Below are 57364 nucleotides of genomic sequence, written 5' to 3' on the forward strand. Positions count from 1 at the left end.
GTGAAGCCCCCCTCAAGATGAGATATCCCATCCGAAAGGAGTAAACCCCCTTGAAGACGACGAGGTTGATAGGGCAGGGGTGGAAGTACGGTAACGTATAGAGCTGACTGCTACTAATAGGGTGAGGGCTTGACCAACAAACTTGGTTATGATATAATTGCTTAGTCAACATGTATGTGGTTTTGAAGATACGATATATCTTCTAATAATCCTCCTTAGCTCAGTCGGTAGAGCATGCGGCTGTTAACCGCAGTGTCGTTGGTTCGAGTCCAACAGGGGGAGTTAGCTTTTCGGACCTAGAGCCGATAGCAATAGAATTGGCTCCATGGTCAAGCGGTTAAGACACCGCCCTTTCACGGCGGTAACAGGGGTTCAAATCCCCTTGGAGTCACTTTCCTTTAAGGAATAATTAAATATGGTGCCATAGCCAAGTGGTAAGGCAAAGGTCTGCAACACCTCTATCCCCGGTTCAAATCCGGGTGGCACCTCTACTAAAAACCAGAGTTTGATACTCTGGTTTTTTTATGTTGTTCATGTAGTTCAGAGAAAATTTTTTATATGCAAAAACAGTCTGTGAGGATGTGAGCAGATAATTGCATTACTTTTCCATAATATTTGCTGATCAAAAACCAAGTAAAATCAATTATGAAAAGTAATGTAAATTGTAATACAGGTCGAAGTGATTGAGACAAAACTTCCCCGGCAGACAGCAGGATCGCTGCACCGGGGGAAGTTCGTATATTATGAGAGATATAAGGTCAAAGATATAAAATTATCCCTGATATACAATTTTTCCGTTACAGATCGTGTAATGGATTTTTCCATAAAGTTCAACACCTTTAAACGGACTGTTGGATGATTTGGATGCAAAATCAGTGACGGTCCACGTTTCATCAGGATTGAAAATTACAAAATCTGCAGGCGCATGAACCTGAATACTGCCGCCCGGAAGTTTGTAGAGCTTTGCAGGATTGCAGGTCATTTTTTCAAGAAGCTCCATCAATGTGAGATATCCTTCTTTTACCAGAGAAGTAATTCCAAGTCCGAGGGAAGTCTCAAGTCCTGTGATGCCACTGGGTGCCTCTGTGAGAGGTTTGGCTTTTTCTTCAGCACTGTGCGGGGCATGGTCGGTGGCAATCAGATCGATCGTCCCGTCTTTGAGTCCCTGAATAATTTCCTGACGATCTTTTTCTGTACGGAGAGGAGGGTTCATTTTGGCAAGTGTGCCATGCTCAAGGAGCGCCTCCTCAGTCAGTGTAAAGTGATGTGGAGTGGCTTCAGCGTGAATATCAGCACCGAGTTTTCTGGCTGTGCGGACAAGCTCTACCGAGTTTCCGGAGCTGATATGCTGGATAACGACAGCGGCACCACTTCGAAGCGCAAGCATGCAGTCTCGGGCAACCATCACTTCTTCTGCAATTGCAGGAGAACCGGCAACACCAAGCTGTGTTGAGATCTCGCCGGCATTGATCCCGTTATTTGTGATGAATGCCTTATCTTCTTCATGAAGACTGATCGGTATATGAAGTTCAGCTGCTTTTTGCATGGCTTTGTAGCAGAAAGTGGCGTCAAGAAGAGGAATTCCGTCATCGGTAAATCCGCAGGCACCGGCTTTTACAAGGGCATCGAAATCAGTCATTTTTTCACCACTTAAGCCATAGGAGACAGACGCTGTCTGATAAATATGAATATTTTCATTCTGAGCACGCATAAGGATATCCTTGAGTGTATCTACGGAATCAACGGCAGGCTTGGTATTTGCCATGCAGATAACAGAAGTAAAACCTCCCTTTGCTGCAGCGAGAGAACCGGTATGGAGGTCTTCCTTATAAGTAAGACCAGGATCACGGAAATGTATATGTGTGTCAATAAGTCCCGGTGCAACAGTCAGACCGGAAAGATCAAGGATTTCTTCCTCATTTTTGGCTGAAAGATCCTTTCCAAGTTCAACAATCGTTCCGTTTTCAACACGAATGTCCATAAGCTCATTTGTGTTGCTGGCCGGGTCGATAAGATAACCGTTTTTTAGAAGCATAAATTTACCCTCCTGACAGGAATATTATTCAAATTGAACGCACCTGAGATTCAGTGCGTTCAACTGTTAGTAATATATTACCTTTAAAGATCAACACTTTCAATATGCTGTTCTTTGATATTGTGTTTTTTTGCGTATCCGGTAAGAATCAGAGTAAGGGCACCGTCGCCTGTTACATTGCAGGCTGTGCCGAAGCTGTCCTGAAGTGCAAAGATAGTGAGCATAAGAGCAGTTCCAGTTTCATTGAAACCAAGAACACCAGTAATGATACCGAGGGAGGCCATAACAGTACCTCCTGGGACACCAGGAGCTCCAAGTGCAAAGATTCCAAGAAGAAGACAGAACAGAACCATGGTTCCCGGAGTCGGAATGGATCCGTACAGAATCTTGGAAATTGTCATGCAGAAGAAAACTTCTGTCAGAACAGAACCGCAGAGATGGATATTGGCAAAGAGCGGAATTCCAAACTGAACCATATCTTTGCGAAGTGGTTTTGCCTTGTCTGCACTCTGGAGTGCGACGGCAAGAGTGGCAGCGGAGGACATGGTTCCGACTGCGGTAAGATATGCCGGTCCATAGTGCCGTACAACTTCCCACGGATTTTCGTGAGAGTAGGCACCGGCAAGCACATACAATAAGGTCATCCAGATAAAGTGACCGATCAGCACGATCACGATGACTTTGAGGAATACAGGAAGCTGTTTGGTAATGGAACCCTCATATGCCAGCCCACAGAAAGTCAGTCCGATAAAAAATGGAAGAATCGGAATGATGATCTTTGATACGATGGAAAGGACGATCTTCTGAAATTCATCAAGGAGTCCGGTGATTAGTTTTGCTTTGTTCCAGGTAGCTGCAAGACCGATCATAATGGAGAATACAAGTGCACTCATAACGGACATGATTTGCGGAATAGAAAGTTCAAATACGACCTCCGGAAGCTCTTTCAGACCATCTACATCTGTGACAATGGAGAGATGTGGAATAAGCGTATAACCGGCCGCAACAGAAAACAGAGCAGCACCTATGGAAGAGGCATAAGCGATTACCAGAGCAACCCCAAGCATACGGGAAGCACTGTTTCCAAGTTTTGTGATGGAAGGTGCAATAAAACCGATGATGATCAACGGCACGCAGAAGTTGATGAGCTGTCCGAGGACATATTTCAGAGTAACAACGATATTCAGGATTCCCATGGTGACAGAAGAAGAATCTGTAGCATTCAGTATGAGTCCGGCAATAATGCCAAGTATAACGCCTACCAGAAGTTTAAAAGGAAGGCTGGAAAAGAAACTGTTTTTTTTCATTGAATGAATCCCCCTGTAAAGTTATAAATTTCAACAGTCCTGATCGATATTTGCCTGATCGATCATGACATTGAGAATTTCTGTATCAGTGGCACGCATTCCCACGCGGCCGATATATCCCATACTTTTGATGGTCTCTTCGATATCATCCTTGATGATGCCCTCACCCGGCAGAAAACTTTTGTTTTGGATACTGAGCTGGAATGCCATCAGAGCTGCATCGACAGAAGTCGCGATTTTGGCTGCACAGGATGGCTTGGCTCCATCGCAGACGATTCCACCTATATTTCCAAGCGTATTGATGATCGTCAGAGAAACCTGCTGATAGGTACCGCCATACATATAGGTGATTCCTGCACCGGCGCCGCAGGCAGCACTGACTGCACCGCAGTAAGCGGAAAGGCTTCCTATATAATATTTCTGGTGGATGGCGATCAAATTGCTAACAATGAGAGAACGACAAAGCTTTTCGTGGGAAACTTCCCATTCATCTGCAAAAACAATGACAGGAAGGGAAACGGTCATTCCCTGGTTTCCGCTTCCGGAGTTGATCACAACCGGCATGGAGCAGCCGCCCATACGTGCGTCGCTTCCGGCAGCCGCCCGGGCACAGGCTCTCGTGGTAACACTTTTACCCCAGACGTGCATCAGAGTTTTGCCGATCTGTGCACCATAATTGTTGTCAAGTCCTTCCTGTGCGATTGCTGAGTTCAGTTTGATCTGGCGGTCGATCACAGGCTGTATATCCTCCATTCTGACCTGATCTGCAAAATCAAGGATATCTTTTACCGTGAGAAGAGATTTGTCGATGGCAGCAGCCTCGGTGGAACGGTAGGGGTTATCCAGAATTATTTCTCCGTCTTTTGTGATCTTTGTGATGTTTGTGTGCTGATGTTCAATCGTAACAGAAGCGGAGTGTTCGCCGCTGGTAACGATGGCTGTGATAAAAAGATTATCAACATTTTCAACCAGAGAACAGGAACAGATTTTCTGAGAAATGAGTTCACGTGTTCTGGAAATATCCTCGGGAGAGACTTCGCTGAGTACCTCAAGGGCACGGTCAGCATTTCCACCGACAATGCCAAGAACGGCTGCAACATCAATTCCCTTAAGACCTCCGGAGTTGGGAACGGTGACACCCTTGACATTCTTGATGATGTTGCCGCTCAGATGCATTTCAACCTGTTCCGGAAATTCTCCGAGAACCTGTCGGGCCTTCGCCGCTGCATAGGCAATGGCGATTGGTTCTGTACATCCAAGAGCCGGAACCAGTTCATGTTTCAGGATGTTCAGATAGTTTGCATATAATGTAGAGTCCATATTTTTCTCCTTTCCATTAGTTACGCAAATGCGTTTGTGCAGATAGTATAAGCTATTTCGCAAAAAAATACAACAATTCATGCATAATTACAACAATAAGTGACAGCTGCAAATAAATTTATAAAATCAACAAAAAATAAAATTTGTAAAATCGACAAAAAACACTTTACAATAAAAAAAACATATGCTAGAATATTTAGCTGTGTGATATATTTTCATATCCTTGCTCTCTGTAAACAGGCAGAGGGCCTTAAAGACCATAAGGAGGTAAGAAAGCATGAACAAGTACGAATTAGCATTAGTTGTGAGCGCTAAAGTTGAAGACGAAGTTCGCGATGCAGTAGTAGAGAAAGCAAAATCTTATATCGCTCGTTACAACGGAAACGTCACAGAAGTAGAAGAATGGGGTAAGAAGAAATTAGCTTACGAAATTCAGAAAATGCATGAAGGCTTCTACTATTTCATTCAGTTTGAAGCAGACGCACAGTGTCCGGCAGAAGTAGAAAGACATGTACGCATCATGGACAACGTATTAAGATACTTAGTCGTTCGTAAAGACGCATAATCTTTTTACAGATGGATTTTAGAAAGCACCATTAAGAAGCCCGTTCACTCACTAAGAAGAAAGAGGTATTATAATGAACAAAGTAATTTTAATGGGACGCTTAACAAGGGATCCTGAGGTAAGATATTCCGCAGGAGAAAACGCACTGGCAATTGCAAGATACACATTGGCAGTAGACAGAAGATTCCGTCGTGACGGAGAAGCAACCGCTGATTTTATCAGCTGTGTGGTATTCGGACGTGGTGCGGAATTTGCAGAGAAGTACTTCCACCAGGGAATCAGAATCGTAGTAAGCGGTCGTATTCAGACCGGAAGCTACACAAACAGAGAAGGTCAGAAGGTTTACACAACAGAAGTTGTTGTTGAGGAACAGGAATTTGCCGAGAGCAAAGCTTCCAGTGACAGCTATGCTGCATCACATCCACAGCAGAGTGCACCGTCTGCACCATCAATGCCGAATCCAGTTTCAGCATCTGCTGACGGATTTATGAATATCCCTGACGGAATCGACGAAGAACTTCCATTTAACTAGAACTGAAGGAAAATATAAGGAGGAAACCATCATGGCTTACAATAGAGGCGAAAGACCGGACTCTCCTATGAAAAGAAGAGGCGGACGCAGAAGAAAAAAAGTTTGTGTATTCTGCGGTAAAGAAAATAATGAAATCGATTACAAGGATGTAGCAAAACTCAGAAAATACGTTTCTGAGAGAGGTAAAATCCTTCCGAGAAGAATCACAGGAAACTGTGCAAAACATCAGAGAGCTCTGACTGTTGCTGTTAAGAGAGCACGTCATCTTTCCCTGATGCCATACGTTCAGGACTAATTATTAGTTGAACATCAGGCTGTCATGAATCTGTCGGATAAGCATTTGGGTGCGGACCGCGGAGGAATGGCAGCTTTTTTGGCTTTATTAGAAAAGAATATGTTCACCTGATTATTTTCATAAAATATGATTATTGACATTCATATGGTAATATGCCTGAAAATCTGCTATAATAGCAGATAGCATCTTAAACGCAAATTATAAAAGAATGGTAAAGAATGTTATGAGTGGAAAATTAAAATTAAAAGGTCATCTGAAGCATCTTGCCCGTTGGCCGCTGTATTTATCTGTTCTGCTGATAGCATTGAACTTTCTGGTTTATGTGATCAACATAAAAGCCGGAGTGGTCGTCACCATGGGAATTGTTCTGTACCTGGGTACAGCAATTGGCTTGCTTTTTTATCATCGGCCACTGATGTTCAATGATCTTATTGCCTTTGCCAGTCAGTATGAATTTCTGGAAAAAAGGGTTCTGGAGGAGCTTGCTCTTCCATATGCAGTGATGGATATGCAGGGTAGAATGATCTGGTCAAACAAAGTATTTGCAGAGATTACCGGAAGGGATCAGTTTTACCGCAAAAACGTCAGTACGATCTTTCCGGATATTACGGCAGATAAGCTTCCGGTCGGATCCGAAAAGGAAATCACAGAGATCAGTACGCAGTTTGGAGAACGAATCTACCGCGTGTCCATGCAGAAGGTTTTTCTGGGAGAATCGGTTGCACCTTCGAAGCTTCTGATGGAGATATCAGACGACAGCAGCCTGATTGCAATGTATCTTTATGATGAAACGGAACTCAGGAATTACATCCAGGCAAATGAGGATAATAAACTGGTAGTCGCACTGGCGTACCTGGACAACTATGAAGAAGCATTGGAGAGTGTAGAGGATGTACGGCGTTCTCTTCTGATCGCACTGATCGACAGAAAAATCACGAAATATTTTTCCAATTATGACGGATTGGTCCGTAAGCTGGAAAAGGATAAATATTTCCTTATCATGAGACAGAGTTCTCTTGAGGCTCTGAAGGAACAGAAATTTCATATCCTCGAAGAAGTCAAAACCGTAAATATCGGTAATGAGATGAATGTTACTTTAAGTATCGGTGTGGGGCTTAATGCTGCTACCTATCTGCAGGATTATGAATATTCCAGAATCGCGATCGAGATGGCACTTGGACGCGGTGGTGATCAGGTAGTGATCAAGAATGGTGATAATATCACTTATTATGGCGGTAAGGCACAGCAGATGGAGAAGACTACCCGTGTTAAGGCCCGTGTCAAAGCACAGGCACTCAAGGAATTTATGAGTACCAAGGAACGTGTTGTGGTCATGGGACACAAGATTACGGATGTTGATGCACTTGGAGCGGCAATCGGTATTTATCGGGCAGGCAAGACGCTTGGCAAACCGGTTCATATCGTGGTCAATGATCCATCCACGTCTATCCGGCCTTTAATGGCAGGGTATATGAATAATCCGGATTATGAGCCATCTATGTTTATTGACAGAAATCAGGCAATGGATCTTGTGGATGACAACACGGTAGTTGTTGTCGTGGATACAAACAAGCCAAGCTATACAGAGTGCGAGGAGCTTCTGTATATGACAAAGACGATAGTAGTTCTGGATCATCATCGCAGAGGAAACGAAGTGATCCAGAATGCAGTGTTGTCTTATGTAGAACCGTATGCTTCCTCTACATGTGAGATGGTAGCAGAGATCCTTCAGTACTTCTCAGATGATCTGCGGCTCAGAAATATCGAGGCAGACTGTATTTACGCAGGAATCATGATCGATACGAATAACTTTATTACAAGAGCCGGAGTGCGTACCTTTGAAGCAGCTGCATTCCTGAGACGATCAGGGGCAGATATGACCAGAGTACGCAAGATGCTTCGTGATAATATCGATTCTTACAAGGCCAGAGCAGAAGCCGTACGTACAGCTGAAATCTACAGAGGATGTTTTGCAATTGCCAAATGTCCGAGTAAGGGGCTGGAAAGTCCTACAGTTGTCGGAGCACAGGCCGCAAATGAACTTTTGAATATCGCAGGAGTAAAGGCGTCCTTTGTACTGACCACTTATAACAAAGAGGTTTATGTCAGTGCCAGAGCAATCGATGAGGTTAATGTACAGGTCATGATGGAAAAACTTGGCGGAGGCGGTCATATCAACATTGCCGGAGCCCAGGTGAAACGACCGATTGATGAAGTAGAAGATATGTTAAAAGAAATTATTGATGAGTTATATCAGGAAGAAGAGGTTAAGCAATGAAAGTAATTTTATTAGAAGATGTCAAAGCTCTTGGAAAAAAAGGTCAAATCGTAAATGTCAGTGACGGATATGCAAGAAACATGATCATTCCGAAAAAACTTGGTCTGGAAGCAACACCAAAGAATCTGAATGATCTGAAGCTTCAGAAAGCAAACGCTGAAAAGGTCGCACAGGAGAATCTGGAAGCAGCCCAGGCATTTGCCAAGGATCTTGAAACGAAAGAAATTATCCTCACTCTTAAAGTCGGAGAGGGCGGAAGAACCTTTGGTTCCGTATCCACAAAGGAAATTTCCGAGGCTGCCAAGGCACAGCTTGGTCTGGAAATTGATAAGAAAAAGCTTCAGCTTCCAAGCCCGATCAGAAATTTAGGTGTTACACAGGTTCCGGTCAAACTTCATCCAAAGGTAACTGGAAGTCTGAAAGTATGGATCAAAGAGGCTTAAGCACCGGGGGAAATTAAATGGAAGAAGCACTGATAAAGCGTATACTGCCTCATAGCATTGAGGCAGAGCAGTCGGTGATCGGATCCATGCTTCTCGATCGTGATGCGATTCTGATAGCGTCAGAGATTCTTACAAGTGATGATTTTTATCAGAATCAGTATGGAATTATCTTTGATGCGATGGTGGAACTTTGTAATGAAGGGAAACCGGTTGATACGATCACACTCCAGAACCGTCTGAAAGAAAAAGATGTTCCTCCGGATATCAGCAGTATGGAGTATGTCAGGGAACTGCTTGAAGCAGTTCCGACTTCTGCAAATGTTAAATACTATGCTAATATTGTAAGCGATAAAGCACAGCTCCGTAAACTGATCCGGGCGACCGAGGAAGTAGAGAATGCCTGCTACCTTGAAAAGGACAGCACAGAGACGATCATGGAGGAGGCAGAAAAGAAATTATTCAACATTCTGCAGAGGACTGTGGGTGGTGATTATGTTCCGATTCAGCAGGTTGTCCTGAATGCGATCAACAACATTGAGAAAGCCTCCAAGCTTAAGGGAAGTGTTACCGGAATTCCTACAGGTTTTATAGATCTGGATTACAAGACCTCCGGTATGCATCCGTCGGATCTGGTATTGATCGCAGCCCGTCCGTCCATGGGAAAGACGGCGTTTGTATTAAATATTGCACAGTATATGGCTTTTCGCAAAGATGTCACGGTTGCAATATTCAGCCTCGAAATGTCAAAGGAGCAGCTTGTCAATCGTCTTCTCGCGATGGAATCTCATGTGGATTCCCAGAATATGCGTACCGGTAATCTTAAAGACGAGGACTGGACCAAGCTGGTAGAGGGGGCGGATATCATTGGACGTTCCAACCTGATCATTGATGACACACCAGGTATCAGTATTGCGGAGATGCGATCCAAATGCAGGAAATATAAGCTGGAACACAATCTCGGGATTATTATGATCGACTATCTGCAGCTGATGAGCGGAAGCGGTAAGAGTGATTCCAGGCAGCAGGAGATTTCAGATATCTCCCGTTCATTGAAAGCTTTGGCCAGAGAACTGAATGTACCGGTCATTGCACTGTCGCAGCTGAGCCGGGCAGTTGAGCAGCGTCCGGATCACAGGCCGATGCTTTCGGATCTTCGAGAGTCCGGAGCTATTGAACAGGATGCCGATGTGGTAATGTTTTTGTACAGGGATGATTACTATCATAAAGACACAGAAAAGAAAGATATTGCAGAGGTCATTATCGCCAAGCAGAGAAATGGCCCGATTGGAACCATTGAACTGGTATGGCTGCCACGTTATACACAGTTTGTTAATATGAAAAAATAATATCGGTTTATTGCAGATTTGCAGACATTAAGATGAAAATGTTCGATTTTCATTCTGATGTCTGCTTTTTTGCTGTTTCACGATAGATTATGTCAAACTGTTTTCGTTGAATTAAAAGGGAAATACGATTATAATTATAGATAACGAATTTCATAGGAGGTGTGACATGGAGACAAGATATACTGTTCAACAGACAGTAGAGATGACTGGGATAAAGTCATATGTTCTTCGATACTGGGAGGAAGAGCTGGAACTGCAGATCCACAGAAATGAGCTTGGTCATCGTTATTACACCAGATATGATATTCAGCTTTTTATGAATATAAAAGAACTTAAGAAGCGGGGACTAAGACTTCACGCAATTCGTGAACTGATTCCAAAATTGGCGGGAACAGGACAGGAATATACGGAAAGTCGGATAAAGTCCTTGGAAGAAGATAATGTGAACTTTGATATACCATATGAGAGCGATGAGGTCATGATAGAAGATAGTGCTGAAGAAAAGGACAGCACAAATGATGAAAAGATCCTGGAGTTTCAGACAATACTGGAACGGCTGATCACACAGGAGCTTAAGGTACAGAATGAGAGTGAAGACGAAGAAAGGTGTCGTTCACTGGATTTTGCAATTCGAAGACAGCAGATGGCAAGAAAAGAAGCTGCGGCAGCAGTTGAAAAGAAACCAAAAAAGAAACTGTAGCATTGCTACAGTTTCTTTTCGATTTGTCTTAAATGAAATTATTCAGCTGGGTGAATAGCTTCTGTAGGACATGCATCTGCACATGTTCCGCAGTCAAGACATGCATCAGCATCGATTTCGAAATGCTCTGCACCTTCAGAAATAGCCTCTGCTGGGCACTCTGCTGCACATGTTCCGCAGCTTACACAATCGTCAGAAATTACGTATGCCATAATTGATATCCTCCTTTATATCTTTTGTACCTTTTCAGGTATCCATACAGCTATTCTAATATATATCAGAGAAGAATACAAGTATTAATTTATAAACAAATTTTTATAAATTGTGCACAATTTTTCAATAGCAGACGTTGCGTACAGGATGTTTTTATATTATAATGGGGATTATCACTGGGAGTAAAGATCTACTCTTTATCCCTGAGAAAAGGAGGAAAATACAATGGCAAAGGTTACAAAAGATATGCTGATCGGCCAGTTAATCACTTTAGATCCGAATATTGCACCGATTCTTATGAGAGCAGGAATGCATTGTCTTGGATGCCCGTCTTCCCAGATGGAATCCTTAGAAGAAGCAGCCATGGTTCACGGAATGGATGTAGATGTTCTGGTTCAGCAGATCAACGACTTTCTGGAGAATAACTAATTAATAAAAGACTGGCAGAGATGCCAGTCTTTTTAAGTGTAACTGTTACATTGATCGTTGAGTAAGAAATAAACAGTCAACATATAAGTCATGATTAAAGCTGTATTAATTGTTGCAGAGCATTTACGGAAATTACCTCTCCATGCTCGATTAAATGAGCCTCCCTGGCAGGTGTACAGGAACTTCCTTTACCATATTCAGAAAGAATATTGCAGACTTTATTGAACTCCTGCGGAGAGCAGGAAGACTGGTGAATGATAAGCTGATAGCTTCCGTTAGCAGAAGCCTTGTATAAGGTATTTCTGCCGGTGAAAAAACCATTCAGTCCATGTGAAGCTGCAATTACATCGTCCAGGTGAGTAAATGTATACTGACGAATCAGATTTACCGCTGGTTTTTCAGAAGAATCGGAAGCTGCCTCATCTGATTCCTTAGAGCCTTCGGTATTGGAAGACTTATTCTTGAGTCTGGATTCGCAAATCTTCTGGAAAATATCAATGATATTGTCTGCTCCATCAAGCTGGAGCGGTTCTGTCTGGGCAGAGTCCTTGTATGGGGAAAATCTGGAAAAACGGGTATCCAGTTCTTCCGGATCTTCTACTTTAGTGATGATGAGGATGATACTGTCAAGATTTACAGGGATTGCCTCGATCATCAGTGGAATATTGTCTGCTTCAAAACCAAATTCTATCTGCGCCTGCTGCATCATATCGCGGAAAAGTTTCTTGGCTTTCTCGGATCCGTAAGCCAGTTCCCGCAAATTAACCTGATGCATTTCCAAATCTTCTCGTGTTAAGGTACAACGAATCTGATTTTCGTTGATTTTTTCTAATTTCATGTCATCACATCCTATTCTTTGGATCCTGATATGAATTTACATCGTAACTGTTCAGTAGCCTCACAGTTACTTTATATCAAAATCAGGATATAGTCCATGACTTATATAACGTATTATATACCACAAGTATAGAAAATGTAAAGAAATTAGATTTACCTATTTCTAAAATATTTGGAAATAGAATAGAAATTTTTTTATAAATCGGGAAAAATCCTTGCAACTGTAAAAGAAATCTGTATAATGAATCTTAAGAAGAGATAGGTGTTCTGTGATTGAATGACAAAAGACGCAAATTAAACTAACTTACATAATAACAACACATTTCGTAACTGTTCAGCAGTTTCACAGTCAGGATACTACCTTCTGAATAGTTACCACAATTCTCATTTCTACAGACAAGTCATTGCCATCATTTACATGTCATGCAGCGTTCCGGCTGTGGCAGATGCAATTTCCATGAGATTAAATTCAATTACAGGAAGAATATTTTTTCTTAAACTGTCAGGTGTTTTCTAAAATCTTATTTTGAGAGAAAGGAGGAAAGATCTGAGAAAATATGTCACATGAGAAGTGCAGCAAGAAAGCCATAAAACCTCTGAAAAAAGAACTGAAGGTCTATCAGAAGAATGGAATCCAGCTCTTTATGGATGGAAAGCCCAGTACCCCAAAAGATATTGCGAAAGCCTGTTTGATCGCAGAGGGCGGAGGTTATATGAGAGACTACACAGAAGATGAAACAGGCAGAATTGCAAGAGTTGATTTTGATCTGATCAGAGAAGCACCCCCAAAGCATATACAAGTCAAACGCAGGTAAGATCTGACGAGTGACGAAGGGGAAGATTTTGCCGTTTAAGATACATAAGAGGAAGGGATTTTTCAGGAAAACAAAGGTTTCCTCCTTATACCTGACCGGTCTGGAAAATCCCTGATATGAAAAAAATATTAAAAAAATTAAAATTTCCAAATAAATAATACATCTATGACAAAACATGATATAATTTATAAATGAAGTGTAACTGTCTGGCATTCTCACAGTTACGAATCAGAGGCTATCCCGGATCATTTTGCGGAGTATTGCCTGCTGAATAAAATATGCTCTGAACCGAAAGGGAGGAACAAATGAGAAAATCAAGTACAACACAGAGGAGAAAGCAGCTTGTTTCAATTATGGTCGTCGGTATTCTGATTCTTGTGCTTGCAGTGGCAGGAATAGGGATTCATATTATCAGTAAATATATTCCATCTAAGGAACAGATGAATCTGACAGAATATTATGGTCAGCCGGCAGAAGGAGAGATGGTACTTGTCCTTGGTACAGATATTATGGAGGAGAGAGCTCTGAAATCCGGAGATCAGATTTATCTTCCGCAGGATATCGTAAGTACCTATCTGAATCAGAGATACTACTGGGACAGTGGAAATCAGCAGATTTTATATGCGACACCGTCGTCACTTGAGAAGTTTCCTGCATCAGAAGCAGGAGATGGAGAGGTCTGGGTGCGGGATGGAAAGGTTTATCTGAGTCTTTCACTTGTACAGAAATATACAGATCTGGATTTTTATGAGTATCAGGAACCGGCAAGAGTTGTGATTAGGCATGAATTTACAGGAGTAAATGTAGCAACTGTTAAGAAAGACACGAGTATTCGCTATCGTGGAGGCATCAAGTCACCGGTTCTCACAGAAGTCAAGAAAGGTGATACATTGATTTATATGCAGGCTCTTGAAGACTGGGTACAGGTTTCAACCATGGATGGATACATTGGATATGTACAGAAAAAAGTTCTGTCAGATATGGAAACCACAGATTTTGAGAGAGATTTTGAGAAAGAAGATTATACTTACCTTATAATGGAGGATAAGGTAAATATGATCTGGCATCAGATTACCAACACAGATGCCAATGCTTATCTTGGCGATATGACAGCAAACGTCAGTGGCTTAAACGTGATTTCTCCGACATGGTTTTATATTCAGGATACAGCAGGAAATCTTGGAGATTTGTCTTCGGCTGATTATGTGGCGCAGGCACATCAGAAGGGACTTAAGGTATGGGGGCTGGTTGATAACTTTACAGCAGAGATCAGTACCACGGAAACTCTGTCTCAGCTTTCATCCCGACAGAATATCATTCAGTATCTGATACAGAGGGCAGCAGAGATAGGAATGGATGGTATTAATGTGGATTTCGAAACACTCAGTGAAGATGCGGGACCGCATTTTCTGGAATTTTTGAGAGAACTTTCTATTGAATGCCATAAGAATAATCTGGTACTTTCTGTGGATAACCCGGTTCCGGAAGATTTTACAAGTCATTATGACAGACGAGAGCAGGGGCTGGTTGTGGATTACGTAGTGATCATGGGATATGATGAACATTATGTGGGATCTGAGGCCGGCTCTGTAGCATCGCTTCCGTGGGTAGAACAGGGAGTGGAGGATACACTGAAGGAAGTTCCGGCACAGCGAACAGTTCTTGCCGTTCCGTTTTATACCAGATTGTGGAAGACAACCGGTGGAGCTGTGACAAGTGAAGCAATTGGAATGAGTGAAACGCAGAGAATACTTACAGAGAATCAGGTTGAACCTGTATGGGATGGAAGCGTGGGGCAGAATTATGCAGAATTTGAGAAAGACAATACAACATATCAGATCTGGATTGAGGATGCCCAGTCGCTTGCAGAAAAGGTAAAACTGATTCCGAAATATGATCTTGCAGGAGTTGCCCAGTGGAGACTTGGATTCGAGAGCAGTGATATCTGGAGTACGATCAGCGAAAATCTTAAAATATCATAACTGAAATAAAAAACACACTCTGCAATCGCTGCAGAGTGTGTTTTTGGTTGGAATTTATTAAAATTTATAAAAAGTCCTGTAAATGGAAGGAGGCCGGTACTTTCGTACCGGCGCGTATGAAAAAGAAAAATATTTTATAGAAAGCATTTCGCTCTCTATGGTTAATACTATACCCGAAAAATGTGAAAAAACTGTGATGAGGTTTTGAAGAAAATGTGAAGAAATCATAAAAAAATAACAAAATAAAGAAAAACGCCCCTGATCAATTATAAATCAGGGGAGAAATTATCAGAAACGTTTCCAAGTATCCTTGAAGAAGAGAAGCAGAAGAGGGAAAATTTCCAGTCGTCCTGCTAACATATCAAAGATCAGAACACTCTTGGACAGATAGGAAAAAGAACTGAAATTTCCCATCGGACCAGCGATTTCAAATCCTGGACCAATGTTGTTAAGTGTAGCAGCAACAGCGGTGAAGTTCGTGATCAGGTCAAAATTGTCAATTGCGATCAACAGGACAGAAGCTGCAAAAATCAGAAGATATACGCTGATGTAAATATTGGTGGATCTCAAAATTTCATGAGAAATAATCTTGCTATCCATCTTGATCTTCTTGACTGCATTCGGGTGAAGGTAAAGCTGAAATTCTTTCTTTGCAGCCTTGCACAGGATCAGAATACGGGAAACCTTGATTCCGCCTCCGGTACTTCCGGCACAGGCACCTACAAACATCAAAAGCACCAGTACTGTCTTGGATAAGGCAGGCCACTGGTTAAAGTCTGTACTCGAAAATCCTGTTGTGGTAATGATGGAACCAACCTGAAATGCTACCTGCTGGAATGCGACCAGGACATTTCGGAAGAGGTGTGCCGTATTGAAGGTAATAATTAAAATGGAAGCGATAATGATTCCGAAATAATAGCGAACTTCTTCATATTTAAAAGCCTGACGAAATTTCTTAGTCAGAATCAGGTAGTAAACAGAGAAGTTTACCCCGAATAAAATCATAAAGATGGTAGTAACGACCTGACAGTAAGTGCTGTAGCTTCCAATACTGTCATTGACAATACCAAATCCACCGGTTCCGGCAGTACCAAAGGTGATACACAGAGTATCAAAAAGAGGAACTTTTCCAATCAACAGCAGGACTATCTGAGCAAGTGTCATACCAAAATAAATAGTATAAAGAATTTTGGCAGTGGACTGTACCTTTGGAACCAGTTTGCTGACGGAAGGTCCCGGGCTTTCTGCTTTCATAAGATTCATGTGATATCCACCGGTGAGCGGGAGCAGGGAAAGCAGAAATACAAGAACTCCCATTCCTCCGATCCAGTGTGTGAAGCTTCGCCAGATCAGAACACAGTGCGGAAGAACCTCGACATCTGTAAGAATGCTGGAACCGGTAGTTGTGAATCCGGAAACTGTCTCAAAAAGTGCATCGACAGGATGTGGGATATATCCACTGACCACAAAAGGAAGCGCACCAAAAACACATAAGGCAACCCAGCTCAGAGCAACTGCAACGCAGCCGTCTTTGGTGTAAAATACTTTGTTTTTGGGTTTCTTCAGCGTGAGAGGAATTCCGATGACAAGGCAGACTGCCATGGCGATCAAAAAAGAACTGAATTCCCGTTCATGATAAATCAGTGCTGTAAAAAAGGGCAGTAACATAAAGGCTGCCTGAAAATTACATACCCAGCCTACGATATAGGCAATAATGCGAAAATTCATAGCTCTACCTCATTTATGCAAGAATGTCGCGGATGTCGCGAAGCCCTTTGTTGGTGGTTACGATGACAACATTATCCCCGACCTGGATGGTGTCCTGACCTCGAGGAATGCGTACAGTACCCTTGCGGGCAAGGCAGCAGACCAGAAGGTTGCTTTTGAGATTTAATTCGGCAAGTGGAATACCAACAACAGGGGAATTATCCCTGATATTAAATTCCAGAGCTTCTGCCTGATTGTCCAGGATATGATACAGAGTTTCTACGTTACTTCCAATGGTATTCTGCATGGCACGAACATAGCGGAGAATGGAATCGGAGGTAATATATTTAGGGTAGATCACACTTCCCAGATCCAGATCGTCAATGACATCCTTGTATGGGAGGCGATTAACTTTTGCTACAAGTTTTGCTTCTGTAAGTTTCTTGGCGGAAAGTGACAGGAAAATATTCTCCTCGTCCATATTGGTAAGTGTTACGAAAGATTCTGCAGTTGCAAGACCTTCCTCTAAAAGAAGAGAACGATCAGTTCCATCACCGCAGATAATCATAGCTTCCGGGAGCATATCACTCAGTTCTTCGCAGCGATTCTTATCCTTTTCGATGATCTTGACATTGATCCTGAGATCGGACAGAGTTTTGGCGAGATAATAAGAAATGGTACCACCGCCAATGATCAGAGTATTTCTGACCTGATGTGTCTTCAGTCCTATTTTCTTAAAGAAAAGGGCAGTATTCTTAGGAGCTGCAATGATAGAAACAAAATCTCCATTGTGTACCAGATGATCTCCGCCAGGGATTGCCACAGTATCCTTGCTCTCAATTGCTGCGAAAAGAATATCACAGCGATATTTGTCTGTGATCTGAGAAACAGACATACCATCCAGACCGAATTCTGGCAGAACTTTAAATTTAAGAAGCTCTACACGGCCTTTGGAAAACGGATCAATCTTGATTGCAGCTGGAAAACGCAACAGTCGGGAAATTTCCTGTGCAGCAGCCAGTTCAGGGTTCATGATCATGGAAAGACCGAGTCTTTCTTTGATAAAACCGATTTCCTTGCTGTAAATAGGATTTCTTACGCGGGCGATTGTCTGGCAGTGCCCGGTTTTCTGTGCGATAAGGCAGCAGAGAAGATTTAATTCATCAGAAGCAGTTACAGCGATCAGAATATCAGCGGTTGGCACACCGGCCTCCATCAGGGTATTGATACTTGCACCATTTCCAACAATTCCCATAGCATCGATATCTTCGGTGAGAGAGTTGATAATATCGGCATTCATATCGATCAGAGTTAGGTCAGTTTCTTCTTGCTGAAGCTGTTCTGCGAGAGTGCGTCCAACTTTGCCGCACCCGACAATTATGATATGCATGATTTCCTCCAGTAATAAAAAATAATTATTATAAATCATTTTATTATACCACTCTGTATGAGGTTTTTAAATAGAGAAAATATAAATTTCATGGTATACTGAAAGCTACAGGATGAAAAGAAAAAAATGCTATATTACCAAAATGAGAGGAAGTGATCTATCATGGATACATTAAGTGAAACAGCAGACAAAGTGGATCAGGGGCTGCAGAATATGGGGCTGGATGGAACGTCTGTAAAGCAGAGCCTCAAGGATATCCTGAATTTCAAAGAATATCTGACAGAACAGCTTCCGGCGCTCACTGGATTTTGTATTAAAGTGGTTCTGTCCATTATCGTTTTTTTTGTGGGACGTAGGATCATCAGCTGGATCGTGAACATTATGAGGAAATCTCTGGAGAGGGCCAATATAGATGCAGGTGTTGTTCAGTTTATTTCATCAGCAGGCAAGGCGATTTTGTATATGCTGCTGATCTTTAATATAGCGATCAGTCTGGGTGTGAAAGAATCTTCTGTGGCTGCACTTCTTGGAACTGCCGGTGTGACGGTAGGTCTGGCATTACAGGGGGGACTTGCGAATCTGGCAGGCGGGGTTCTGCTTTTGATATTTAAACCTTTTGTGGTTGGAGATTATATCATTCAGGATCAGACAAATGGCTGCGAGGGAACGGTTGCCAAGATTGAAATCTGTTATACGACTCTTTTGAGTATAGACAACAAAAAGATCGTAGTGCCAAATGGAACATTGTCAAACAGCACGATCATCAATGTGACAGCAAAAGAAAACCGTAAACTGGAGATAAAAGTAGGAATTTCCTATGATGCAGATATCCGTAAAGCAAAAAAAGTGATCGAGGATATTCTGAAAGCGGATCCGGATACCAGGAGCGACAATTCAGAGATGGTGGTTTTTGTGGATTCGCTGGCGGACAGTGCAGTGATCATAGGGCTCAGGGTATGGGTTCCGACGGATGCATACTGGAAAACTAAGTGGAGACTGAATCAGAGGATCAAGGAAGAATTTGACGCAAATGGAATTACGATTCCATATAATCAGATGGAAGTTTATCTACATCCAAGAAAATAATCAGAAGGAAGATATGATTTTGAAAAAGTAAACCTAAAAATAATAATAAGTTGACAATTTGAACCTGCCTGTGCTAAAGTCTTAAGAGAGATCAGAGAATAGCAGATCTGTTATTATGAGGAGGAAAAGATGAGTACGGTAGCAGTTCAAAGAAGTAAAACATATGATATTGTTTATATTGCAGTGTTTGCAGTGATCATGGCAATCTGTTCCTGGATTTCCATTCCGGCAGCGGTTCCGTTTACCCTGCAGACATTCGGCGTTTTTATTGCAGTAGGTGTGCTGGGAGGAAAGAGAGGAAGCTTATCGGTTCTGGTATTTATTCTGCTTGGAGCGATCGGAATTCCTGTGTTTGCTAACTTTTCAGGAGGTATCGGAGTCCTGGCAGGACCTACCGGTGGATACATTATTGGATTTTTATTTTCCGCTCTGCTCATGTGGGCAATGGAGAAACTTCCGGGAAAAAAATCAGTCATGCAGATTGTTTCCATGATCGCAGGTCTGATTGTGTGTTATGCATTTGGAACAGTATGGTTTGTGATCGTTTACGGCAGAATGAATGGACCTATTGGATTTACAGCAGCACTTGCCTCCTGCGTAGTTCCGTTTATCATTCCAGATATCATTAAGATCGCACTTGCGTATGTTCTTTCCAGAAAACTCAGAAAATATGTGTTTTAATAGTTAATAAGAATAAAAAGGGGACTGTCAAATGACAGCCCCTTCGTTTTTTATGAAGTATGTTCTGCGAATATGAATACGATGAGGGCACCAAAAAAGGCAGAGATAGTGGCAAAGATGAGCATGGAATTTACTCCGGCAAAATCAATCAGTACCCCGCCAAGGAAGGAACCGATCACACAGCCAAGAGTATAGGTCATGGTAAAATATGCCTGTCCCTTGATGGCATCTTCGGGTTCCATGACTGCATTTACATAGTAGACAGAGGCGGCAGTCATAAGTCCCCACCCAAGCATCTGAAGAATCTGTACTCCATAATAGACGGAGATCCCAGGTGCCAGAAGCGTTCCAAGAGATTTCAGTACGAAGAAAATACCGGCAATACGAATCAGAATATCACAGCGGATTTTTTTGATAATATAGCCAAAAAGGAACAAGGTAGGAAGCTCACACATAGCCGCAATTGCAGATGCAGTTCCCATTTCAGAACTTCCGCCACCTTTGCCTTGTGCAATCTGAAAGTTAAAATTATTCAGAAGTACGTGGCTGAGATAAATAAAAATGCATCCGATAAGTACCAGAGAGAAGCGCTTATATTTTCGGAAAAACAGAAGCGGATTTGCCAGACTATTTCCGGAAGCTTTTGAGCCGGAAGTTCCCTGTGTTTTGACAAAAGGAAAAAGGATGAGACATCCGAGGGTAAAAAATGTGAGAATGATCACAGAGGCAGGGATGGAATCGGCACCTGCTTTTACTGTAATAATTCCAAGAACATAACAGATGATCGCATACGCAACAGAGCCCATTCCGCGTGCAAGTCCAAAGTTAAGCTGCTGTCCCTGATTGATGCTTTCCATACCCAGGGCATTGATAAATGGAGTTAATAACTGAAGAAGTGCGATACTGATGCCATAGAGAAGTCCGGTCAGAATCAAGGTTCTGGAAAAAAACAGTCCGACTCCGAGAAGCAGTTGGATCATATAAAAAATCTGGATAAGTTTTTTGAGAGAAGGGCTGTCCGGACGGTCAGCATAGCTGGCGAGTACAGGCTGAAGAAGTGCAGAAATGATACCGGCAGCGGCAGCAATGATGCCGATCTGAGTATTGGAAAAGCCTCCATCCAGCAGAAAAAAGCCGGAAAAACTCATGATCGCGGCAAAATACATCCAGTACAGTGCCTGGATGCAGGCGTAAGGCCCGGTGAGGTTTTTTTGTTTAGAAGATGGCATGATGGGTACTCCTTTTAAATGATTATTTAGTAGTAATTGCAAAAATTTCATAACTGTTCAGTGTCCAGTTACATATTATTTTTATTATAACAAAATACTTGCCAAAAAGCAGTCCTTATTTTATCATAAACGTAACGATTCAGTACTGTTGCTGCTGTTCACAGTCACTGATAAACGATAACAAAAAAAGATGGAGGTTTAGACGAATGAAGAAAAAGATAGATGTATATGAGTATATGGGAGAAATCCTTAAAGGAGTGAAATCGGGTGTACTGATCACCGGAAAGGATGAGAATAAAACAAACTCCATGACAATCTCCTGGGGAATGGCTGGTATTGAATGGGGAAAACCTGTTTTTGTAACTTTTATACGAGAAAGCCGTTTTACCAAGACCCTTATCGATAAAAATGGTGAGTTTACAGTAAACATTCCACTTGATGAAAGTGCAAAGAAAATCCTTGCATACTGTGGCTCAAAATCAGGAAGAGATGTGGATAAGGCAAAAGAACTTGGCCTTACTTATGAAGAACCGGAAACAATTTCGGTACCGGGAATCAGAGAACTTCCACTGACTCTGGAGTGTAAGGTGATTTATAAACAGACACAGGACATTCATGCGATCACAGAAGAAGATCAGGAAAAATTTTATCCACAGAATGCAGATGGATCCCAGGATATCCATGTGGCGTATTATGGCGAGATCGTAAATGCATATGTAATTGAATAATTGAGGAAAAACAGCTCTCCATATAAAAATGGGGAGCTGTTTGCTCATATCAGGAATTTTTGCAGGAAGCTTTACATGGATTGTCAAAGGCTGGATTAAATGCGTAGAAATTTTTGGCATCCAGATTTTCCTGAACACTGCGAAGAGCTTCTCCAAAGCGCTGGAAGTGAACGATTTCTCTTGAACGCAGAAATCTGATAGGATCAGCAATCTCCGGAATATCACGGACTACCCGGAGAATGTTGTCGTAGGTGGAGCGGGCCTTCTGTTCTGCTGCAAGATCTTCGAACAGATCAGTGACAGGATCTCCTTTGCTCTGGAATTCGCAGGCATTGAATGGAATCCCGCCCGCAGCCTGTGGCCAGACACCTACACCATGGTCGATATAGTAAGGACCGAGTCCGCTTTTTTCAATTTCTTCCATAGAAAGATTTCGTGTAAGCTGATGGATAATGGTGGATACCATTTCCAGGTGAGAAAGCTCTTCAGTGCCGATGTCATTTAAAACAGCGGCAGTCATGCGGTTTGGCATGGTAAAACGTTGAGAAAGATAACGGAGGGATGCACCAATTTCACCGTCGGGACCGCCGTATTGGCTGGCAATGAACTGAGCAATCTTTGCATTAGGGGTCTTGATATTAATCGGATACTGTAACCTTTTTTCATAATTCCACATAGATTATCTGCACTCTCCTTCCTGCTCCCATGGAAATGGCTGTTCCATCCATCGCCAGCTGTTTGCATCTGTTTCAAGGGCATCGTCTATGGTAAGGGGACCATAGTGCCGGGCATATTCCTTCATCAGTTTCTGGCGTTCGGAAGAGTATTCCCGATAAAAAGAAAGTGCTTCCTGACAACAGGGATGTGTATCAAGAAAGAGCAGGATATCATCAACGGCAAAACTGACCTCATAGATCCGTTGAAGGAGTTTTTCTTTTGAAGTACAGGAATTCTGACTCATCATCGTCTGACACCTCGCTTTCCGCAGAAGGGTTTGCATAACTCAGGGAAAACAGTTCCGACTCTTAAGGCATAATTCAGGTCATAAGTTGTTGAAAATTTCTGACAGGGAACATATGCCATTGCGATCGGCAGATGCTCGATGGGACTGTACATTTCAGAATTGCCGGAAACTGTAGTACAGGAAGGAGATGGGGAAGAGGACGGACTGCGCTGTGCGCAACGGTAGAAACCGGGTTGATTTCCTGTCATTTCTCTTGCCATTCCACAGGTTGCATTATATGGGCGGCCGCAGGGCCGGGATATCTGATAATTTTCCATGAACGAGTCCTTTCAGGGGAGTTCTTTATATTTTATGTGTAAAAAAAAGAAAAGTGCATAGAGAACGTTCCTTGTTATTTTTGCTTTACTCTGGTAAAATAAAAACGAAAAATTTCTGCGAAGATAAACGGGGAGAATGTTAAATGGAATTTTGGGATATTTATGATGAAAATAAACAGCCGACAGGCCGTACAATGAAAAGAAATGACTGGTGTTTAAAGGATGGGGAATATCATCTGACAGTGCTTGGTGTTGTTGCCAGACCAGATGATACATTTCTGATCACAAAAAGAGTCATGACAAAGGCGTGGGCTCCGGGCTGGTGGGAAGTTTCCGGCGGGGCAGCGCAGGCAGGAGAAAGCTCCTATGAGGCAGTACTTCGTGAAGTGAAAGAAGAAACTGGTCTGGATGCAAGAGATGCAGAGGGCGGATATCTTTTTACATACAAGAGGGAAAATCCGGGAGAAGGAGATAATTATTTTGTAGATGTATATCGTTTTGTCATGGATGTAGACGAAAAAGATCTGTCACTGCAGACGGAGGAGACAGATGGACATATGTTTGCAACCCTGGAGCAGATCCAGGCGTTTGCCGCAGAGGGTAAATTCCTCCATTACGACAGCATCCGCAAAGCATTTGAAAGGCAGGAGTGACACAAAATGAAATTTACAAGAGAAGAGATAGCAAAAGCCCTGAAACTGTATGTGATCACAGACAGAAGCTGGCTGAAAGAAGATGAAACCCTTCTTTCTGTATGTGAAAAAGTTATTCAGAACGGAGCAACCTTTCTTCAGCTCCGCGAAAAAGAACTGAATGCGGAAGAAACCAGAAAAGAAGCAATAGAACTTCAGAAACTCTGCCGCAGCTACAAAATTCCTTTTGTGGTAAATGACAGTGTGGAGATTGCAATGGAAATGGATGCAGACGGAGTGCATGTCGGACAGTCTGACATAAAAGACAGAGATATACGTGCAATTCTGGGGCCGGATAAGATCCTCGGAATGACAGCCAAAACGGTGGAGCAGGCAGTGGCTGCCGAAAAAGCAGGAGCAGATTATATCGGGACAGGAGCGGTTTTTGGAAGTACGACCAAAAAAGATGCAAAGAACCTTTCTATAGAAGAACTTAAGAAAATTGCTGCCTCCGTAAATATCCCGGTTGTTGCGATCGGCGGGATCAACAGTGAAAATGTCTCCAGACTTGAGGGGAGCGGTGTCAACGGTGCGGCAGTGATCTCCGGGATTTTTGCGGCAGAGGACCCGGCAGAAAAAACATCAGAAATGAGCAGACTGACGGATATATTTTGTAAAAAATAAGGCAAACATATTGTGTTTTGTAAAAAAATATGATATCGTATAGAAAATTGAATAAAGAAGATGACAGGTGCTGAAGAATTTATCAGAAGTTAAAAGGGAAACAGGTGTGAAACCTGTACGATCTCGTCACTGTAAGCAGGGAGTATGATTCTGTATGCGTAAGCATGATCACTGGGAGACCGGGAAGATAGAAGCATATGTTGATTGGCAAGTCAGGAAACCTGCCTGTTGTCTGGTACGGGAATATGAATTCCAGATCACGAGTAATTGGTTGTACCGTTTATATGCGACAGACCTGTTACCCTTTATAAGGGCTTTTTTAATGTGCAGAAGTTTTTCATGTTTTCGTATCGTATAAGTTTGCTGATGAATAATTTTATATAAAGCTACATCAGGACGACCGATTCCGATAAGGAACAGCCGCCGGGAACGTTTGTGCCAAAGGAGGACGAAACAATGAAAAACAAAACTGTAAAAGCACTTGCAACACTGTTAGCAGTAACAACCGTATCTATGATGGGAACAGCCGGAGTTATGGCATCTGATAATACTGCAGAGGATACTGTAACAGAGGCAGCAGCAGATACAGAAGAAGCTGAAGCTACAGAAGAAGCTGAAGCTACAGAAGAAGCAGCAGACGATACTGCTGAGGCATCAGATGATGACCAGGCAGCAGCAGATAATGTAGCAGCACTGATCGACAAGATCTATGTTCAGGAAAGAACTGACACAACAGATGAGGACTGCAAAGCTGCCAAAGAAGCATGGGATGCACTGACAGATGCACAGAAAGAACTGGTAGAAGGCGAAGAAGCAAGCCCGGAATATTTCGGACGTGACACAGGGGATGCTTCCAAAGATGATCCGCGCAATCAGGACGAGATCGGTGAGAATGAAATCCTTGTAGTAAGCTTTGGTACTTCTTTCAATGACAGCCGTGCAGAGGATATCAAGGGAATCGAAGACGCTCTGGCAAAAGCTTATCCGGACTGGGCTGTAAGAAGAGCATTCACAGCACAGATCATCATCAACCATGTACAGGCAAGAGATGACGAAGCAATTGACAACATGGATCAGGCACTCCAGCGTGCAGTTGACAACGGAGTTAAGAACCTGGTTGTACAGCCGACACATCTTATGCATGGAGCAGAATATGATGAGATGGTAGAAGCAATCGATCAGTATAAAGATAAATTTGAATCCGTTGCAATCGCAGAGCCAATGCTTGGTGAAGTCGGAGAAGATGCTACAGTGATCAACGATGACAAGAAAGCAGTTGCAGAGGCACTTGTTGATGCAGCAGTAAAAGAAGCAGGATTTGACAGCATAGATGCATCAGCAGAAGACGGAACAGCATTTGTATTCATGGGACATGGTACTTCTCATACTGCAAATGTAACTTATGATCAGATGCAGACTCAGATGGAAGACCTTGGATACAAGAACGTATTTATCGGAACCGTTGAGGGTAAGCCGGAAGATACAGCATGTGAGGCAGTTATCGATAAGGTTAAAGAGGCTGGTTATAAGAAAGTTGTTCTTCGTCCGCTGATGGTTGTTGCAGGTGATCATGCAAACAACGATATGGCTGGTGATGATGAGGATTCCTGGAAGAGCCAGTTTGAGGCATCCGGAGCATTTGACAGCATTGACTGCCAGATTGAAGGACTGGGAAGAATCCCGGCAGTAGAGGATCTCTATGTGGCTCATACAAAGGCAGCTATGGATGCTGATGCTACAGATGACGCAGAAGCTACAGACGATGCAGAAGCTACAGACGATGCGGCTGCTGATGATGCTTCCGCAGAGACAACAGATGATGCAGCAACAGAGGAAGCAGCAGAATAATAAAATATTCCGCGAGGTGTTTTGCCATGAATATGGCAAAATCCCAAGACGTAGAGGTGATGGCTGCCCGGAAAGTTTATGACTTTTCCGGGCAGTTTTTGGGATAAATAAGATTTTGCTTAAACGAAGTGAAAGAGAACAGGAGGAAATGATAATGAAACGTTCATTAGCTTTAATGGCATGTGTATTAAGCAGTGCCATGGTACTTACTACAGTTAGTCCGGTTATGGCAGCCGACAAAGAAAAGACCGAGACAGCCGACACAAAAGAGGAGGCCGGCACAGAAGAAACCAAGAAGGATTCTGATACAGAAAGCACTGCTCTGGAAGATGGAATCTACAGTGCAGAATTTGATACAGACAGCAATATGTTTCATGTAAATGAGGCAAATGACGGCAAGGGAACACTTACTGTGAAAGATGGCAAGATGACCATTCATGTAAGCCTTGTTTCAAAGAGCATTGTAAATCTGTTTGTGGGAACAGCAGAAGATGCAAAAAAAGATGGCGCAGAACTTCTTGAGCCTACGACTGATACCGTTACCTACAGTGATGGCATGAGTGAAGAAGTTTATGGATTTGATATTCCGGTTCCTGCAATCGATGAGGAATTTAATGTTGCTCTGATCGGAAAGAAAAATAAATGGTATGACCATAAAGTAAAAGTGACCAATCTACAGAAAGAAGCCGATGGAGAAGCAGCAGGGGCATCTGAGGACAAAAAAACAGTCGAGGATCTGAAGCTTGAAGACGGAGAGTATACAGTCGATGTTGCCATGGAAGGCGGAAGCGGCAAGGCAAGCGTAGATTCTCCGGCAGCCCTTGAGATCAAAGATGGCAAGATTACAGCAACAATCGTATGGAGCAGTCCGAATTACGATTATATGATCGTAAATGATGAGAAATATGAGCCGGTCAACAAGGATGGAAACTCTACATTTGAGATTCCGGTGGATGCATTTGATTACAAAATGCCTGTAACCGCAGACACCGTGGCAATGAGTACACCTCATGAGATCGAATATACTCTGCAGTTTGATTCCGCAAGCGTTGCAAAGGCAGAAAAATAAATATGAAAAAGAAATTCTATAAGATGCTCTGTGTACTGACAGCGGCTGTTTTTTGTATGACAGCTCCGGCTGTCGTACAGGCAGCGCAGAACGAAAAACAGACAGAAGCAGCACAGGAAGAAGAAATTGAAGACAGGGAAATCGCTCAGGAACTTGCAGGCATGAAATATGACCATAGCCTGGAACTCCAGTATGCAGATCAGTTTGCAGTAGATTATTACGAGGGTGGCTATGCACTGATCACAATTGTGGATGGTGAACGTTTCCTTCTGGTTCCGGAGGATAAAGAAGCACCTGAGGGGCTTGATGCCGACATTTCTGTAATACAGAAACCAGTGCAGAATATCTATCTGGTTGCAACCTCGGCGATGGATCTTTTCTGTGCTCTGGACGGGCTGGATAGTATCAGTCTTTCTGGTACAAATGCAGATGGCTGGTATATTGACAAGGCCAAAAAGGCAATGGAAGACGGAGATATCGCATTTGCAGGAAAGTACAGCGCACCGGACTATGAACTGATCCTTTCAAAGAACTGTGATCTTGCAATCGAATCAACCATGATCTATCATCAGCCGGAAGTCCAGGAGAAACTGGAAAAGTTTGGAATCCCGGTCCTGGTAGAACATTCCAGCTATGAGAGCCATCCACTCGGAAGAACGGAATGGATCAAACTCTATGGAGTTCTCCTTGGTAAAGAGGATCAGGCACAGAAGATTTTTCAGGAGCAGGTGGACAAGCTGAAATCCGTAGAGGACAGCGAGAATACAGGAAAAACAGTGGCTTTCTTCTATATTAATTCCATGGGTGCGGCGAATGTACGTAAATCCAATGATTATGTATCAAAAATGATCGAGCTTGCCGGGGGCGAGTATATTTTCCATGATCCTGCAGAAGACGACAATGCGCTGTCTACCATGAATATGCAGATGGAAGAATTTTATGCGAAAGCAAAAGATGCGGATTACATCATCTACAACAGTACGATTGACGGAGAACTGGATTCCATCGATGAACTTCTTGCAAAAAGCTCACTTCTGGCTGATTTCAAGGCTGTGAAGGATGGAAATGTATGGTGTACAGGACAGAATCTTTTTCAGGAAACGATGGGACTGGCAACTATGATCGAGGATATCCACACGATGCTGACTTCAGATGATCCAAAACTGGATTCTCTTACTTATATGAAGAAACTGAAATAAGGGGAAAAATATGCGTAAGAAACTACATTTCAGATACTGGCTGTCGTTTATCATGCTGATCATATTTCTTGGAGTCCTGGTTTTCTGGAATATTAATTCCGGAAGCATTCCGATCTCCTTACAGGATGTATTCCGAATTATTTTTCTGAGAGACGGAACGGAGACGGCCTACAATATTATATGGGAGATTCGGCTTCCGAGAATTCTGGCAGCCGTGATCCTTGGAGGCGCTTTGTCCGTATCAGGATTTTTGCTTCAGACTTTTTTTGGAAACCCGATTGCGGGACCTTTTGTCCTGGGAATCTCTTCCGGTGCCAAACTGATCGTGGCACTGACGATGATCTTTCTTCTCGGGAAATCTATCGTGGCAACCTCGGGCGTGATGATCATTGCTGCTTTCACAGGTTCCATGATTTCCATGGGCTTTGTGCTCCTGATCGCAAAGAAAGTCAATCAGATGTCTATGTTGGTTATCAGCGGAATCATGATAGGATATATCTGTTCAGCAGTGACAGATTTTGTGGTGACTTTTGCGGATGATTCCAACATCGTAAATCTTCATAACTGGTCGATGGGAAGTTTTTCGGGAACGACCTGGGAAAATGTTTCTACGATGACAGTTGTAGTCATGACAGCGCTTATCATTACTTTTCTGATGTCGAAACCAATAGGAGCTTATCAGCTGGGAGAAGGCTATGCCCAGAATATGGGCGTGAATATTAAGGCGTTCAGGATCGCACTGATTTTGCTTTCCAGTATTCTCTCTGCCTGTGTGACAGCTTTTGCAGGGCCTATTTCTTTTGTTGGAATTGCGGTGCCGCATCTGGTAAAAAGCCTGCTCAAAACATCAAAACCGCTTCTTGTGATCCCGGCCTGCTTCCTTGGAGGTGCTGTATTCTGTCTGTTCTGTGACCTGATCGCAAGAACTGTGTTTGCACCGACGGAACTCAGTATCAGTTCTGTGACAGCAGTGTTTGGCGCACCGATTGTTATTTACATTATGATCCACAGAAAGAAGAGAGCGTGATGGGAGAATATTTTATCCATACAGATCAGATGGTGGTTGGCTATGACGGAAAACCACTGATCAAAGATGTAGAAATTAAAATGAAACGTGGAGAGATCCTTACACTGATCGGACCAAACGGTGCGGGTAAATCTACGATTCTTAAGAGTATGACAAGACAGCTGAAGCTTGTGGCCGGAACTGTTTATATGAATCAGGAAATGATGAGCAAAATGTCCGGCAAAGAAGTGGCAAAGAAGCTTGCTGTCGTCATGACTGAACGGATCCAGCCGGAACTTATGACCTGTGAGGACATCGTGGCAACAGGACGTTATCCTTATACGGGAACTTTGGGAATCTTATCAGCAGAAGACTGGAAAAAGGTTCACAGGGCGATGGAGATGGTCCATGCAATGGATTTTAAGGACAGAGATTTCACGGCGATCAGCGATGGCCAGAGACAGAGAATACTTCTGGCCAGGGCAATCTGTCAGGAACCGGAAGTGATCGTTTTGGACGAGCCGACTTCTTTCCTGGATATTCGTCATAAACTGGAACTGCTTTCTATTTTGAAACGGATGGTGCTGGAAAACCAGACAGCGGTTCTGATGTCTCTTCATGAATTGGATCTTGCACAGAAGATTTCGGATAAGGTGATCTGCGTTCATGGTGACAGGATTGAGAAATACGGCCCGCCGGAAGAAATTTTTACCTCTGAATATATCCATCATCTTTATGGAATCACAACAGGAAGCTATAATGCGGCTTTTGGCTGTCTGGAGATGGGAGCACCGGAGGGAAAACCGGAGGTTTTTGTGATCGGCGGCAATGGAAGTGGAATCCCAACTTACAGAAGACTGCAAAGAGCAGGAATCCCGTTTGCAGCAGGTGTCCTGCATGAAAATGATGTGGACTACCAGGTGGCAAAGGATCTGGCAGCGGAAGTGATCGTAGAGCAGCCGTTTGAAGAAATTTCAGAAGAGGCGTATCAGAAAGCATATGCATCCATGAAAAAATGCAGAGAAGTGATCTGCTGTATGGATGCATTTGGAACATCCAACAAAAAAAATCAGCTTCTGAGAGAAGAAGCTGAACGGATGAAAAAATTAAAAATCAACTAAGAGAAGCAGAGCTGAGATGAAAATCACAGTTCTGCTTCTTTATGTGTATAACTGTCAAGAATTCCGTCGATCGATTGATGAAGATATGGCAGGTATTCGTCAAGTGAAACGGGCTGCTGGTAAAGGATGCAGCTGTAACAGGTGGAACTTGCAAGTTCGATGACCGAAAACAGCAGCATATCAGGATGATCATAGGTGCATTCATCTTTTTCGAGCAGTTTCAGATAGGCTTCATAAAATATGAGATCTTCATTTGGAATCTGATCTTCCAGTGCGGTCTGAAAAACACCCCAGGAAAGGTTGCGGGAAATGAAGACCAGCAGAGAAGAATCTTTCTGCAGGGCATCTAGAATAAAATCAATCATAAAGTGAAGCTGTTTTCTGAAACCTGTGATTTCCTGTTCGATGATCGCGCGGTAGGCCTGATAAAAAAGTTCTGAAGTCTTATGAGAGACAAGCTTGTTGCGAATATCATATTTATCTTTGAAATAGAGGTAAAAAGTACCCTTGGCAACGCCTGCTTTATTTACAATATCAGAGATCGTCGTCTGGTTGGTCCCTTTTGTGGTAAAAAGCTCAAAGGCTGTATTGAACAGAGCATCTTTCTTTTTTTGCTTTTTCATTTCCAGTTTTCCCATACGAATCTCCTTTCCGGACTGTTGATTTTTGGTTCCGTGATTTATTATAGTCAAAAATGACCGGAAGTCAATATTAATAAAAAAGAAGCTTAGTTTTTGGACACTTTGGGCGAATCGTATATTGACTAAGAGTCAGTTTTGGTATATAACTCTTTATGGAATAAAAAATGACTGATAGTCATAAATGACAAAAAAAGTCGATAAGGAGGACATGATGATTAAGTTTGGAAAATGGATAGCAAAGCATAAAGTGCTGATCGTGATCATCAGTATGCTTCTGCTGATTCCGTCATTCCTGGGAATGGCAGCAACGAGAGTTAATTACGACATCCTCAGTTATCTGCCGGATTCACTGGAGACAGTTGAAGGTCAGGATATCATGGTGGATGAATTCGGAATGGGTGCATTCTCTATGGTAGTCGTAGAAGATATGGAACTGAAAGACGTAGCGAAATTAAAAGAGAAATTTCAGGATGTAGAGCATGTAAAGGACGTACTGTGGTATGACAGTGTGGCTGACTTAAGCATTCCGGTAAGTATGATCCCGGATAAGTTCAAAGATGGCTTCTTCAATGGTGATGCAACCATGATGATCGCGCTTTTTGATGATACAACATCTTCTGATGCGGCGATGGAAGCAGTTACCGATATGCGTAAGATTGCAAATGAACAGTGCTTTATAAGTGGGATGTCCGGTGTCGTAACAGACATTAAGAACATAGCACTTCAGGAAATGCCAATCTATGTTGTGATCGCAGCCTGCCTGTCTCTGCTGGTTTTGCTTCTGGCTATGGATTCGCTGGTAATTCCGGTGCTGTTCCTGCTTAGTGTGGGTCTTGCAGTTGTTTATAACCTGGGAAGCAACATTTTCCTTGGTGAGGTTTGTTATATCACAAAATCTCTGACAGCAGTACTTCAGCTTGGCGTAACAATGGACTATTCCATTTTCCTTCTGAACTCCTTTGAAGCATATAAGAAAAAATATGATACCAAAGACCGGGCAATGGCACATGCGATTGCCGATACATTCAAATCTGTAGCCGGAAGTTCGGTCACAACAATTGCCGGTTTCCTTGCACTGTGTGTTATGACTTTTGCACTCGGACGTGACATGGGTATTGTTATGGCGAAAGGTGTTGTGATCGGTGTTATCTGCTGTGTTACAGTTCTTCCGGCAATGATCCTTGTATTTGACGGAGTGATCGAGAAGACAAAACACAAACCTCTGATCAGGAGTATGGATAAGCCTTCCGGATTTATCACAAAGCATTATAAAGTATGGCTTCTTATATTCCTGATTTTTTTGTATCCGGCTGTTTACGGAAATAACCATACACAGATTTATTACAATATTGACAAGTCTCTTCCGGCTACACTGGACAGTAACGTATCCAATGAAAAACTGAAGGAAGACTTTGATATGAGTACTGTCCATATGGTGCTGCTGAAAAACGGGCTGGACAGCAAAGAGAAAACACAGATGCTGGATCAGATTGATAAGGTTGACGGAGTGAAATGGTCACTGGGAATGAATTCTCTGATTGGACCGACATTCCCGGAATCCATGATTCCTTCCAATATCAAAGAAATGCTTCAGTCGGATAACTACGAAGTACAGTTTATCTGTTCCGAGTATTCCTCAGCAACAGATGAGTGTAATGCACAGCTGGATGAAATTCAGAAGATTGTCAAAAAATACAGTCCGGAATCCATGGTGATCGGAGAAGCTCCTCTGATGAAAGACCTTCAGGATACAACGGATGTTGACCTTCAGAGAGTAAATATTCTTTCTATGGCAGCAATCTTTGTGATCATTCTGTTTGTATTCAAATCGATTTCTCTGCCGTTCATTTTGCTGGCAGTTATTGAATTTGCGATTTTTGTAAATATGGCGATCCCTTATTATCAGGGAGTAACCCTTCCGTTCGTAGCAAGTATCGTAATCGGAGCTATCCAGCTGGGAGCAACCGTTGACTATGCGATCCTGATGACCAGCAACTATCAGAAACAGCGTCATCTTGGCAAGACAAAGAAGGAAGCTATCTCCATAGCACATAAATTCTCCATGAAGTCCATTATTGTAAGTGGATGCAGTTTTTTTGCAGCAACCTTTGGAGTAGCTCTTTATTCTAAGGTTGATATGATCGGTGCGATCTGTACCCTGCTTGCAAGAGGTGCAGTGATCAGTACGATTGTCGTATTACTCGTACTTCCGGCAATGTTTATGGTATTTGATCCGATCATAGTTCATACATCAAAGGGATTTTTGCCGGATAAAAAATGAAACCTAAATGAAAATGAATGAAGCCTATGGGCTGGAAAAGGAGTCAAGGATATGAACAGAAACAGAAAGAAAGTAGTAGCCGCTACTCTGGCAACAGGAATGGCTGTCGTTATGGGAACGATGCCGGTACTGGCAGCAGACAGCAGTGTCTCAAAACAGGAAACTGTATATGTAAATGCTTCGGCCAGTGGTACTCCTCAGGAGATTACAGTATCTGACTGGCTGAAAAATTCAGCATCCTCAGGAAATCTGAGTGATGTGTCAGATCTTAAAGATATCAAAAATGTCAAAGGTGATGAAACCTTTGAACAGGATGGCGATGAGCTGACCTGGAATACAGAGGATAAGGATATTTATTATCAGGGAACAACAACAAAGGAACTTCCTGCATCTGTACAACTTACTTATTATCTGGACGGAGTCCAGGTAAGTCCGGATGATCTGGCCGGTAAGAGCGGACACCTTAAGATTGAAGTAAAATATACCAACAATGCCAAAAACGAAGTAAAAGTCGGCAAGAAGAAAACAGATATGTATTCTCCGTTTGTAATGGTTACAGCAATGATTCTTCCGGTTGACAATTTTACAAATGTGACCATCGACAATGGAAAGGTGCTCTCTGACGGACAGAGAAACATTGCAGTCGGTGTTGGTCTTCCTGGACTTTCTGACAGTCTGGACCTTAAGAGTGTTGACAAAGACCTTGATATTGATATTCCGGAAGGATTTACTATGGAAGCAGATGTTACTGATTTCAGCATGAGCTCCACATTTACCTTTGGAATGACAGATATTCTGGATTCCCTGGATACAGGTGACATTGACGGACTGGATGATCTTAAGGATTCCATCAAAGAACTTACAGATTCAGCAGAAAAGCTGGTAGATGGAGCTAAGGAACTTTCCGATGGAACTACGACACTGGATACGAAATACAAAGAACTGGATGATGGTATTGCCACACTCAAAAGCGGTGTCAGCACTCTGAACAGTGGTGCGGCAAGTCTCAAGAGCGGTGTTTCATCCTATACTTCCGGGGCAGATACTCTTGCCTCCGGTGTGACACAGTATGCATCAGGAGTAAGTCAGCTGACCAGTTCACTGACAGAATATAATGCGGGAGTAAATACACTGGCATCCGGAGCCAAAGCCTATATCAGTGGTACGAACACCCTGGGAAGCGGCGTGAAGGCCTACGTAGAAGGCTCAACAAAGCTTGGAAATGGAATCAGCCAGTATATTGATGGAATAGGAACACTGGTTGAGGGCGTAGGAGAGAGTGCCAAAGGCGTTAAGACTGCAGCAGCAGGAATCAGTGCTTTTGCACAGAAAGCCGGAGCAATGGCAGGAAAGCTTTCTGATACCGTTACAAAGATCAATACTTATGCAGATTCTGTAACTGCCTATGCACAGGGAGCCGCACAGTTTGCCGGCAGTGTGCAGTCTTATACTGCAGGTGCAGCACAGGCACAGGGTGTGTCGGCACAGCTGTCAGCACTTCTTGGAAGTATGACAGAAGGCAGTGAGGATGATAACAGCAAGACAGAACAGGTTGCAAATGGTCTTGCACAGGCAATGGCAGCAGCGGATTCTCTTGAGACATCCACAGATGATTCTGTAGCAGGTCAGGTAAGTGCAGCTGCCGGTGCGGTGAGTGAGGCTGCCGGTGCCGGTGCTCAGCTTCAGGGAGATGCAGGAACGATTGCAAGTGGTCTGGCAAGTGCAGAGTCAGCAATTGATATCTTAAGCAGCATTGATACTTCTTCTATGGATGAAGAAACAGCAGCCGCTGTAAACGGTGCAGTGCAGAGTGCGATCGGAGCAATTTCCGGTGGTGTGGGCACAGCACAGAGTGGTGTTGACAGTTTGCAGGCTCATGCAGATCAGGTATCCGGTCTTTCTGAGCAGGCCGGACAGGTTCAGGCGGCCGCAGATGCGATCAGTGCACAGAGCAATGCAGCAGGTTCTGTGTCTCAGCTTCAGGATGGACTGAATCAGATTTCAGCAGGACTTGATGAACTGGAAAATGGAGATACAAAGAATTCTGAGGCAGATTCCCTTAATCAGGCGAAACAGCTGGCAGATGGTCTGAATGCCGCACTTACACAGCTTACAGATAATAATGAGGCATTAGATACAGCAGCAGAAAATCTGATCACGAACGGAACCGGAGATGGTGAGTCCCTGACAAATGCATCTGCCCAGGTAAAAGAAGGAACAGCAGAGCTTCAGACAGAGGTAAGCACTCTGTTAGACAGTAAGCAGCTGACAGCACTTCAGCAGGGTGCAGAAGAACTTTCAAAAGGTGCGGATCAGCTTCAGGCAGGCTATGAGACAGCCAAGGCATCAGCTTCTGAACTGAAAGCCGGTGCAGTGAAACTTCAGTCTTCTAATAAGCAGCTTACAGATGGTGTGGATAAACTTCAGAAATCAGGAAAAACTCTTACAAGCGGAGCAAACCAGCTCACAAGTGCAAGCAAGCAGGTTCAGAGTGGAGCAAGCAAGATTGACAGTGCAACCAGTACTCTTACAGGTGGAGCAAGCCGTCTCTCTGCAAACAGCGGTACACTGAACAGTGGAGCAAGCCAGCTTGCCAGTGGTACACAGCAGCTTGTAAGCGGAACCGGTACTCTGTCAAGTGGAAGCACACAGGTCAAGGATGGAATCAGCAAACTTGCCAAAGGTGCCAAAGAACTGTCAGATGGAACAAAGAAATTCAATGACGAAGGAATCAAGAAGATTGATGAGGTTGTAAACGAGGATCTTCAGGATGTCCTGGACCGTCTGGATGCACTTCGTTCCGATGAAAATGCATATACAAGCTTTACCGGAAAATCTGACAATATGGATGGAAATGTGAAGTTTGTCATTGAAACAGAGGCAATCGACAATAAGTGATGACAGAAAAAAATTTAGGGAACGGTTTTTACCGTTCCCTGTTTTTGCTTGCGGAGCCAGAGGGAGTCTGCTATACTGTATAGCAGGATGTCAAAACATGCTTGAAAGTATCAGGTGATAATATGGAAAAAGCGAAACAACAGAAAGCGATGCAGGTTTCGAAATATAACAAAAATAACCCGGGAACTCATTCCCACAAAAAATCAACGTCAGGAAACAGCTTAAGGGCTCGGCTTATTGAGAAGCCGGACTATTATGATTACAGTCTTGTGGCTGCTATCATTCTGCTAACCTGTTTTGGACTGATCATGCTGTACAGTACAAGTGCTTATACATCGACACTGAGATTTGGAGATGATATGTACTTCTTTAAGAAGCAGGCGGCGATCAGTTTTGTATGCATTGCAGGGGCACTGTTTATATCATTGTTTGATTATCATATTCTGGCAAGATTTACAGGTGCTCTCTATGCCATGGCAGCAGCAAGTATGATACTGGTAAGAACTCCTCTCGGAACGGTTTCCAACGGAGCCAGAAGATGGCTGAAGATCGGACCGATTCAGTTTCAGCCGGCGGAGATCGCCAAGATCGCTGTGATCGTCTGTCTTTCTTATATGATCGTTCATATGGGGAAGAAGATGAATTCACTCAGGGCCTGTATGACACTTGGCGGGATGGGTACCTTTCTTGCAATGTTGGCATATGTCTGTACAGATAACTTAAGTACTGCAATTATCATTTTCTGCATCACAGCAGGGATGATCTTTGTGGCACATCCAAAGACAAGAATTTTTCTTATCATTGCAGGCACAGTGATTCTCTTTGTGGCAATCATCGTGCTTATTATCGGTCAGACAGTGCAGAAGACAGATGATTTCCGTCTGAATCGAATTGTTGCATGGCTTCATCCTGAGAATGCTACGGGAGATGCGGCATATCAGACAATTCAGGCACTTTATGCGATCGGCTCAGGAGGATTTCTGGGAAGAGGACTTGGAAACAGCATTCAGAAGCTTGGAAGTGTACCGGAAGCACAGAATGATATGATTTTTTCTATTATATGTGAAGAACTGGGAATTGTAGGCGGGGTGATCCTTCTTATTCTGTTTGCATACCTTCTTTACAGGCTGTTTTTTATTGCGCAGAATGCACCGGATCTGTTCGGATCACTGCTTGTCAGCGGGGTCTTTATCCACATTGCACTGCAGGTGATCCTCAATATCGCGGTTGTGGTGAATCTGATGCCGAATACAGGTGTCACACTGCCGTTTATCAGCTATGGAGGTACCTCGATCATGTTCCTCATGGCAGAGATGGGAATGGCTTTAAGTGTGTCGCGTCAGATTAAGTTTAAAGCCCCCTGAAAGGGGTCTCTAAAATAATGGAAAATCTATTGACAAATGGTTTTCCAGAATATATACTTTGCACATCAAAGCAGAGAAAATGTATACTTGATAAAGGAGAATACAAATGTTAGATGAAATGAAAAAAATGATCGCAGAACAGTTAAACTGCGACGAAAACGAAATTACAGCAGATACTTCTTTTAAGGATGACCTCGGAGCAGACTCCCTTGACCTGTTTGAACTGGTTATGGCACTGGAGGATGAATACAATATTGAGATACCTGCTGAGGAACTGACAGACCTGGAAACAGTGGGAGACGTAATCGAGTATCTTAAAGGCAGAGGCATTGAGGCATAATAAAACACTCCCTGAGGCATATTGTCTCAGGGGTTTTACATTTGTGAAAGGCAGGAAATAAGAAATGACAAAAATCAGAACCAGATTTGCACCGAGCCCGACAGGCAGGATGCATGTAGGAAATCTGCGTACAGCACTGTACGCATACCTGATTGCAAAACACGAAGATGGAGATTTTATCCTTCGAATCGAGGATACAGACCAGGAGCGCTATGTAGATGGAGCAGTGGATATCATCTATCGTACCATGGCAGGTACAGGACTGCTTCACGATGAAGGCCCGGATAAGGATGGCGGTGTAGGTCCTTACGTGCAGAGTGAGAGACAGGCATCCGGACTTTATCTTAAATATGCACAGCAGCTGATCGAGCAGGGAGATGCTTATTACTGCTTCTGTGGACAGGAAGAACTGGAATCTATGAAGCGTGTGGTGGCTGGCAAGGAAATCTCTATTTATGACAAGAGATGTCTCAGGCTTTCCAAAGAAGAGGTTCAGCGTCGTCTGGATGCAGGAGAACCACATGTTATCCGTTTTAATATGCCGACAGAGGGAACTACTACTTTCCATGATGTGATCTATGGAGATATCACCGTCAATAATGAGGAAATGGAAGACCTGATCCTGATCAAATCAGACGGATATCCGACCTACAATTTTGCAAACGTTGTAGATGATCATCTGATGGGAATCACCCATGTTGTCAGAGGAAATGAGTATCTTTCTTCTGCGCCGAAATACAATCGTATTTATGAAGCATTCGGATGGGAGATTCCGGTGTATGTTCACTGTCCGCTGATCACCAATGAAGAGCATCAGAAGCTTTCCAAGCGTTCCGGACATTCTTCCTATGAGGATCTTCTGGAGCAGGGATTTGTGACAGAGGCAATCGTAAACTTTGTAGCTCTTCTTGGCTGGAGTCCGCAGGACAACCAGGAAATCTTCTCTCTTCCGGAACTGGTTAAGGCTTTTGATTATCATCATATCAGCAAATCACCAGCCGTATTTGACATCACCAAGCTTCGCTGGATGAATGGCGAATACATTAAGAAAATGGATCCGGAAGTTTTCTATGAGAAAGCACTTCCATACATGAAGCAGGTTCTGAAACGAGACTACAACTTCCGTAAGATTGCAGGAATGGTTCAGACAAGAATCGAAACATTCCCGGATATTCCGGCACTGATCGACTTCTTTGAGGAAGTACCGGAGTATGATTCTGCAATGTACTGTCACAAGAAGATGAAGACAAACGAGGAGACCTCTCTTGCAGTTCTCAAAGAAGTTCTCCCGGTTCTTGAAGCACAGGAAGAGTATGAAAATGACCCGCTGTTTGCTTCCTTAAGTGCCTTTGTCAAAGAAAAAGGATACAAGAATGGCTATGTTATGTGGCCGCTCCGTACTGCGGTATCTGGCAAGCAGATGACACCGGCAGGTGCAACTGAGATCATGGAGATCATCGGCAAGGAAGAAACACTTAAACGTGTAAAAGCAGCTATTGAGAAACTCAGCTGATCAGCAGATATATGAAACGTAATCCATCTCAACAAAGGGCAATCGCCCACCTGTCAGGACCGATGATGGTCCTGGCAGGCCCCGGTTCGGGGAAAACCTCCGTAATAGTAGAAAGAACTGCATATATGACAAAGGAAGGCGGAATTTCTCCGGCTAATATTCTGGTTGTGACCTTTTCCAGAGCGGCGGCAAAAGAAATGAAAGAGCGTTTTCTGAATTTTACCGGTCAGGAATATACTCCAATTACATTTGGAACCTTCCATGGCGTTTTTTATGGTATCCTGAAACAGGCATATGGTTTTACTGCCGCAAATATTCTGGCGGAAGAGGAAAAAATGGCAATTCTCAGGGAACTTGCCATGAATTATGGTGGAGATCTGGCAGAGGAAGGGGATTTTTCGGAAGAAGTCGCGAAGGAGATAAGCGTTGTCAAGGGAAACAGGATTTCGCTGGAATATTATTATTCTTCCTGTTGCCCGGACGAAGTTTTTCGTCAGATATACCGGGAATATATCAAAATCTGTCAGGCAAGACGAAAGCTGGATTTTGATGATATGATCCTTTATTGTTATGAGCTGTTTGATAAGCGTAAGGATATTCTGGCGGCATGGCAGAATAAATTCCAGTATATTCTTGTCGATGAGTTTCAGGATATCAACCAGCTGCAGTATGATATCGTAAAGCTTCTTGCAAAACCGCAGGATAATCTTTTTATTGTGGGAGATGATGACCAGTCGATCTATCATTTCCGAGGCGCAAGACCGGAGATCATGCTGAATTTTACCAAAGACTATCCGGCTGCAGAAAGCGTAACCCTGGATGTGAATTATCGCTGCAGCAAAAAAATCCTTTCTTCGGCGATGCAGGTGATCGGAACGAATAAAAAGAGATTCCAGAAACATTTACAGACACCGAATCCGGAAGGGAATCCGGTAAAGCTTCGTGAATTTGAAAACCCAAGGGAGGAATATCTGGAAGTGGTATCAGAACTCAGGGAGCGGATGGAACGAGGAGATAAGCTGGAAGATACGGCGATCCTTCTGCGCACGAATCAGGAGGCAGAGGGGCTGGTAGGGGCATTGATGGAACGACAGGTTCCCTTCAACATGAAAGAAAAACTGCCAAATCTGTTTCATCATTGGATATGCAGAAATATTCTGGCCTACCTGCGTTTTGCGTCGGGAGACGAGAGCCGGAAGAATTTTGTGGAATTTATGAACCGGCCAAACCGATATATATCCAGGGATGCAGTGTCTTTATCACCTGTGATTTCCTTTGAACAGTTGAAGGATTTTTATAAGGATAAGGACTGGATGTGCGACCGGCTGACAACTCTGGAGACGCATCTTCGGATACTAAAAGGACTCTCTCCGTTTGCGGCAATAAATTTTATCCGAAAGGGAATGGGATACGAAGAATACTTGCGGGAATACGCAGAATATCGTAAAATAAAGCCAGAGGAACTAAGTGAAATCCTGGATCGGCTGACGGACAGTACGAAGGGAATGGACAGCCTGAAAGAATGGGAAGATTACATAGAGGATTATACCGGAAAGCTGGAAGAGCAGGCGAAGAAACAGGAGCAGGAGAGAGAAGGCGTTCTGATCTCAACACTTCATGGCGTTAAGGGACTGGAATATGATAAGGTATACATTCTGAATGTAAATGAAGGAAGCATGCCGTATAAGAAAGCCGTCCTGGAACCAGCGATCGAAGAAGAACGGAGACTTTTTTATGTGGGAATGACCCGTGCCAGGAAAGAACTTGATCTGTGTTACGTGAGACAGCAGCATGAGAAGAAACGGGAGCCTTCCCGCTTTCTGGAGGAGGTGCACATATGAGTATGAAAGCAGTGATTTATTTTACAGAGGTTCCGGAGAAATATCTCCACAAGAACATGGGGCATATGATCGGAGAGAAACTGCTTGCGACGGGGCTTTATAAGGAATATGGCCTGAAACTTGCATTCGAGCCGCGAGCAGCAGGAGAACACGGAAAGCCGTTTCTGACCCTGCAGCCAAAGATCCATTACAATATCAGCCATTCCGGTAAGTATGTGATGTGCATTATCGCGGGGGAGGAAGTCGGCATTGATGTTCAGGAACACAAGAAAGTCAACTACGAGAGAATGCTGAACAGAATGGTCCCGGCAGACATGGTGCGTGAGATCCTTGAGAGTGACCAGATGGAAAAGGCATTCTTTGTTCAGTGGGTGCTTCGGGAGGCATATATCAAGTGGACAGGAGAAGGACTTTCTAAAGATCTCCGTAAGATTCCCATGGACAAAGGTTCTTATATGATGCTGGAAATGGAAGAAGGCTACAGCGGAGCAGTGTGGTCCCGCGATCCTCTGGAACTTCGATGGGTACATGAAGAAATACAACTGCCATAAGCAGAGTAAAAATCCGTATATATAACAGGTTATGCTGGTGTATACGGATTTTTTATATCTGCTTGAGGTACTAAAAACAGATTGTCCACATATATTAACTGTAAAGAGGTGAGGGCGATCGACGGGGAAAATATTCAGAATCTGTTTGCAGGAAATATCCGCAGACTTCTCATTGAGGCGAAGCCGGATTATAACTGCCTCTATGAGATCAGACTCAGGGCCGGCAGGCCGTTGTTTCTGATCTATGCGGGAGGAGAACGGTTTTTGCGGATAAAGGGACATGAGCCGTACCTGGTAACGCGGCAGGATCTTAAGGAAACACTGGAGTATATCAGCGGCTATTCGCTGTATGCATATGAGGATGAGATCCGTCAGGGATATATAAGTGTGCAGGGCGGACACAGAGTTGGTGTCACCGGCAAGGTGATTCTGAATGGAGATCGTATAAAAGGGATGAAGTATATTTCCTGTATCAATGTCCGCCTGTCGCATCAGCTCCCGGGCTGTGCAGATGCAGTGATGCCATATATACAGAGGCAGAACCATATCGCACATACCCTGATCATTTCTCCGCCAAGGGGAGGTAAGACCACGCTTCTCCGTGATGTGATCCGCCAGCTCAGCAATGGACGGGAGGGGATTTCGGGTGTGACCGTGGGAGTGGTAGATGAACGAAGTGAACTTGCCGGAAGCTGGCAGGGAATTCCGCAGAATGACCTGGGAATGCGTACGGATATTCTCGATGCCTGTCCAAAGGCAGAGGGCATGAAGATGCTTGTAAGATCCATGTCTCCGGATGTGGTGGCAGTGGACGAGCTTGGCCGGGAAGAAGATTTCCGGGCGGTTGAAAGTGTGATCTACTGTGGCTGCCGACTGATCGCAACGGCACATGGAAATTCACTGGAGGATATCCTGGCCCAGCCTTTTTTTCAGAAACTCAAAAAAATGGAAATATTTGAAAAATACATTGTTCTCGGCGACAGAAATCAGACCGGCGTGATAAAAGGAATCTATGACGCAAAGGGAAGAAGATGCTGAAGCTTATAGCAGCGCTGTGTATGATTCTTGGTGGAGCAGGAATCGGATATGCAGGAAGCCGGGAACTTACAGAAAGAGAAAAGAACCTGGAGATTTTGCTTCAGATTCTTTTTTTGCTGAAAGGGGAGATACGCTGCGGGAACAGTTCGCTTTCGGAGGCATTTGGGGAGATTGCGGGAAAGATTGAAGGATCATTTTCAAAAATTCTTCTGGATGCGGCACAGGAGATGAGAGGCAGCGGCGGCAGCAATCTGACAGAGATACTGGAGCACTGCATACAAAAAAACATTTATCTGCAAAATTTTGCCGGAGCTCATAAGAATGAAGAAGAGGGAATTGAGATATTGCAGACACTGGGAAGAAGACTTGGATATCTCGACCGAGAGCAGCAGATATGTCAGATCGAACTTCTGGAAGCAGAAACAGAAGAACGCCGGAGACAACTCAGAGAAAAACTGCCGGAACAGAAAAAAATCTGCCAGAGCCTGGGAATCCTTGGAGGAATTTTGCTTGCAGTATTGTTTTGGTAAGAACGGGAGGGGGCAAGAGTGGAAGTTACCATTATTTTTAAAATAGCGGCGGTCGGAATCCTGGTTTCCATTCTCTCTCAGATTCTGAAACACAGCGGGAGGGACGAGCAGGCATTTCTGGTGAGCCTCGCAGGTCTTCTTATAGTTTTGTTTTGGATAGTACCCTACATTTATGAATTGTTTGTGGATATTCAGAAGCTGTTTGTACTGTAAGCAGGAGGAAAGATGGATATAATAAAAATTTCACTTCTGGGAATCTGTGGTGTCATACTCTGCTTTTTTCTGAAAGAAACCAGACAGGAATATACAGCGTTTATCACGATGGGAATTGGAATCATGATCCTTGGACTGGCTGTAGGGAAACTGGAATACCTTTTTGGAACACTCAGACAACTGGGAAACAGCCTTCCGGTCACGCAGGAATATCTTACAACATTGATCAAGATGATCGGGATCACCTATATCGGACAGTTTTCGGCAGGTATCTGTAAGGATGCCGGGCATCAGTCGACAGCAGCACAGATTGAGATGTTCTGCAGGCTGGCAATTCTGGTGCAGAGCGTTCCGATCCTTCTGGCACTGCTCGAAACGATACAGGAGTTTATGACATGAAAAGAAACATACGAATATGGTTTCGGAGGATGTTTTTCGTTTTCGTTGTTATGCTGTGGCTGGAAACAGGGGGACGCCAGACAGTAAAAGCTTATGGGGACAGCGGAGAAGGTCTGAAAGATCAGAAAACAGTGGAAACACAGCCATCGGGTACGGATGAGCTGAGCCTGGATGAAACAGAAACGGCGGAGGAACTTCTTAAGGAGATCAATCTTGCAGATGTGCAGAAGATGCTGGATGATTTTATGGGGGCAGACAGTTTTTCCATGAAAGAGGCACTGATAAAGCTTACCAGAGGAGAACGGGCATTTTCAAAAGAAGCGGTACAGGAATTTGTGTACCGTTTTTTCTTTTATCAGCTGGACCAGGAAAAAGAGCTTTTTGTGAAACTGATTCTTCTGATATTGCTGTCAGCAGTCTTTACAAGTTTTGCAGAAGTATTTGAAAATAACCAGATTGGGGACATTAGCTTTTTTGTAGTCTACCTGTTGTTTTTTACTATATTGATGGATTCTTTTTCGAAGATGAGCAGTTCGCTGGAAAAGACAATCTCCTGGATGACGGAGATGATGAAAGGACTGGCACCGGCATATTATATGACGGTCTGTGCCGCTTCTGGTGCGGCATCAGCGGTTGTTTTTTATGAAGGCGTGCTGCTCATGGTGTGGGGAATACAGTGGCTGCTTCTGACGGTACTTCTTCCGGCATCCGGTATGTATGTCCTTCTGCAGCTTGTAAATTCACTTTCCAGAGAGGAAATGCTGGGAAAAATGGCAGAATTGCTGAACACAGCAGTTTCCTGGGGACTAAAATCACTTCTTGCAGCAGTGGTGGGGCTGCAGATCATCCGGAACCTGGTGGCACCGGTCATGGATTCAGTAAAAAGAGGGCTTCTGTCAAAAGCGGCAGGGGCACTTCCGGGAGTGGGAAATGCAGTGAACATGGTCACAGAACTGGTTGTGACAAGTGCGGTTCTGGTCAGAAATTGTCTGGGAGTTGTGATTCTTGTAGTGTTTGTTCTGATCGGTGCAGGACCGATGCTGCATTATGGGATATTGTCGATTCTTTATCGTCTGCTTGCAGCGGTGGCACAGCCGGTTTCTGACCGGCGTATGGTAAGAGCTCTTGGTACAATGGGGGAAGGGTGCGCACTGCTTCTTCGGATCCTTTTTACTGCGGAAGTGTTGTGTATGCTGGCATTTCTGGTATTGATGGCGGGAATTCAGCGATGATGCCGGCTGTCCGGGACATAAAAGAGGAGAAATAAAAGATGAAGGCAGAAATCTATCAATGGGTCAGGACTCTGGCGGCATTTTATATTTTATTTACAGCAGTGCTTCAATTGATACCGGATAAAAAATATGAGAGATATATCAGATCTTTCATGGGGCTTTTATTAATCTATATTCTGTCCGTACCCCTGCTTTCTATTGTAAAAAACAGTGGTGCGGTTATCGAAGATTTTTCGAGAAATTATAATGAGGAAGTTTCAGTACTTGAAAAGAAGGAGACGCAGAACCTGCAGGGATTTTATATCCGCAAAGGCTTCGAGCAGGAACTTACATCTCAGATCACAAAAAAATGCGAAGAAAAAGGAATAAAAATACAGGAAGTCATCGTAGATATAGAAGGGGAGCAGATATCGGTGAGTCTGACAGCAGGACAGAGCCTGGACTTACAACAGGAAGGGAGGCTGAAGGATGAACTCCGACAGGAATTCGGGATCAAAGAACAGAATATCAGGATTTTTACGGGAGAAGCTGGGAAAACAGCAGTGGATCGTGCTTCTGCTTCTGGGGCTTCTTCTGTCGGTGATCGCACTTCCGGTATCGCAGAAGACCGGTACAGCCCGACAGAGTACTCTACTGAAGGACAATACACAGAGTACGGTGGAGATACAATCTACTCTTGAGCTTAAACTGCAGGACATTCTGGAAAGTATGGAAGGAGCCGGGAAGGTAAAAGTAATGTTGATGACAGGAGAGCAGCAGGGAATCTATCAGTCAGAAGAAGCTGAGGTTAAAGGGGTTCTGATCGCGGCAGAAGGGGCGGCAGATCCGGTGGTTGTGCAGAAAATTCAGCAGGCAGTAATGGCATTATTTCAGATTGAAGCCCATAAAATAAAAATAATCAAAATGAAATGAGGAGAGCAAAGTGAAAAAAGTCATAAAAAGGAATCAGGTGATCATTACTTCGCTGGCTATTCTGATCGCAGTGGCCGGGTATCTGAATTTTGCAGATGTAGACCTGGGATTCAGGGACAAAGAAGCGAGTGCAGACAGCAGCAGTATTCTGGATCAGGTGGATTATGACATCAGCGATGAGAGTGCACTCGTAGAAGAAAACAGCCAGAATAGTTTAAGCGATACAGCAGATGATACGGATACGACAACGCCGGGAGAGGCTGTGCTTACCGGCGCCTCAGGCTTTGCGGCACAGGCGAAGCTTTCCCGTGAGCAGGTGCGCTCTCAGAGCAAGGCTGATCTGCAGGAGATCATCAACAATGCAGATATTGATGATGAACAGAAACAGACGGCGATCAATACTATGGTAGAGATGACAGAAGTATCAGAAAAAGAAGCTGCTGCAGAAATGCTCCTGGAGGCAAAGGGATTCGAAAACACTGTGGTAAACCTTACCGGTGAAACTGCAGATGTGGTTGTCCCGGAGGCAGATCTTGAAGATGCAAAAAGAGCCCAGATTGAGGATATTATTAAACGAAAAACAGGAATTGCCGCAGAAAATATTGTGATCACACCACTGGATCAGACTGCGGACACAGAAGAAGACAGTTTACAGGCAGAAGAAAATGCTGACGAGACGGCCGCTTATGACAGCACGGACGAAACAGACACTACATACGAAGACCAGGAGACAGCGACAGATCAAGTGATCCAGACAGAGGGGATTTATGACTGAGGTTCTATAGTAAATAAATACAGATTAGAAAGAAGGAACGTAAGCTGCAAAAGCCAGCAGTTTACGTTCCTTTTTTTCTTGACAGTCAGGCACACTCTATAATAAAATAAAAAGTTGTATAGAAATTGGAAATAGGATAATAGACAGGAGGAAAAACGTGTCTAAGTATGCGAAAGAAATAGAAAAAAGAAGAACTTTTGCCATTATCTCTCACCCGGATGCCGGTAAGACAACCCTGACAGAGAAATTTCTGCTGTATGGAGGTGCGATCAATCTGGCAGGCAGTGTAAAAGGTAAGGCAACCGCCCGCCATGCAGTATCTGACTGGATGGAAATAGAGAAAGAAAGAGGTATTTCCGTAACCTCTTCCGTATTGCAGTTTCATTATGATGGATATTGTATCAACATTCTGGATACTCCGGGACATCAGGACTTCTCAGAGGATACCTACCGTACTCTGATGGCAGCGGATTCCGCAGTCATGGTCATTGACGGAAGCAAGGGTGTTGAGGCACAGACAAGAAAGCTGTTCAAGGTCTGCGTCATGAGACATATCCCGATCTTTACTTTTATCAACAAGATGGACAGAGATGCAAATGATACGTTTGATCTTCTGGATGAAATAGAAAAAGAGCTTGGAATTGCGACCTGTCCGATCAACTGGCCGATTGGTTCCGGTAAAAAATTCCGTGGAGTTTATGACAGAAACACACACAAGGTTCTGACCTTCTCTGATACACAGAAGGGAACCAAGGAGGGTGTGATCGAAGAAATCGATATTGACGATGAGCGTCTTGATGCTATCGTAGATCCGGATCAGAGAGAACAGCTCATGGATGAGATCGAGCTTCTGGACGGTGCTGCTGTAGAGTTTGACCAGGAACAGGTGAGCAAGGGAAACATGACACCGGTATTTTTTGGTTCTGCTCTTACAAACTTTGGTGTGGAGACCTTCCTTGAGCATTTCCTCAAGATGACAACCTCTCCTCTTCCAAGAATTTCAGATGAGGGAGAAATAGATCCGATGTCTGATGATTTCTCTGCATTTGTATTCAAGATCCAGGCAAATATGAACAAGGCTCATCGAGACAGAATTGCATTTATGCGTATCTGTTCCGGTAAATTCGACGCATCTCAGGAAGTTTATCATGTCCAGGGCGAAAAGAAAATGCGTCTTCTTCAGCCTCAGCAGATGATGGCAGAGTCCCGTCATGTGGTAGATGAAGCGTATGCCGGAGATATCATCGGAGTTTTTGACCCGGGTATTTTTTCCATCGGTGATACGATTTGTGCACCGGGACATAAATTTGCGTTCGAGGGAATCCCGACCTTTGCACCGGAGCATTTTGCCCGTGTACGTCAGCTTGACACCATGAAGCGTAAACAGTTTGTCAAGGGTATCAACCAGATCGCACAGGAAGGTGCCATCCAGATCTTTCAGGAATTTAACACAGGTATGGAAGAGATTATTGTAGGTGTTGTAGGTGTTCTGCAGTTTGATGTTCTGAAATATCGACTGGAAAATGAATATAACGTAGAAATCCGACTGGAAAATCTTCCATATGAGCATATCCGCTGGATCGCAAACAAAGAAGAAGTTGATGTGGCTAAGATCACAGGAACTTCTGATATGAAGAAGGTTACAGACCTTAAAGGAAATCCGCTTCTTCTGTTTGTCAATGCATGGAGTGTCGGAATGACAGAAGACCGTAATCCGGATCTGGTATTGACAGAATTCAGTAAATAAACCTTTTATTTTTTGTACAGATTTGATATACTAAACCTATGTAAATTTAGATTCGGAGTCCGTAGGAGGAGTCATAATGGCAGAAAAAAGAACAACCTATAAATTACAGGATGTAGGAGGAATTGGTGAGGTGAATATTGCGGATGAAGTTGTAACCGTCATCGCAGGACTTGCAGCTACTGAAGTTGAGGGAGTTGCATCCATGGGGGGAAACATCACTAATGAGCTCGTAAGCAAACTTGGGGTGAAGAATCTTTCCAAGGGAGTTAAGGTGACAGTCCTTGAAGGAGTTGTTACTGTGGACCTGACACTGAATATTGAATTTGGCAGGAATATCCTTGCAGTCAGCAAGAAAGTTCAGGAAAAGGTTAAATCGTCCATTGAAAACATGACAGGTCTGGAAGTTGCAGACGTAAATATCCGCATTGCGGGTGTTGATATGGAAAACGAAAAAGGAAAGTAACTCTTTCCTTTTTTCTTTATAAAAGTCCCGTCAGGGATATTGGCTTAGGAGGAATCATGCGAAGAAGCGAACAGAGAGAACATATTTTTAAGCTGTTGTTTATGACACAGTTTAATTCAGAGGATGAAATGTCAGATCAGGTATCCATGTACTTTGAGACACTTGGAGAACTGGAAGAGAAGGATCAGGAGGCAATGCAGGCGAAGTATCAGCATATTCTGGAACATCTGGAAGAGATCGACCAGATCCTGAATGACTACAGCCGCGGCTGGAAAACCACCCGAATGAGCAGAGTGGACCTGACAGCACTTCGTCTGGCTGTATATGAAATGAAATTTGATGAGGACGTCCCGGTCGGTGTTGCCATCAATGAGGCTGTAGAACTGGCCAAGATGTTTGGTGGAGAGGACTCAGGTTCCTTTGTAAACGGAATTCTTGGTAAAATCGCCAGTGGTAAGAAAGAAACAGGGGAAGCACCTAAGAAGCGTCGTCCTGCTCATCAGGCCAAGATCATTATCCGTTCATCAAAGAAGGTTTCCGGGGAGTCAGAGACAGAAGAAAGTTCTAATTAAATGAAAACAATTTATTCTGTAGGACAGGTCAACCGTTACGTCAGAAATATGTTTACGCAGGACTATATCCTCAAGAAAATATATGTCAAGGGTGAGGTATCAAACTGTAAATATCATCCGAGCGGACATATTTATTTTTCACTGAAGGATGAGACAGGTTTGCTTTCCTGTGTGATGTTTGCAGGGCAGAGAAGAGGACTTGCATTTCGAATGAAGGATGGTGACCGTGTTGTAGTCGGCGGTGCAGTGGATGTCTATGAGAGAGACGGACGCTACCAGATGTACGCCAGAGAGATTACGCTGGAAGGGGCAGGTGCACTTTATGAGAGATTCCTTGCTCTGAAGGCAGAACTGGAAGAAATGGGGATGTTTGCTCCGGAATATAAGCAGCCAATCCCACGTTTTATACAGAAGCTTGGCGTTGTGACCGCACCTTCGGGTGCGGCAGTACAGGATATCCGAAATATTTCTCTGCGCAGGAATCCTTATCTTCAGATCATTCTGTATCCGGCACTGGTACAGGGTGACGGGGCAGCCGACAGCATTGTGCAGGGTATCCGTATGCTTGATGGGGCAGGTGTGGATACGATCATTGTAGGACGCGGAGGCGGTTCCATCGAAGATCTCTGGGCATTCAATGAAGAGAAGGTTGCAAGGGCAATCTTCGAGTGCCGTACCCCGATCATATCTGCAGTTGGTCATGAAACGGACTTTACGATTGCAGATTTTGCAGCAGATCTGCGTGCACCGACACCATCAGCAGCTGCTGAGCTTGCAGTAGATGATTTTGCACAGGTAATGCACACCCTTGATAACTATCGAGAACGTTTCAGACGGGATATGCGGGAGCGAATAGAGTACCAGAAGGTGCGTCTTGAGCAATATAAGCTGCGTCTGAAATATCTGAGTCCGGAGAGTCGTCTGCGGGATAACAGACAGATTCTGGCTGACTATGATGATGCACTGCGAAGTGCGATGAAGAATAAGCTTCAGCAGTATCGACACAGGCTGGGAATTTACCTGGAGCGTTATCAGGGAATGTCGCCGCTGGCAAAGCTGAATCAGGGCTATTCTTTTGTGGCAGATCAGGATGGCAGGGGGATTACTTCTGTCGAACAGGTCAAATCGGGAGACAGAGTGGAGATTTCCGTGACGGACGGTGTGATCCGGGCAGAAGTTTTTGACAGCAGGAGGGAAGAATGGCAGAAATAACAGAAGCAAAGACAATAGAAGAGGTCTTTCAGGAATTGGATAATCTTGCTGTGAAATTAGAAGACAGTGAAACATCCCTGGAGGATTCTTTTCGTTTTTATAAAGAAGGAATGGAGCTTCTTAAATACTGCAGTGACAAACTGGATACAGTAGAAAAAAAGATGCTCCAGATGGATGAGGATGGAACATTACGAGAATTTTAAAGAAGAATTACAGATAAGAACAGAATATGCAGAGAAAGTAATACGCAGATGGCTTCCGAAGGAATCCGGCTTTGCCAGGACAATGGCAGAGGCGATGAATTACAGCATGTGCGCCGGCGGGAAACGTTTAAGACCGATTCTTCTTCTGGAAACCTTCCGGATGTTTGGAGAGGACGAACAGCTTGCCGAACCTTTTATGGCAGGGATAGAGATGATCCATACGCATTCCTTGATTCATGATGATCTTCCGGCGATTGACAATGATGACTACAGAAGAGGCCGACTGACCACACACAAAGTCTATGGAGAAGCCATGGGTGTTCTGAGCGGAGTAAGTCTGCTCAATTATGCATATGAGACGATGCTTAAGACTTTCGAGATGACTTCTGATGCCGACAGGGTGATCCGCGCACTGAAGATCATGTCAGAAAAGACAGGAATCCACGGAATGCTTGGCGGACAGAGTGTGGACGTTGAGAATGACGGCAAAGAGATATCCAGAGAAATGCTGGATTATATTTATGAACACAAGACCTCGGCACTGATCGAGGCTTCCATGATGGCGGGGGCCATTCTTGGCGGAGCAGATGAGGAGCAGACAGCCCTGATTGAGAAAGCGGCTTCTGCTATAGGAATGGCATTTCAGATCCAGGATGATATCCTGGATGTCACAAGTAGCAGCCAGGAACTGGGCAAGCCGGTTCACAGTGATGAAAAGAATCATAAGGTTACCTATGTGACGCTGTTTGGAGTAGAGAAGGCATCTGAACAGGTTTTGCAGTTTTCAGAGCAGGCACAGTCCATTCTGGAAAACTTAAGCAACAAAAATAAATTTCTGACGGCATTGATTATGGAGATGGCCAGCCGCAGAAAATGAAAGAGGGATACAAAGGATGTTGGAAAAAATCAATAAGCCAAATGATATACACAAAATAGCTTTAGCAGATTTTCCACAGCTTGCTGATGAGATCAGGGAATTTCTGATCTCATCAGTGAGTCAGACGGGAGGCCATCTGGCATCCAACCTTGGGGCAGTAGAGCTGACACTGGCACTCCATAATGTACTGGAACTGCCGCAGGATAAGATTATATGGGATGTAGGACATCAGGCATATACCCACAAAATCCTTACCGGCAGAAAAGAGGGGTTTAAGAAACTGCGAAAAGAAGGCGGAATGAGTGGCTTTCCAAAGAGAAGTGAGAGTGACTGTGATGCCTTTGATGCAGGACACAGTTCCAATTCTATCTCGGCAGGTCTTGGATATGTGAGAGCACGAGATCTTCAGGGGCAGAACTATCGTGTGGTTTCTGTGATCGGAGATGGTGCACTTACCGGAGGAATGGCATATGAGGCATTAAATAATGCAGCAGAACTTAAGACTAATTTTATTATTGTTCTGAATGATAATAATATGTCCATCTCCCAAAATGTCGGTGGAATGTCCTCCTATCTGAGTGCGATCCGCACAGCAGAATCCTACACAGGAATGAAAATAAATGTGACCAAAAATCTCCAGAAGATTCCAAGGGTAGGGACGGCACTGGTAGATACGATGCGCAAGACAAAGAGCAGTATTAAGCAGCTGATCATTCCCGGAATGCTTTTTGAAAATATGGGACTTACCTATCTGGGACCGGTGGACGGACATAATATGCGTCAGATGATGAGACTTTTTAATGAGGCCAAAAGGGTTGAAGGACCGGTGATAGTGCATGTCCTTACAGAGAAGGGCAGAGGATATGAACCGGCACGCAGCCATCCGGATCAGTTTCATGGAACAGGACCGTTCGATATTGCGACAGGAAAGCAGCTTTCCTCAAAGAAATGCCCGACCTATACCGATGTTTTTGCGGAAACCATGGTGAAGCTGGGCAAGGAGCATACAAAGCTGGTTGGAATCACAGCGGCAATGAAAGAAGGAACCGGTCTTGTAGAATTTGAAAAGAAATTTCCGAGCCGTCTGTTTGACGTAGGAATCGCCGAGGAACATGCGGTTTCTTTTGCTGCAGGACTGGCTCTTGGCGGAATGATACCGGTAGTGGCAATCTATTCGTCCTTTTTGCAGAGAGCAGTGGATCAGATGCTTCATGATGTCTGTATGCAGAATCTCCATGTGATTTTTGCAATCGACCGTGCTGGTCTTGTGGGAGCTGACGGAGAAACACATCAGGGCTGTTTTGACCTGTCTTATCTGACTATGATGCCAAATATGACAGTGATGGCACCTAAAAATCAATGGGAGCTTCAGAGGATGCTGGAATTTGCAGTACATCTTGGCGGACCGTGTGCGATTCGTTATCCGAAAGGCAGTGCCTATCAGGGACTGGAAGAATTTGAAAGTCCGATCCAGTATGGCAGGAGTGAAGTGATCTTTGAAGGTGAGGAACTGGCAGTTATTTCCGTGGGCAGTATGACAGAAGTATGTGAGGCGGTCTGTAAGGAGCTTAAGGAACGGGGCAGAAAACCGACATTTGTCAATGCAAGATTTGTCAAACCGCTGGATACTGCACTTCTGGATGCACTTGCCGGAAATCATAAATTAATTGTAACTGTAGAAGAAAATGTCAGAAACGGCGGTTTTGGTGAGCATGTGGCAACTTATATGGAAGCCTGCCATCCGGAGGTGAGGGTACTTCCGATCGCTGTCTGGAACCGTTTTGTAGAGCATGGAGAAATCCGAAGTCTGCGGGCAAAGATTGGTCTGTCAGTACCGGATATCCTTGATGCAATAGAGGAATATGAGGAGCAGCAATGAAAAAAAGACTGGATCTTTTGATGGTGGAGCGTGCACTTGCACCTTCCAGAGAAAAAGCAAAAGCATATATCATGTCCGGTGATGTTTATGTAAACGGACAGAAGGAAGATAAAGCAGGAACCATGTTCCAGGAAACCGTAAAGATAGAAGTTCGTGGAAATACACTTCCGTATGTGAGTCGTGGAGGGCTGAAACTTGAAAAGGCAATGAACAATTTCGGTGTTTCCCTGGATGGGAAGGTGTGCATGGATGTGGGAGCATCTACCGGCGGGTTTACTGACTGTATGCTTCAGAACGGGGCTGTCAAGGTTTATTCCATCGATGTGGGATATGGACAGCTTGACTGGGGACTGCGAAATGATCCGAGAGTTGTCTGTATGGAAAAAACAAATATTCGCTATGTAGTTTCGGAGGACATTCAGGAGGCACCACAGTTTTCTTCCATCGATGTTTCTTTTATTTCGCTAACCAAGGTATTGCTTCCGGTAAGAAACCTTCTGACCGAAGATGGTGAGATTGTCTGCCTTATTAAACCGCAGTTTGAGGCCGGCAGAGAGAAAGTCGGCAAAAAGGGTGTGGTTCGTGACCCGGCAGTACATCTGGAGGTTATTGAGAAAGTAATGGCTTATGCGATGTCGATCGCACTTGAGCCAAATCATCTTTCTTTTTCCCCGATCAAAGGACCGGAGGGAAATATCGAGTATCTTCTTCATCTCAAAAAGAAACCGGAAGGTACGGTCTGTGAATCTGTCCTGGAGGTATCTCCGGAAGCTGTGGTGCAGGAAGCACACGGCCAGCTTGATTAGTCAGGGAAGGCAGAACAGAGGAATGGACAATTTTTATATCATTACGAACAGTGATAAGGACGAAAACCTTGAGTTTTCGGGTCAGATTGAGGAGTATCTGCACAAGAATGGCTGCAGATGTATGGTACAGCAGGCTGAACGCAAAAAAGAAGGAGCATATCATTATACCAATCCGGATCTGATCCCGGAGGATACACAGTGTATTCTGGTTCTTGGTGGTGACGGGACTCTTCTTCAGGCTGCGAGAGACGTTGTCCACAGAGAAATTCCCATGCTTGGAATCAACCTTGGTACGCTGGGATTCCTGGCAGAGGTGGACAAACAGTCTGTGTATGCTGCACTTGACAAATTAAAAGAAGACGATTACGAGATCGAAGAGAGAATGATGCTTACGGGAACTGTCTGGAGAGATGATAAGATCGTAGGCAGAGATGTGGCATTGAATGATATCGTGATCGGCAGAGATGGACACCTTCGTGTGGTTCGATTCAAAAATTATGTCAATAATGTATATTTGAATTCTTATAATGCAGATGGTATCATTATTTCAACGCCTACGGGATCTACAGGATACAGCCTTTCTTGTGGAGGGCCTATTGTGGCACCAAATGGTTCCATGACTCTGATGACACCGATTGCACCGCATACTCTGAATACAAGAAGTATTATTTTTCCGGCAGAGGATGTGATCACAGTTGAACTTGGTGAGGGCAGACGACAGGTTCAGGAGTATGGAGTGGCTTCTTTTGACGGGGACACAACGATCCCCATGGTGACAGGAGACAGGATTGTTATACAGAAGGCTGCTGTAAACACCAGAATCCTGAAATTGAATCATTTAAGTTTTGTTGAGGTACTTCGCCAGAAAATGCGCGACAGTTAGTGTAATGGAGGTTGAATGTGAAGGTAGCAAGACATGAAAAAATAATGGAGCTGATTCGTCAGTATGATATTGATACACAGGAGGAACTGGCAGCGCGGCTCAACGAAGCCGGGTTCAAAGTAACTCAGGCTACTGTTTCCAGAGATATCCGTGCACTGAAGATGACAAAGGTTACAGGAAAAGACGGAAAATCGCATTATGCGATTCTTTCAGAGGCTGCCGCGGAATTGAGTGATAAATATACAAGAGTGCTCCATGATGCACTTACTTCTATTGACGTAGGGCAGAATATGGTCGTGATCCGGACGGTTCCGGGGATGGCAATGGGTGTGGCAGCAGCACTGGATGCACTGAAATGGAAAGAAATCCTGGGAAGCATTGCAGGGGATGACACTGTGATGTGCGTGGCAAGGGATGGAGAGCAGGCACAGGCTGTGGCATTGAAACTGAAAGGAATCTTGAAATTATGTTAATACATCTTCATGTGAAGAATCTTGCCCTGATCGAAGACATAGAAGTAGAATTCGGACCAGGACTGAACATCCTTACCGGTGAGACCGGTGCCGGTAAATCTATTCTTCTTGGATCCATGCAGCTGATCCTGGGAGGAAGAAGTACAAAGGACATGATCCGTGCAGGAGCATCGTACGCACTTGTAGAACTCTTGTTTCAGGTAGAAAATCCGCGTGTGCAGGAGGCCCTTAAAGAACTTGGAACAGAGCTTGAAGATGGTCAGATACTTCTTGCACGTAAGATTATGGATGGCAGGAGTATCAACAAGATCAATGGTGAGACCTGTACGGTAGGCCAGATGAAGGAAGCTGCTTCGTGTCTTCTTGATATTCATGGACAGCATGAGCATCAGTCACTTCTGTACCAGGATAAACAGCTTGAAATTCTGGATGCATATGGCAAAAAACAGATTTATCCGGCGAAAACCAGAGTTTACGAAGCATATAGAGAATATCGCAAGTATATGCAGGAGTTTAAAGCTCTGGATACAGATGAGGAGCAGAGGAACAGGGAACGAGCTTTTCTTGAGTTTGAGATCAATGAGATTGAGTCAGCGCAGCTTCGTCCCGGTGAAGATGAGGAACTGGAAACACTTTATCGTAAATTAAACAATGGCAAAAAAATTCTTGAGACTCTTCAGAGCGTCCGTGATCTGACAGGATATGATTCTGCACAGGGAGCAGGAGATGCTGTGGGCATGGCGATAAGAGAACTGACGAGAGTGACAGAGTTTGACAGCCAGCTGGAAGCTATGTCAGGAACACTTCAGGAAGTGGACAGTCTTTTAAATGATTTTAACCGTGAACTGTCATCCTATGTGGAGGATCTCTGTTTTGATGAGGAGACATTTTTTGAAACAGAGAAAAGACTGGATCTGATCAATAACCTTAAGGCAAAATATGGCCAGAGCATAGAAGAGATTC

58 protein-coding genes, 3 tRNA genes, 1 rRNA gene and 1 riboswitch (1 of these 63 cut by a window edge) are annotated in these 57364 nt (G+C 43.8%); of the genes, 50 read left to right on the top strand and 12 right to left on the bottom strand.

Translation table 11 applies throughout. The annotated features are described in order from the left end of the window. The 4 genes from GT674_RS01850 to GT674_RS01865 all read left to right on the top strand — a co-directional run. Positions 1–137: ribosomal RNA gene (locus GT674_RS01850) — 23S ribosomal RNA — on the top strand; the annotation flags it as partial. Positions 138–209: 72 nt separating this feature from the next. Further along, positions 210–282, top strand: a tRNA-Asn gene (locus tag GT674_RS01855). Between the two features lie 37 nt (positions 283–319). Beyond that, positions 320–391: transfer RNA gene (locus GT674_RS01860), tRNA-Glu, on the top strand. A 26-nt stretch (positions 392–417) separates the two neighbouring features. Beyond that, positions 418–488, top strand: a tRNA-Cys gene (locus tag GT674_RS01865). A 284-nt stretch (positions 489–772) separates the two neighbouring features. Here the strand turns inward: GT674_RS01865 and GT674_RS01870 are convergent. From GT674_RS01870 to GT674_RS01880, 3 genes are all read right to left on the bottom strand, one after another. Next, entirely contained in the window at positions 773–2035 is a 1263-nt protein-coding gene (locus GT674_RS01870) for a dihydroorotase (protein WP_161284117.1), read from the bottom strand. Between the two features lie 83 nt (positions 2036–2118). Beyond that, complete coding sequence (locus tag GT674_RS01875; RefSeq protein WP_161284118.1) at positions 2119–3342, bottom strand: dicarboxylate/amino acid:cation symporter; 1224 nt, start codon at positions 3340–3342, stop codon at positions 2119–2121. Positions 3343–3372: 30 nt separating this feature from the next. Then, complete coding sequence (locus GT674_RS01880) at positions 3373–4662, bottom strand: L-cysteine desulfidase family protein (RefSeq protein WP_161284119.1); 1290 nt, start codon at positions 4660–4662, stop codon at positions 3373–3375. 277 nt (positions 4663–4939) lie between these two features. On the opposite strand from GT674_RS01880, the gene rpsF reads away from it, so the two are divergent. The 7 genes from rpsF to GT674_RS01915 all read left to right on the top strand — a co-directional run bounded on the left by rpsF (position 4940) and on the right by GT674_RS01915 (position 10821). Beyond that, the gene (gene rpsF, locus GT674_RS01885; protein ID WP_005427220.1) at positions 4940–5227 is read left to right on the top strand and encodes a 30S ribosomal protein S6; all 288 of its coding nucleotides are present in this window, start codon (positions 4940–4942) and stop codon (positions 5225–5227) included. A gap of 73 nt (positions 5228–5300) precedes the next feature. After that, the gene (locus GT674_RS01890) at positions 5301–5759 is read left to right on the top strand and encodes a single-stranded DNA-binding protein (RefSeq protein ID WP_118251963.1); all 459 of its coding nucleotides are present in this window, start codon (positions 5301–5303) and stop codon (positions 5757–5759) included. A gap of 31 nt (positions 5760–5790) precedes the next feature. Next, positions 5791–6054, top strand: a complete 264-nt coding sequence (gene rpsR, locus GT674_RS01895; protein ID WP_015541065.1) for a 30S ribosomal protein S18 — start codon at positions 5791–5793, stop codon at positions 6052–6054. A gap of 223 nt (positions 6055–6277) precedes the next feature. Further along, positions 6278–8332: a DHH family phosphoesterase gene (locus tag GT674_RS01900; RefSeq protein WP_161284120.1), complete on the top strand. Its 2055-nt coding sequence runs from the start codon at positions 6278–6280 to the stop codon at positions 8330–8332. Next, on the top strand, positions 8329–8775 hold the full coding sequence (rplI, locus tag GT674_RS01905) for a 50S ribosomal protein L9 (protein ID WP_161284121.1): 447 nt from the start codon (positions 8329–8331) through the stop codon (positions 8773–8775). The genes GT674_RS01900 and rplI overlap by 4 nt, the downstream gene beginning before the upstream one ends. A 17-nt stretch (positions 8776–8792) precedes the next feature. After that, entirely contained in the window at positions 8793–10121 is a 1329-nt protein-coding gene (dnaB, locus tag GT674_RS01910) for a replicative DNA helicase (protein ID WP_161284122.1), read from the top strand. Between the two features lie 166 nt (positions 10122–10287). Next, positions 10288–10821, top strand: coding sequence for a helix-turn-helix domain-containing protein (locus tag GT674_RS01915; protein WP_161284123.1), 534 nt, complete (start codon positions 10288–10290; stop codon positions 10819–10821). 38 nt (positions 10822–10859) lie between these two features. On the opposite strand, the gene GT674_RS01920 is transcribed toward GT674_RS01915, so the two are convergent. Then, complete coding sequence (locus GT674_RS01920; RefSeq protein ID WP_022214912.1) at positions 10860–11033, bottom strand: DUF362 domain-containing protein; 174 nt, start codon at positions 11031–11033, stop codon at positions 10860–10862. A gap of 226 nt (positions 11034–11259) precedes the next feature. On the opposite strand from GT674_RS01920, the gene GT674_RS01925 reads away from it, so the two are divergent. Beyond that, positions 11260–11463, top strand: a complete 204-nt coding sequence (locus GT674_RS01925; protein ID WP_161284124.1) for a DUF1858 domain-containing protein — start codon at positions 11260–11262, stop codon at positions 11461–11463. Positions 11464–11557: 94 nt separating this feature from the next. On the opposite strand, the gene GT674_RS01930 is transcribed toward GT674_RS01925, so the two are convergent. After that, entirely contained in the window at positions 11558–12301 is a 744-nt protein-coding gene (locus GT674_RS01930) for an adaptor protein MecA (RefSeq protein WP_161284125.1), read from the bottom strand. A gap of 556 nt (positions 12302–12857) precedes the next feature. Here GT674_RS01930 and GT674_RS01935 point away from each other — a divergent pair. After that, the gene (locus GT674_RS01935) at positions 12858–13115 is read left to right on the top strand and encodes a hypothetical protein (RefSeq protein WP_161284126.1); all 258 of its coding nucleotides are present in this window, start codon (positions 12858–12860) and stop codon (positions 13113–13115) included. A 305-nt stretch (positions 13116–13420) separates the two neighbouring features. Further along, the gene (locus GT674_RS01940) at positions 13421–15097 is read left to right on the top strand and encodes a glycosyl hydrolase family 18 protein (protein WP_161284127.1); all 1677 of its coding nucleotides are present in this window, start codon (positions 13421–13423) and stop codon (positions 15095–15097) included. Positions 15098–15385: 288 nt separating this feature from the next. Here the strand turns inward: GT674_RS01940 and GT674_RS01945 are convergent, their stop codons facing one another. Both GT674_RS01945 and trkA read right to left on the bottom strand, forming a co-directional pair. Next, positions 15386–16825, bottom strand: a complete 1440-nt coding sequence (locus GT674_RS01945) for a TrkH family potassium uptake protein (RefSeq protein ID WP_161284128.1) — start codon at positions 16823–16825, stop codon at positions 15386–15388. Between the two features lie 13 nt (positions 16826–16838). Continuing rightward, positions 16839–18194: a Trk system potassium transporter TrkA gene (gene trkA / locus GT674_RS01950; RefSeq protein ID WP_161284129.1), complete on the bottom strand. Its 1356-nt coding sequence runs from the start codon at positions 18192–18194 to the stop codon at positions 16839–16841. Between the two features lie 162 nt (positions 18195–18356). Here trkA and GT674_RS01955 point away from each other — a divergent pair, with 162 nt between their 5' ends. Further along, positions 18357–19280, top strand: a complete 924-nt coding sequence (locus GT674_RS01955) for a mechanosensitive ion channel family protein (protein WP_161284130.1) — start codon at positions 18357–18359, stop codon at positions 19278–19280. 129 nt (positions 19281–19409) lie between these two features. Continuing rightward, entirely contained in the window at positions 19410–19961 is a 552-nt protein-coding gene (locus GT674_RS01960) for a biotin transporter BioY (RefSeq protein WP_161284131.1), read from the top strand. 50 nt (positions 19962–20011) lie between these two features. On the opposite strand, the gene GT674_RS01965 is transcribed toward GT674_RS01960, so the two are convergent. Further along, positions 20012–21190 (bottom strand): MFS transporter, encoded by a 1179-nt coding sequence (locus GT674_RS01965; protein ID WP_161284132.1) that lies wholly within the window; start codon positions 21188–21190, stop codon positions 20012–20014. A 206-nt stretch (positions 21191–21396) separates the two neighbouring features. Here GT674_RS01965 and GT674_RS01970 point away from each other — a divergent pair, with 206 nt between their 5' ends. Beyond that, complete coding sequence (locus GT674_RS01970; protein WP_161284133.1) at positions 21397–21918, top strand: flavin reductase family protein; 522 nt, start codon at positions 21397–21399, stop codon at positions 21916–21918. Between the two features lie 49 nt (positions 21919–21967). Here the strand turns inward: GT674_RS01970 and GT674_RS01975 are convergent, their stop codons facing one another. The 3 genes from GT674_RS01975 to GT674_RS17065 are packed head-to-tail and all read right to left on the bottom strand — an operon-like array spanning position 21968 to position 23199. After that, positions 21968–22594, bottom strand: coding sequence for a manganese catalase family protein (locus GT674_RS01975; protein ID WP_161284134.1), 627 nt, complete (start codon positions 22592–22594; stop codon positions 21968–21970). Positions 22595–22597: 3 nt separating this feature from the next. Beyond that, complete coding sequence (locus tag GT674_RS01980; protein ID WP_227240014.1) at positions 22598–22882, bottom strand: spore coat protein CotJB; 285 nt, start codon at positions 22880–22882, stop codon at positions 22598–22600. Next, positions 22879–23199 (bottom strand): spore coat associated protein CotJA, encoded by a 321-nt coding sequence (locus GT674_RS17065; protein ID WP_192925965.1) that lies wholly within the window; start codon positions 23197–23199, stop codon positions 22879–22881. The genes GT674_RS01980 and GT674_RS17065 overlap by 4 nt, the downstream gene beginning before the upstream one ends. A gap of 143 nt (positions 23200–23342) precedes the next feature. On the opposite strand from GT674_RS17065, the gene GT674_RS01990 reads away from it, so the two are divergent. From GT674_RS01990 to GT674_RS02020, 7 genes are all read left to right on the top strand, one after another. Then, entirely contained in the window at positions 23343–23852 is a 510-nt protein-coding gene (locus GT674_RS01990; protein ID WP_161284135.1) for an NUDIX hydrolase, read from the top strand. A gap of 6 nt (positions 23853–23858) precedes the next feature. Beyond that, a complete protein-coding gene (gene thiE / locus GT674_RS01995) occupies positions 23859–24515 on the top strand; it encodes a thiamine phosphate synthase (RefSeq protein ID WP_161284136.1) in 657 nt (218 codons plus the stop codon). A 48-nt stretch (positions 24516–24563) separates the two neighbouring features. Then, a riboswitch (cobalamin riboswitch) is annotated at positions 24564–24758 on the top strand. Positions 24759–24971: 213 nt separating this feature from the next. Beyond that, positions 24972–26363, top strand: coding sequence for a sirohydrochlorin cobaltochelatase (locus GT674_RS02000; RefSeq protein ID WP_161284137.1), 1392 nt, complete (start codon positions 24972–24974; stop codon positions 26361–26363). Positions 26364–26517: 154 nt separating this feature from the next. Beyond that, on the top strand, positions 26518–27432 hold the full coding sequence (locus tag GT674_RS02005; protein ID WP_161284138.1) for a hypothetical protein: 915 nt from the start codon (positions 26518–26520) through the stop codon (positions 27430–27432). A gap of 2 nt (positions 27433–27434) precedes the next feature. Then, positions 27435–28631, top strand: coding sequence for an ABC transporter substrate-binding protein (locus tag GT674_RS02010; RefSeq protein ID WP_161284139.1), 1197 nt, complete (start codon positions 27435–27437; stop codon positions 28629–28631). A 10-nt stretch (positions 28632–28641) separates the two neighbouring features. Beyond that, the gene (locus GT674_RS02015; RefSeq protein ID WP_161284140.1) at positions 28642–29658 is read left to right on the top strand and encodes a FecCD family ABC transporter permease; all 1017 of its coding nucleotides are present in this window, start codon (positions 28642–28644) and stop codon (positions 29656–29658) included. Further along, positions 29658–30758 (top strand): ABC transporter ATP-binding protein, encoded by a 1101-nt coding sequence (locus GT674_RS02020; protein WP_161284141.1) that lies wholly within the window; start codon positions 29658–29660, stop codon positions 30756–30758. The genes GT674_RS02015 and GT674_RS02020 overlap by 1 nt, the downstream gene beginning before the upstream one ends. A 23-nt stretch (positions 30759–30781) precedes the next feature. Here GT674_RS02020 and GT674_RS02025 read toward each other — a convergent pair whose 3' ends face one another. Beyond that, a complete protein-coding gene (locus GT674_RS02025; RefSeq protein WP_161284142.1) occupies positions 30782–31396 on the bottom strand; it encodes a TetR/AcrR family transcriptional regulator in 615 nt (204 codons plus the stop codon). Positions 31397–31610: 214 nt separating this feature from the next. Between GT674_RS02025 and GT674_RS02030 the strand changes: the two genes are divergently transcribed. The 26 genes from GT674_RS02030 to recN form a co-directional block, all read left to right on the top strand. Further along, positions 31611–33680, top strand: coding sequence for an efflux RND transporter permease subunit (locus tag GT674_RS02030; RefSeq protein ID WP_161284268.1), 2070 nt, complete (start codon positions 31611–31613; stop codon positions 33678–33680). 51 nt (positions 33681–33731) lie between these two features. After that, complete coding sequence (locus GT674_RS02035; protein ID WP_161284143.1) at positions 33732–36578, top strand: hypothetical protein; 2847 nt, start codon at positions 33732–33734, stop codon at positions 36576–36578. A gap of 122 nt (positions 36579–36700) precedes the next feature. Further along, positions 36701–37942, top strand: a complete 1242-nt coding sequence (locus tag GT674_RS02040) for an FtsW/RodA/SpoVE family cell cycle protein (RefSeq protein WP_243149026.1) — start codon at positions 36701–36703, stop codon at positions 37940–37942. Positions 37943–38048: 106 nt separating this feature from the next. Further along, complete coding sequence (acpP, locus tag GT674_RS02045; RefSeq protein ID WP_161284144.1) at positions 38049–38282, top strand: acyl carrier protein; 234 nt, start codon at positions 38049–38051, stop codon at positions 38280–38282. Between the two features lie 64 nt (positions 38283–38346). Continuing rightward, positions 38347–39795, top strand: coding sequence for a glutamate--tRNA ligase (gene gltX, locus GT674_RS02050; RefSeq protein ID WP_161284145.1), 1449 nt, complete (start codon positions 38347–38349; stop codon positions 39793–39795). An 11-nt stretch (positions 39796–39806) separates the two neighbouring features. Beyond that, entirely contained in the window at positions 39807–41636 is a 1830-nt protein-coding gene (locus GT674_RS02055) for an ATP-dependent helicase (RefSeq protein WP_161284146.1), read from the top strand. Beyond that, positions 41633–42187 (top strand): 4'-phosphopantetheinyl transferase family protein, encoded by a 555-nt coding sequence (locus tag GT674_RS02060; RefSeq protein WP_320442957.1) that lies wholly within the window; start codon positions 41633–41635, stop codon positions 42185–42187. Before GT674_RS02055 ends, GT674_RS02060 begins: the two co-directional genes overlap by 4 nt. An 81-nt stretch (positions 42188–42268) precedes the next feature. Beyond that, a complete protein-coding gene (spoIIIAA, locus tag GT674_RS02065) occupies positions 42269–43225 on the top strand; it encodes a stage III sporulation protein AA (RefSeq protein WP_192925966.1) in 957 nt (318 codons plus the stop codon). After that, the gene (locus GT674_RS02070; RefSeq protein WP_161284147.1) at positions 43219–43755 is read left to right on the top strand and encodes a stage III sporulation protein AB; all 537 of its coding nucleotides are present in this window, start codon (positions 43219–43221) and stop codon (positions 43753–43755) included. Before spoIIIAA ends, GT674_RS02070 begins: the two co-directional genes overlap by 7 nt. An 18-nt stretch (positions 43756–43773) precedes the next feature. Beyond that, complete coding sequence (gene spoIIIAC / locus GT674_RS02075) at positions 43774–43968, top strand: stage III sporulation protein AC (protein ID WP_161284148.1); 195 nt, start codon at positions 43774–43776, stop codon at positions 43966–43968. A gap of 12 nt (positions 43969–43980) precedes the next feature. Beyond that, positions 43981–44367 carry a SpoIIIAC/SpoIIIAD family protein gene (locus GT674_RS02080; protein ID WP_161284149.1) on the top strand — a complete coding sequence of 129 codons (387 nt, stop codon included), beginning with the start codon at positions 43981–43983 and terminating at the stop codon, positions 44365–44367. Beyond that, entirely contained in the window at positions 44364–45599 is a 1236-nt protein-coding gene (locus tag GT674_RS02085) for a stage III sporulation protein AE (RefSeq protein ID WP_161284150.1), read from the top strand. Before GT674_RS02080 ends, GT674_RS02085 begins: the two co-directional genes overlap by 4 nt. Positions 45600–45637: 38 nt before the next feature. After that, positions 45638–46279 (top strand): stage III sporulation protein AF, encoded by a 642-nt coding sequence (locus tag GT674_RS02090; RefSeq protein ID WP_161284151.1) that lies wholly within the window; start codon positions 45638–45640, stop codon positions 46277–46279. 55 nt (positions 46280–46334) lie between these two features. Continuing rightward, positions 46335–46511: a hypothetical protein gene (locus GT674_RS17320; protein WP_243149027.1), complete on the top strand. Its 177-nt coding sequence runs from the start codon at positions 46335–46337 to the stop codon at positions 46509–46511. Positions 46512–46521: 10 nt separating this feature from the next. Further along, positions 46522–47286 (top strand): SpoIIIAH-like family protein, encoded by a 765-nt coding sequence (locus GT674_RS02100; protein WP_161284152.1) that lies wholly within the window; start codon positions 46522–46524, stop codon positions 47284–47286. A 157-nt stretch (positions 47287–47443) separates the two neighbouring features. Next, positions 47444–49033, top strand: a complete 1590-nt coding sequence (locus GT674_RS02105; RefSeq protein WP_161284153.1) for a peptide chain release factor 3 — start codon at positions 47444–47446, stop codon at positions 49031–49033. 76 nt (positions 49034–49109) lie between these two features. Beyond that, positions 49110–49496: an Asp23/Gls24 family envelope stress response protein gene (locus GT674_RS02110; RefSeq protein WP_161284154.1), complete on the top strand. Its 387-nt coding sequence runs from the start codon at positions 49110–49112 to the stop codon at positions 49494–49496. A 56-nt stretch (positions 49497–49552) separates the two neighbouring features. Beyond that, positions 49553–50068, top strand: coding sequence for a transcription antitermination factor NusB (nusB, locus tag GT674_RS02115; protein ID WP_161284155.1), 516 nt, complete (start codon positions 49553–49555; stop codon positions 50066–50068). Next, the gene (gene xseA / locus GT674_RS02120; RefSeq protein ID WP_161284156.1) at positions 50069–51280 is read left to right on the top strand and encodes an exodeoxyribonuclease VII large subunit; all 1212 of its coding nucleotides are present in this window, start codon (positions 50069–50071) and stop codon (positions 51278–51280) included. After that, positions 51268–51483 (top strand): exodeoxyribonuclease VII small subunit, encoded by a 216-nt coding sequence (gene xseB, locus GT674_RS02125; RefSeq protein ID WP_161284157.1) that lies wholly within the window; start codon positions 51268–51270, stop codon positions 51481–51483. The genes xseA and xseB overlap by 13 nt, the downstream gene beginning before the upstream one ends. Next, positions 51461–52360, top strand: coding sequence for a polyprenyl synthetase family protein (locus tag GT674_RS02130; RefSeq protein WP_330585434.1), 900 nt, complete (start codon positions 51461–51463; stop codon positions 52358–52360). The genes xseB and GT674_RS02130 overlap by 23 nt, the downstream gene beginning before the upstream one ends. 16 nt (positions 52361–52376) lie before the next feature. Continuing rightward, complete coding sequence (gene dxs / locus GT674_RS02135) at positions 52377–54239, top strand: 1-deoxy-D-xylulose-5-phosphate synthase (RefSeq protein WP_161284159.1); 1863 nt, start codon at positions 52377–52379, stop codon at positions 54237–54239. Next, complete coding sequence (locus tag GT674_RS02140; protein ID WP_161284160.1) at positions 54236–55045, top strand: TlyA family RNA methyltransferase; 810 nt, start codon at positions 54236–54238, stop codon at positions 55043–55045. The genes dxs and GT674_RS02140 overlap by 4 nt, the downstream gene beginning before the upstream one ends. Positions 55046–55067: 22 nt before the next feature. Next, positions 55068–55928, top strand: coding sequence for an NAD(+)/NADH kinase (locus tag GT674_RS02145; RefSeq protein ID WP_161284161.1), 861 nt, complete (start codon positions 55068–55070; stop codon positions 55926–55928). Positions 55929–55945: 17 nt separating this feature from the next. After that, complete coding sequence (gene argR, locus GT674_RS02150; RefSeq protein WP_161284162.1) at positions 55946–56401, top strand: arginine repressor; 456 nt, start codon at positions 55946–55948, stop codon at positions 56399–56401. After that, positions 56395–57364: the 5' portion of a DNA repair protein RecN gene (gene recN / locus GT674_RS02155; RefSeq protein ID WP_161284163.1), read on the top strand. Its footprint extends 722 nt past the window's final position; only the first 970 of its 1692 coding nucleotides appear in the window; the start codon lies at positions 56395–56397; its stop codon lies beyond the right edge, outside the window. Before argR ends, recN begins: the two co-directional genes overlap by 7 nt.

The sequence above is a fragment of the Blautia sp. BIOML-A1 genome (assembly GCF_009883055.1).
GTDB lineage: Bacteria > Bacillota > Clostridia > Lachnospirales > Lachnospiraceae > Blautia_A.

What these genes read in the sequence shown, in the direction of transcription:
- thiE (WP_161284136.1), top strand. Translation starts at nt 23,859, where the DNA reads ATGAAATTTACAAGAGAAGAGATAGCAAAAGCCCTGAAACTGTATGTG.
- GT674_RS02070 (WP_161284147.1), top strand. Translation starts at nt 43,219, where the DNA reads ATGCTGAAGCTTATAGCAGCGCTGTGTATGATTCTTGGTGGAGCAGGA.
- GT674_RS01870 (WP_161284117.1), bottom strand. Translation starts at nt 2,035, where the DNA reads ATGCTTCTAAAAAACGGTTATCTTATCGACCCGGCCAGCAACACAAAT.
- acpP (WP_161284144.1), top strand. Translation starts at nt 38,049, where the DNA reads ATGTTAGATGAAATGAAAAAAATGATCGCAGAACAGTTAAACTGCGAC.
- gltX (WP_161284145.1), top strand. Translation starts at nt 38,347, where the DNA reads ATGACAAAAATCAGAACCAGATTTGCACCGAGCCCGACAGGCAGGATG.
- GT674_RS01980 (WP_227240014.1), bottom strand. Translation starts at nt 22,882, where the DNA reads ATGATGAGTCAGAATTCCTGTACTTCAAAAGAAAAACTCCTTCAACGG.
- GT674_RS01935 (WP_161284126.1), top strand. Translation starts at nt 12,858, where the DNA reads ATGTCACATGAGAAGTGCAGCAAGAAAGCCATAAAACCTCTGAAAAAA.
- GT674_RS02005 (WP_161284138.1), top strand. Translation starts at nt 26,518, where the DNA reads ATGAAACGTTCATTAGCTTTAATGGCATGTGTATTAAGCAGTGCCATG.
- GT674_RS02140 (WP_161284160.1), top strand. Translation starts at nt 54,236, where the DNA reads ATGAAAAAAAGACTGGATCTTTTGATGGTGGAGCGTGCACTTGCACCT.
- GT674_RS02110 (WP_161284154.1), top strand. Translation starts at nt 49,110, where the DNA reads ATGGCAGAAAAAAGAACAACCTATAAATTACAGGATGTAGGAGGAATT.
- xseB (WP_161284157.1), top strand. Translation starts at nt 51,268, where the DNA reads ATGGCAGAAATAACAGAAGCAAAGACAATAGAAGAGGTCTTTCAGGAA.
- GT674_RS01880 (WP_161284119.1), bottom strand. Translation starts at nt 4,662, where the DNA reads ATGGACTCTACATTATATGCAAACTATCTGAACATCCTGAAACATGAA.
- GT674_RS01960 (WP_161284131.1), top strand. Translation starts at nt 19,410, where the DNA reads ATGAGTACGGTAGCAGTTCAAAGAAGTAAAACATATGATATTGTTTAT.
- GT674_RS17320 (WP_243149027.1), top strand. Translation starts at nt 46,335, where the DNA reads ATGTTGATGACAGGAGAGCAGCAGGGAATCTATCAGTCAGAAGAAGCT.
- dxs (WP_161284159.1), top strand. Translation starts at nt 52,377, where the DNA reads ATGTTGGAAAAAATCAATAAGCCAAATGATATACACAAAATAGCTTTA.
- GT674_RS01900 (WP_161284120.1), top strand. Translation starts at nt 6,278, where the DNA reads ATGAGTGGAAAATTAAAATTAAAAGGTCATCTGAAGCATCTTGCCCGT.
- GT674_RS02015 (WP_161284140.1), top strand. Translation starts at nt 28,642, where the DNA reads ATGCGTAAGAAACTACATTTCAGATACTGGCTGTCGTTTATCATGCTG.
- dnaB (WP_161284122.1), top strand. Translation starts at nt 8,793, where the DNA reads ATGGAAGAAGCACTGATAAAGCGTATACTGCCTCATAGCATTGAGGCA.
- GT674_RS01930 (WP_161284125.1), bottom strand. Translation starts at nt 12,301, where the DNA reads ATGAAATTAGAAAAAATCAACGAAAATCAGATTCGTTGTACCTTAACA.
- GT674_RS02130 (WP_330585434.1), top strand. Translation starts at nt 51,461, where the DNA reads ATGGAACATTACGAGAATTTTAAAGAAGAATTACAGATAAGAACAGAA.
- GT674_RS01945 (WP_161284128.1), bottom strand. Translation starts at nt 16,825, where the DNA reads ATGAATTTTCGCATTATTGCCTATATCGTAGGCTGGGTATGTAATTTT.
- GT674_RS02085 (WP_161284150.1), top strand. Translation starts at nt 44,364, where the DNA reads ATGAAAAGAAACATACGAATATGGTTTCGGAGGATGTTTTTCGTTTTC.
- GT674_RS01875 (WP_161284118.1), bottom strand. Translation starts at nt 3,342, where the DNA reads ATGAAAAAAAACAGTTTCTTTTCCAGCCTTCCTTTTAAACTTCTGGTA.
- GT674_RS02020 (WP_161284141.1), top strand. Translation starts at nt 29,658, where the DNA reads ATGGGAGAATATTTTATCCATACAGATCAGATGGTGGTTGGCTATGAC.
- nusB (WP_161284155.1), top strand. Translation starts at nt 49,553, where the DNA reads ATGCGAAGAAGCGAACAGAGAGAACATATTTTTAAGCTGTTGTTTATG.
- GT674_RS02000 (WP_161284137.1), top strand. Translation starts at nt 24,972, where the DNA reads ATGAAAAACAAAACTGTAAAAGCACTTGCAACACTGTTAGCAGTAACA.
- GT674_RS01925 (WP_161284124.1), top strand. Translation starts at nt 11,260, where the DNA reads ATGGCAAAGGTTACAAAAGATATGCTGATCGGCCAGTTAATCACTTTA.
- GT674_RS02055 (WP_161284146.1), top strand. Translation starts at nt 39,807, where the DNA reads ATGAAACGTAATCCATCTCAACAAAGGGCAATCGCCCACCTGTCAGGA.
- GT674_RS02090 (WP_161284151.1), top strand. Translation starts at nt 45,638, where the DNA reads ATGAAGGCAGAAATCTATCAATGGGTCAGGACTCTGGCGGCATTTTAT.
- GT674_RS01940 (WP_161284127.1), top strand. Translation starts at nt 13,421, where the DNA reads ATGAGAAAATCAAGTACAACACAGAGGAGAAAGCAGCTTGTTTCAATT.
- GT674_RS02025 (WP_161284142.1), bottom strand. Translation starts at nt 31,396, where the DNA reads ATGGGAAAACTGGAAATGAAAAAGCAAAAAAAGAAAGATGCTCTGTTC.
- GT674_RS02030 (WP_161284268.1), top strand. Translation starts at nt 31,611, where the DNA reads ATGATTAAGTTTGGAAAATGGATAGCAAAGCATAAAGTGCTGATCGTG.
- rplI (WP_161284121.1), top strand. Translation starts at nt 8,329, where the DNA reads ATGAAAGTAATTTTATTAGAAGATGTCAAAGCTCTTGGAAAAAAAGGT.
- GT674_RS01955 (WP_161284130.1), top strand. Translation starts at nt 18,357, where the DNA reads ATGGATACATTAAGTGAAACAGCAGACAAAGTGGATCAGGGGCTGCAG.
- GT674_RS01975 (WP_161284134.1), bottom strand. Translation starts at nt 22,594, where the DNA reads ATGTGGAATTATGAAAAAAGGTTACAGTATCCGATTAATATCAAGACC.
- GT674_RS02060 (WP_320442957.1), top strand. Translation starts at nt 41,633, where the DNA reads ATGAGTATGAAAGCAGTGATTTATTTTACAGAGGTTCCGGAGAAATAT.
- GT674_RS01965 (WP_161284132.1), bottom strand. Translation starts at nt 21,190, where the DNA reads ATGCCATCTTCTAAACAAAAAAACCTCACCGGGCCTTACGCCTGCATC.
- GT674_RS02035 (WP_161284143.1), top strand. Translation starts at nt 33,732, where the DNA reads ATGAACAGAAACAGAAAGAAAGTAGTAGCCGCTACTCTGGCAACAGGA.
- GT674_RS02145 (WP_161284161.1), top strand. Translation starts at nt 55,068, where the DNA reads ATGGACAATTTTTATATCATTACGAACAGTGATAAGGACGAAAACCTT.
- GT674_RS01990 (WP_161284135.1), top strand. Translation starts at nt 23,343, where the DNA reads ATGGAATTTTGGGATATTTATGATGAAAATAAACAGCCGACAGGCCGT.
- GT674_RS01890 (WP_118251963.1), top strand. Translation starts at nt 5,301, where the DNA reads ATGAACAAAGTAATTTTAATGGGACGCTTAACAAGGGATCCTGAGGTA.
- GT674_RS02010 (WP_161284139.1), top strand. Translation starts at nt 27,435, where the DNA reads ATGAAAAAGAAATTCTATAAGATGCTCTGTGTACTGACAGCGGCTGTT.
- GT674_RS02040 (WP_243149026.1), top strand. Translation starts at nt 36,701, where the DNA reads ATGGAAAAAGCGAAACAACAGAAAGCGATGCAGGTTTCGAAATATAAC.
- GT674_RS01970 (WP_161284133.1), top strand. Translation starts at nt 21,397, where the DNA reads ATGAAGAAAAAGATAGATGTATATGAGTATATGGGAGAAATCCTTAAA.
- rpsF (WP_005427220.1), top strand. Translation starts at nt 4,940, where the DNA reads ATGAACAAGTACGAATTAGCATTAGTTGTGAGCGCTAAAGTTGAAGAC.
- GT674_RS17065 (WP_192925965.1), bottom strand. Translation starts at nt 23,199, where the DNA reads ATGGAAAATTATCAGATATCCCGGCCCTGCGGCCGCCCATATAATGCA.
- rpsR (WP_015541065.1), top strand. Translation starts at nt 5,791, where the DNA reads ATGGCTTACAATAGAGGCGAAAGACCGGACTCTCCTATGAAAAGAAGA.
- GT674_RS02080 (WP_161284149.1), top strand. Translation starts at nt 43,981, where the DNA reads ATGGATATAATAAAAATTTCACTTCTGGGAATCTGTGGTGTCATACTC.
- xseA (WP_161284156.1), top strand. Translation starts at nt 50,069, where the DNA reads ATGAAAACAATTTATTCTGTAGGACAGGTCAACCGTTACGTCAGAAAT.
- trkA (WP_161284129.1), bottom strand. Translation starts at nt 18,194, where the DNA reads ATGCATATCATAATTGTCGGGTGCGGCAAAGTTGGACGCACTCTCGCA.
- GT674_RS01915 (WP_161284123.1), top strand. Translation starts at nt 10,288, where the DNA reads ATGGAGACAAGATATACTGTTCAACAGACAGTAGAGATGACTGGGATA.
- GT674_RS01920 (WP_022214912.1), bottom strand. Translation starts at nt 11,033, where the DNA reads ATGGCATACGTAATTTCTGACGATTGTGTAAGCTGCGGAACATGTGCA.